This window comes from Streptococcus sp. HCA-5024 (genome assembly GCF_037890265.1).
Taxonomy (GTDB): Bacteria; Bacillota; Bacilli; order Lactobacillales; family Streptococcaceae; genus Streptococcus; species Streptococcus lingualis.
In genome coordinates, this window is the sequence record NZ_JBBKBR010000001.1 from 516107 (window position 1) to 573777 (window position 57671).

The 57671-nt window shown below is 43.7% G+C and carries 52 protein-coding genes and 1 tRNA gene (1 of these 53 cut by a window edge); 7 read left to right on the top strand and 46 right to left on the bottom strand.

All coding sequences use genetic code 11. The annotated features are described in order from the left end of the window. Positions 1 to 39 precede the first annotated feature (39 nt). Entirely contained in the window at positions 40 to 1506 is a 1467-nt protein-coding gene (gene zwf, locus WKT08_RS02610; protein ID WP_340279792.1) for a glucose-6-phosphate dehydrogenase, read from the top strand. A gap of 90 nt (positions 1507 to 1596) precedes the next feature. On the opposite strand, the gene ftsY is transcribed toward zwf, so the two are convergent. From ftsY to yycF, 10 genes are all read right to left on the bottom strand, one after another. Beyond that, on the bottom strand, positions 1597 to 3255 hold the full coding sequence (gene ftsY, locus WKT08_RS02615; RefSeq protein ID WP_031573946.1) for a signal recognition particle-docking protein FtsY: 1659 nt from the start codon (positions 3253 to 3255) through the stop codon (positions 1597 to 1599). Further along, on the bottom strand, positions 3256 to 4077 hold the full coding sequence (locus WKT08_RS02620; RefSeq protein WP_031573944.1) for a Cof-type HAD-IIB family hydrolase: 822 nt from the start codon (positions 4075 to 4077) through the stop codon (positions 3256 to 3258). Further along, entirely contained in the window at positions 4074 to 4880 is an 807-nt protein-coding gene (locus tag WKT08_RS02625; RefSeq protein ID WP_024054730.1) for a Cof-type HAD-IIB family hydrolase, read from the bottom strand. The genes WKT08_RS02620 and WKT08_RS02625 overlap by 4 nt, the downstream gene beginning before the upstream one ends. Next, positions 4870 to 8406 (bottom strand): chromosome segregation protein SMC, encoded by a 3537-nt coding sequence (gene smc / locus WKT08_RS02630; protein ID WP_340279797.1) that lies wholly within the window; start codon positions 8404 to 8406, stop codon positions 4870 to 4872. Before smc ends, WKT08_RS02625 begins: the two co-directional genes overlap by 11 nt. After that, positions 8397 to 9098, bottom strand: a complete 702-nt coding sequence (rnc, locus tag WKT08_RS02635; RefSeq protein WP_340279799.1) for a ribonuclease III — start codon at positions 9096 to 9098, stop codon at positions 8397 to 8399. Before rnc ends, smc begins: the two co-directional genes overlap by 10 nt. A gap of 99 nt (positions 9099 to 9197) precedes the next feature. Further along, positions 9198 to 9584, bottom strand: a complete 387-nt coding sequence (locus tag WKT08_RS02640; RefSeq protein WP_340279801.1) for a YbaN family protein — start codon at positions 9582 to 9584, stop codon at positions 9198 to 9200. A gap of 33 nt (positions 9585 to 9617) precedes the next feature. Next, on the bottom strand, positions 9618 to 10163 hold the full coding sequence (locus tag WKT08_RS02645; protein WP_254732944.1) for a hypothetical protein: 546 nt from the start codon (positions 10161 to 10163) through the stop codon (positions 9618 to 9620). A 426-nt stretch (positions 10164 to 10589) separates the two neighbouring features. Continuing rightward, on the bottom strand, positions 10590 to 11399 hold the full coding sequence (locus tag WKT08_RS02650; RefSeq protein ID WP_023918725.1) for an MBL fold metallo-hydrolase: 810 nt from the start codon (positions 11397 to 11399) through the stop codon (positions 10590 to 10592). Between the two features lie 7 nt (positions 11400 to 11406). Then, positions 11407 to 12759, bottom strand: coding sequence for a cell wall metabolism sensor histidine kinase VicK (gene vicK / locus WKT08_RS02655; RefSeq protein WP_023918726.1), 1353 nt, complete (start codon positions 12757 to 12759; stop codon positions 11407 to 11409). Further along, positions 12752 to 13453: a response regulator YycF gene (gene yycF, locus WKT08_RS02660; protein WP_024054739.1), complete on the bottom strand. Its 702-nt coding sequence runs from the start codon at positions 13451 to 13453 to the stop codon at positions 12752 to 12754. The genes vicK and yycF overlap by 8 nt, the downstream gene beginning before the upstream one ends. A 500-nt stretch (positions 13454 to 13953) precedes the next feature. Here yycF and WKT08_RS02665 point away from each other — a divergent pair, with 500 nt between their 5' ends. Then, on the top strand, positions 13954 to 15003 hold the full coding sequence (locus WKT08_RS02665) for a DUF389 domain-containing protein (protein ID WP_340279808.1): 1050 nt from the start codon (positions 13954 to 13956) through the stop codon (positions 15001 to 15003). Between the two features lie 211 nt (positions 15004 to 15214). On the opposite strand, the gene thrS is transcribed toward WKT08_RS02665, so the two are convergent. The 4 genes from thrS to ccpA form a co-directional block, all read right to left on the bottom strand. After that, positions 15215 to 17158 carry a threonine--tRNA ligase gene (thrS, locus tag WKT08_RS02670; RefSeq protein ID WP_340279810.1) on the bottom strand — a complete coding sequence of 648 codons (1944 nt, stop codon included), beginning with the start codon at positions 17156 to 17158 and terminating at the stop codon, positions 15215 to 15217. 353 nt (positions 17159 to 17511) lie between these two features. After that, positions 17512 to 18834: a glycosyltransferase family 4 protein gene (locus WKT08_RS02675; protein ID WP_340279812.1), complete on the bottom strand. Its 1323-nt coding sequence runs from the start codon at positions 18832 to 18834 to the stop codon at positions 17512 to 17514. Between the two features lies 1 nt (position 18835). After that, positions 18836 to 19834 (bottom strand): glycosyltransferase family 4 protein, encoded by a 999-nt coding sequence (locus WKT08_RS02680; protein WP_003008161.1) that lies wholly within the window; start codon positions 19832 to 19834, stop codon positions 18836 to 18838. 141 nt (positions 19835 to 19975) lie between these two features. Next, on the bottom strand, positions 19976 to 20980 hold the full coding sequence (gene ccpA, locus WKT08_RS02685) for a catabolite control protein A (protein WP_021153619.1): 1005 nt from the start codon (positions 20978 to 20980) through the stop codon (positions 19976 to 19978). Positions 20981 to 21140: 160 nt separating this feature from the next. Between ccpA and WKT08_RS02690 the strand changes: the two genes are divergently transcribed. Continuing rightward, a complete protein-coding gene (locus tag WKT08_RS02690) occupies positions 21141 to 22223 on the top strand; it encodes a M24 family metallopeptidase (protein WP_003005548.1) in 1083 nt (360 codons plus the stop codon). Positions 22224 to 22463: 240 nt separating this feature from the next. Here WKT08_RS02690 and WKT08_RS02695 read toward each other — a convergent pair whose 3' ends face one another. The 4 genes from WKT08_RS02695 to WKT08_RS02710 all read right to left on the bottom strand — a co-directional run bounded on the left by WKT08_RS02695 (position 22464) and on the right by WKT08_RS02710 (position 27483). After that, complete coding sequence (locus WKT08_RS02695) at positions 22464 to 22913, bottom strand: Rrf2 family transcriptional regulator (protein ID WP_031576605.1); 450 nt, start codon at positions 22911 to 22913, stop codon at positions 22464 to 22466. Positions 22914 to 23025: 112 nt separating this feature from the next. Then, positions 23026 to 23868 (bottom strand): metallophosphoesterase family protein, encoded by an 843-nt coding sequence (locus tag WKT08_RS02700; protein ID WP_129824040.1) that lies wholly within the window; start codon positions 23866 to 23868, stop codon positions 23026 to 23028. A 176-nt stretch (positions 23869 to 24044) separates the two neighbouring features. Further along, a complete protein-coding gene (locus WKT08_RS02705; protein ID WP_340279818.1) occupies positions 24045 to 26768 on the bottom strand; it encodes an FtsX-like permease family protein in 2724 nt (907 codons plus the stop codon). 13 nt (positions 26769 to 26781) lie between these two features. Next, positions 26782 to 27483, bottom strand: a complete 702-nt coding sequence (locus tag WKT08_RS02710) for an ABC transporter ATP-binding protein (RefSeq protein WP_340279820.1) — start codon at positions 27481 to 27483, stop codon at positions 26782 to 26784. Between the two features lie 168 nt (positions 27484 to 27651). Between WKT08_RS02710 and WKT08_RS02715 the strand changes: the two genes are divergently transcribed. Both WKT08_RS02715 and WKT08_RS02720 read left to right on the top strand, forming a co-directional pair. Then, positions 27652 to 28998: an Nramp family divalent metal transporter gene (locus tag WKT08_RS02715; protein ID WP_037608002.1), complete on the top strand. Its 1347-nt coding sequence runs from the start codon at positions 27652 to 27654 to the stop codon at positions 28996 to 28998. Between the two features lie 333 nt (positions 28999 to 29331). After that, on the top strand, positions 29332 to 29874 hold the full coding sequence (locus WKT08_RS02720; RefSeq protein WP_031576432.1) for a TetR/AcrR family transcriptional regulator: 543 nt from the start codon (positions 29332 to 29334) through the stop codon (positions 29872 to 29874). A gap of 416 nt (positions 29875 to 30290) precedes the next feature. On the opposite strand, the gene tehB is transcribed toward WKT08_RS02720, so the two are convergent. The 15 genes from tehB to WKT08_RS02795 form a co-directional block, all read right to left on the bottom strand. Further along, on the bottom strand, positions 30291 to 31151 hold the full coding sequence (gene tehB / locus WKT08_RS02725) for an SAM-dependent methyltransferase TehB (protein ID WP_340279824.1): 861 nt from the start codon (positions 31149 to 31151) through the stop codon (positions 30291 to 30293). Between the two features lie 126 nt (positions 31152 to 31277). Next, entirely contained in the window at positions 31278 to 31745 is a 468-nt protein-coding gene (gene smpB, locus WKT08_RS02730; protein WP_003005443.1) for an SsrA-binding protein SmpB, read from the bottom strand. After that, positions 31708 to 34068, bottom strand: a complete 2361-nt coding sequence (gene rnr, locus WKT08_RS02735) for a ribonuclease R (protein ID WP_340279826.1) — start codon at positions 34066 to 34068, stop codon at positions 31708 to 31710. The genes smpB and rnr overlap by 38 nt, the downstream gene beginning before the upstream one ends. A 96-nt stretch (positions 34069 to 34164) precedes the next feature. Then, positions 34165 to 34398 carry a preprotein translocase subunit SecG gene (gene secG, locus WKT08_RS02740; protein ID WP_003008189.1) on the bottom strand — a complete coding sequence of 78 codons (234 nt, stop codon included), beginning with the start codon at positions 34396 to 34398 and terminating at the stop codon, positions 34165 to 34167. A gap of 41 nt (positions 34399 to 34439) precedes the next feature. Beyond that, a complete protein-coding gene (rpmG, locus tag WKT08_RS02745; protein WP_003005699.1) occupies positions 34440 to 34589 on the bottom strand; it encodes a 50S ribosomal protein L33 in 150 nt (49 codons plus the stop codon). Further along, complete coding sequence (locus tag WKT08_RS02750; RefSeq protein WP_301362668.1) at positions 34579 to 35778, bottom strand: multidrug efflux MFS transporter; 1200 nt, start codon at positions 35776 to 35778, stop codon at positions 34579 to 34581. Before WKT08_RS02750 ends, rpmG begins: the two co-directional genes overlap by 11 nt. A 16-nt stretch (positions 35779 to 35794) precedes the next feature. Then, entirely contained in the window at positions 35795 to 36403 is a 609-nt protein-coding gene (gene coaE / locus WKT08_RS02755; protein ID WP_340279830.1) for a dephospho-CoA kinase, read from the bottom strand. Beyond that, on the bottom strand, positions 36404 to 37228 hold the full coding sequence (gene mutM, locus WKT08_RS02760; protein ID WP_340279832.1) for a DNA-formamidopyrimidine glycosylase: 825 nt from the start codon (positions 37226 to 37228) through the stop codon (positions 36404 to 36406). 46 nt (positions 37229 to 37274) lie between these two features. After that, positions 37275 to 38174, bottom strand: a complete 900-nt coding sequence (era, locus tag WKT08_RS02765; RefSeq protein ID WP_003004993.1) for a GTPase Era — start codon at positions 38172 to 38174, stop codon at positions 37275 to 37277. Between the two features lie 29 nt (positions 38175 to 38203). Beyond that, positions 38204 to 38602, bottom strand: a complete 399-nt coding sequence (locus WKT08_RS02770; protein WP_003008202.1) for a diacylglycerol kinase family protein — start codon at positions 38600 to 38602, stop codon at positions 38204 to 38206. Continuing rightward, entirely contained in the window at positions 38583 to 39080 is a 498-nt protein-coding gene (ybeY, locus tag WKT08_RS02775; protein WP_003005431.1) for an rRNA maturation RNase YbeY, read from the bottom strand. Before ybeY ends, WKT08_RS02770 begins: the two co-directional genes overlap by 20 nt. A 97-nt stretch (positions 39081 to 39177) precedes the next feature. Beyond that, positions 39178 to 40914: a tetracycline efflux ABC transporter Tet(46) subunit B gene (tetB(46), locus tag WKT08_RS02780; RefSeq protein WP_340279836.1), complete on the bottom strand. Its 1737-nt coding sequence runs from the start codon at positions 40912 to 40914 to the stop codon at positions 39178 to 39180. Between the two features lies 1 nt (position 40915). Next, positions 40916 to 42640 carry a tetracycline efflux ABC transporter Tet(46) subunit A gene (gene tetA(46) / locus WKT08_RS02785; protein WP_340279838.1) on the bottom strand — a complete coding sequence of 575 codons (1725 nt, stop codon included), beginning with the start codon at positions 42638 to 42640 and terminating at the stop codon, positions 40916 to 40918. A gap of 393 nt (positions 42641 to 43033) precedes the next feature. Next, positions 43034 to 43106, bottom strand: a tRNA-Thr gene (locus WKT08_RS02790). A 50-nt stretch (positions 43107 to 43156) separates the two neighbouring features. Next, positions 43157 to 43726 carry a GNAT family N-acetyltransferase gene (locus WKT08_RS02795; RefSeq protein WP_045759722.1) on the bottom strand — a complete coding sequence of 190 codons (570 nt, stop codon included), beginning with the start codon at positions 43724 to 43726 and terminating at the stop codon, positions 43157 to 43159. Between the two features lie 200 nt (positions 43727 to 43926). On the opposite strand from WKT08_RS02795, the gene ald reads away from it, so the two are divergent. After that, positions 43927 to 45039, top strand: coding sequence for an alanine dehydrogenase (gene ald, locus WKT08_RS02800; protein WP_045759723.1), 1113 nt, complete (start codon positions 43927 to 43929; stop codon positions 45037 to 45039). A 257-nt stretch (positions 45040 to 45296) separates the two neighbouring features. On the opposite strand, the gene WKT08_RS02805 is transcribed toward ald, so the two are convergent. The 7 genes from WKT08_RS02805 to rplK all read right to left on the bottom strand — a co-directional run bounded on the left by WKT08_RS02805 (position 45297) and on the right by rplK (position 50242). Further along, positions 45297 to 46295: a PhoH family protein gene (locus WKT08_RS02805; RefSeq protein ID WP_045759724.1), complete on the bottom strand. Its 999-nt coding sequence runs from the start codon at positions 46293 to 46295 to the stop codon at positions 45297 to 45299. A gap of 82 nt (positions 46296 to 46377) precedes the next feature. Further along, a complete protein-coding gene (locus tag WKT08_RS02810) occupies positions 46378 to 46593 on the bottom strand; it encodes a YozE family protein (RefSeq protein ID WP_003005127.1) in 216 nt (71 codons plus the stop codon). A gap of 10 nt (positions 46594 to 46603) precedes the next feature. Further along, complete coding sequence (gene cvfB / locus WKT08_RS02815) at positions 46604 to 47458, bottom strand: RNA-binding virulence regulatory protein CvfB (RefSeq protein WP_201036717.1); 855 nt, start codon at positions 47456 to 47458, stop codon at positions 46604 to 46606. A 99-nt stretch (positions 47459 to 47557) separates the two neighbouring features. Further along, complete coding sequence (frr, locus tag WKT08_RS02820; RefSeq protein WP_003005165.1) at positions 47558 to 48115, bottom strand: ribosome recycling factor; 558 nt, start codon at positions 48113 to 48115, stop codon at positions 47558 to 47560. Between the two features lie 19 nt (positions 48116 to 48134). Beyond that, the gene (gene pyrH / locus WKT08_RS02825) at positions 48135 to 48866 is read right to left on the bottom strand and encodes a UMP kinase (RefSeq protein ID WP_003005706.1); all 732 of its coding nucleotides are present in this window, start codon (positions 48864 to 48866) and stop codon (positions 48135 to 48137) included. A 163-nt stretch (positions 48867 to 49029) separates the two neighbouring features. Next, the gene (gene rplA / locus WKT08_RS02830; RefSeq protein ID WP_003005355.1) at positions 49030 to 49719 is read right to left on the bottom strand and encodes a 50S ribosomal protein L1; all 690 of its coding nucleotides are present in this window, start codon (positions 49717 to 49719) and stop codon (positions 49030 to 49032) included. A 97-nt stretch (positions 49720 to 49816) separates the two neighbouring features. Beyond that, on the bottom strand, positions 49817 to 50242 hold the full coding sequence (gene rplK, locus WKT08_RS02835; RefSeq protein WP_003005369.1) for a 50S ribosomal protein L11: 426 nt from the start codon (positions 50240 to 50242) through the stop codon (positions 49817 to 49819). Between the two features lie 160 nt (positions 50243 to 50402). On the opposite strand from rplK, the gene WKT08_RS02840 reads away from it, so the two are divergent. Then, positions 50403 to 50747 carry a DUF3397 family protein gene (locus tag WKT08_RS02840; RefSeq protein WP_013903943.1) on the top strand — a complete coding sequence of 115 codons (345 nt, stop codon included), beginning with the start codon at positions 50403 to 50405 and terminating at the stop codon, positions 50745 to 50747. Positions 50748 to 51042: 295 nt separating this feature from the next. Here WKT08_RS02840 and WKT08_RS02845 read toward each other — a convergent pair whose 3' ends face one another. The 6 genes from WKT08_RS02845 to WKT08_RS02870 form a co-directional block, all read right to left on the bottom strand. Continuing rightward, positions 51043 to 53361, bottom strand: a complete 2319-nt coding sequence (locus WKT08_RS02845; RefSeq protein WP_340279855.1) for an HAD-IC family P-type ATPase — start codon at positions 53359 to 53361, stop codon at positions 51043 to 51045. A gap of 8 nt (positions 53362 to 53369) precedes the next feature. Beyond that, the gene (gene gloA2, locus WKT08_RS02850; protein ID WP_049491192.1) at positions 53370 to 53756 is read right to left on the bottom strand and encodes an SMU1112c/YaeR family gloxylase I-like metalloprotein; all 387 of its coding nucleotides are present in this window, start codon (positions 53754 to 53756) and stop codon (positions 53370 to 53372) included. A 66-nt stretch (positions 53757 to 53822) separates the two neighbouring features. Beyond that, positions 53823 to 56183 (bottom strand): DNA translocase FtsK, encoded by a 2361-nt coding sequence (locus WKT08_RS02855; protein ID WP_340279860.1) that lies wholly within the window; start codon positions 56181 to 56183, stop codon positions 53823 to 53825. Positions 56184 to 56281: 98 nt separating this feature from the next. Then, positions 56282 to 56824, bottom strand: coding sequence for a hypothetical protein (locus tag WKT08_RS02860; RefSeq protein WP_340279862.1), 543 nt, complete (start codon positions 56822 to 56824; stop codon positions 56282 to 56284). 100 nt (positions 56825 to 56924) lie between these two features. Continuing rightward, positions 56925 to 57428: a hypothetical protein gene (locus tag WKT08_RS02865; protein ID WP_340279864.1), complete on the bottom strand. Its 504-nt coding sequence runs from the start codon at positions 57426 to 57428 to the stop codon at positions 56925 to 56927. Between the two features lie 63 nt (positions 57429 to 57491). Beyond that, positions 57492 to 57671: the 3' end of a hypothetical protein gene (locus WKT08_RS02870; protein WP_049472080.1), read on the bottom strand. It continues 585 nt past the right edge of the window; the window shows 180 of its 765 coding nt (coding positions 586-765); its start codon lies off the right edge, out of view; it ends in the stop codon at positions 57492 to 57494.

Here is a 57671-nt window from a genome sequence, read left to right on the forward strand (position 1 = left end):
GGTAAAATATGGTTAATAAAATAGGAAATAGGTACTTAAATGTCTTCAAAAGTTATTGTAACCATTTTCGGGGCCAGTGGAGATTTAGCCAAGCGCAAACTCTACCCATCCCTTTTTAGACTCTATAAATCAGGAAATCTATCTGAACACTTTGCGGTTATCGGAACAGCTCGCAGACCATGGAGCAAGGAGTACTTTGAATCAGTCGTGGTAGAATCCATCACAGATCTGGCAGATAGCCCACAACAAGCTCAAGAATTCGCTAGTCATTTCTACTACCAAAGCCACGATGTCAATGATACCGAACATTACATCGCCCTGCGCGAATTGCAAAACAGCTTGGATGAAAAATACCAAACAGAACACAACAAGGTCTTCTTCTTGTCCATGGCTCCTCAATTTTTTGGAACCATTGCCAAACACCTCAAATCAGAAGGCATTGTGGATGGACAAGGCTTTGAGCGCTTGATCGTTGAAAAACCTTTCGGTACAGACCTAGAAACGGCTAGTCAGCTCAACAAGGAATTGGAAGAAACCTTTGATGAAGAACAAATCTTCCGGATCGACCATTACCTTGGAAAAGAAATGATCCAAAATATCTTTGCCATTCGTTTCGGAAATCTTATATTTGATAATCTTTGGAACCGAGACTTTATTGACAATATCCAAATTACCTTTGCTGAACGCTTGGGGGTTGAAGAACGCGGTGGCTACTATGATCACTCAGGGGCCCTTCGGGACATGGTGCAAAACCATACCCTTCAGCTTTTGTCATTGCTTGCCATGGATAAACCAGCTACCTTTACTAAGGATGCGATTCGGGCTGAAAAAGTTAAAGTTTTTGAGCAATTGCACAATCCGACAGATGAGGAACTAAAGAAATTCTTTATCCGTGGTCAATACCATTCAGGTACGATCGAAGGGAAAAAAGATATCTCTTATCGCAGCGAGCCCAATGTCGACCCTGAGTCTACTACAGAGACCTATGCTTCTGGTACGTTCTTTGTTGATAGCGATCGCTTCCGCGGTGTGCCTTTCTTCTTCCGTACCGGAAAACGCTTGACGCAAAAAGGAACCATGGTCAATGTGGTCTTCAAGCAAACCGACTCCATCTTTGGACATAGCTTGCAACCAAATGTCTTGACAATTTATATCCAACCAAATGAAGGTTTCTCATTGAGCATCAACGGAAAAGAGGTCGGAGAAAAATTCAGTATCGCACCGATTTCCTTTGATTACGAAACAGATGCGACCGCAACTGGAGCTTCCCCAGAGCCTTATGAAAAATTAATTTTCGACGTTTTGAACAATGACTCAACCAATTACAGCCACTGGCACGAAGTCCGTGCTTCATGGCAATTGATTGACCGGATTGAAAAACTATGGGCCGAAAATGGAGCACCGCTCTATGAATACAAGTCTGGATCAATGGGACCAACTGCATCAGATGATCTCCTTGCAGAATACGGAGCCGAATGGGTTTGGAAACCTGAACCTAAGAATTAAGGAAAGCCACCTTCGGGTGGTTTTTTTGATAGTGCAAGGAAACAAAAAGACAAATTGTTCTTCAACAATTTGTCTTTTTCTATTTGACTCTTAAATCAAGCCCTCCAAGAGACCTCTCATGAAGTTTTCTGAGTGGAATGGTCCGATATCATCAATCTTTTCTCCGAATCCAATCAACTTCACTGGAATGTCCAACTCTTCACGGATCGCAAGGACGACCCCACCTCGAGCTGTTCCATCGATCTTGGTCAATACAATTCCTGTCACAGGTGTAATTTTTGAAAATTCTTTTGCTTGCACCAAGGCATTTTGACCGGTTGATGCATCGAGGGCCAGCAAGGTTTCATGCGGTGCATCAGGTACCACACGCTTGATAATGCGGCCGATTTTTTCAAGCTCGGCCATGAGGTTGTCCTTGTTTTGCAGACGCCCCGCCGTATCAATCATCAGAACATCGATGTTTTCAGCGATCGCGCGTTCCATTCCATCAAAGACGACGCTAGCAGGATCTGATTTTTCAGGACCTGTTACAACTGGAACATCTACACGGCGTCCCCATTCTGCCAGTTGAGCCACAGCTCCTGCACGGAAAGTATCTGCTGCAACCAACATTACTTTCTTGCCCTCTTGTTTGTAGCGGTGGGCTAACTTCCCGATAGAGGTTGTTTTACCAACTCCATTGACCCCAACAAAGAGCATGACCGTGAGACCATCTTGAAAACGAATGGCTTCATTAAATTGGCCATCCTTTTCATACAAGTCCACCAATTTTTCGATGATCACGCGCTTGAGAGCATCTGGTTTTTTGGCATTTTCCAAACGGGCTTCATAGCGCAACTCTTCGGTTAAATTAGAGGCCACTTGAACCCCAACGTCACTCATGATCAAGAGTTCTTCCAATTCCTCAAAGAATTCTTCATCGACTGAACGGAAATTGGCAAAGAAGGCATTGAGGCGTGCTCCAAATCCAGTCCGTGTCTTTTTCAAGCTACGATCGTATTTTTCCTGAATGGTTTCTTGCTGAGGCTTAACCTCGTCTGGAATTGGCTCTTCTGCCTCTTCAACAGTTCTTTCCTCAACGGCTGATGCAGCTTCTCCTTCCGGAAGTCTGGACTCAGCTTCTGCTACTTCTGAAGTTTCCTCCACTTGAGCAATCGCTTCTGATACTTCAGGTTCTGAAACCCCATCCTGAGCGTCTACTAGTTCTGGAACCTCCTCTTCTGTCGTGCTCCCTTCTACTAGCTCAGCTTCAGATGATGGAGAAGCAATCGGTGACTCTTCTTCCAGTTCTGAACCATTAGCGCCATCTGGTTCTTCAACGGTTTCAGTTACTTTCGCTTCAATTTTCACTTCTTCAAGAGGCTCAGTCTCCGTTTCATCAGCTAGTGGTGAAACTTCTTGAGGACTTGCTTCTGTTTGAGCAGGTTCAAAGGCAACTGGAGACTCCTCTACCGGTTCTTGAACTTCAGGAGTCTCTGAAGTTCCTATTTCTTCAACAAGAGGTTCCTCTGCCGGCTCTTCTTGAGCAACGGTTGAAACAGGTTGATGAGTGGCTGCAATTCGCGCTTTGAGCTCTTGGTAGTAAGCCTCCATATCAGCGATTTTTTGCTCTTCCTTGTCATTTTGGGTAGCCGTCGGCTCCTCTTTGACAGTTTCTTCAACCTCAGTACTTTCCGTCACTTCTTCCGAAGACGGAAGCACTTTTTCAGTTTCTTCTTTTTTTCCAAATAAACGATCAAATAATCCCATTTATTCACTCTCCTTTAGCACATAATTTTCAATCGCCCATGCGACGGCATCTTGGTCATTGGTCACAGGGGCCACAAGCGCTGCAACTTCCTTCACTGCTGGAATCGCATTGCCCATGGCAACCCCCAGTCCAGCCCATTGTATCATAGACAGGTCATTGGCTTCATCTCCACAGGCCATGACTTGATCTGCCTCAAGACCCAAAATAGAAGCCAGAGCTGCTAAGCCCGTTGCCTTGTGAACATTTTTAGGGCACCATTCCAGCAACATTTCCCGAGATTTAAAAATTTCATAGTCTTGAAATAACTCCGGCTTGATCTGCTTGATAGTTGCATCTAAAAAGTCTTGATCGACGGCTGTCACACACTTGTTGTAGGATATCGTGGATGGCAGGTCTTTAAAATCTGTCTCAATAAAGTTCAGGTAGGGATTGTAAAGGGAATAGAGAGACTTTCGATCTGCATGAATCTCATAAACCGTTCCCTCACTGATAGCATCTAGCGGAAGGCCGAGACGGGCTGTTTCATCATGAATGGTTGCGACATCTTCTGGTGCCAAGACAACTTTTGAGAGGATTTCTCCATTATTTCGTTGCACTAGACCACCGTTGAAGGTAATCGTATACTCTTCTTTGAGACCTGCTGTTCCCAATTCTTCTAAAAGAAAATCCATGGCTTTCAAGGGGCGACCAGTGGTTAGAACCACCTTGACACCTTGGGCCTGTGCAGCAGCGAGGGCTGCTCTATTGCGAGGGGAGATCTTTTTTTCTGAATTGAGAAGGGTCCCATCTAAATCCAGCGCAATCAAGGAAATCTTACTCATACAATTTCCTCCATGTAGCGTAGGACAGAACCCGTCGCATGGTGGCCGATAACTTTTTCAGCAATCGCTAAGATTTCAGGACGTGCATTTTCTGGCGCTACAGGATGGCCCACGACTTGCATCATATGGAGGTCATTTAGGTTATCTCCAAAAGCCATCACCTGATCCATCGAGATCCCTAGTTTATCCGCTAAGGCAGTAATGGCCACGCCCTTATCGACATAATCGAGGACAATATCAATTGATTCAAAACCTGTCGTCATCGCTTTGACACCGGGGATATTCTCAGTGACCCATTGCTCACCTTCAAGTACAAGAGCTGCATCAAAGTTGGTGGTCAATTTGAAGATTTCATCCTGAATATCTGCTAGGCTTTTCACTTTTTGAATGTTTTCATTGTAGTGCTGACTCAAGGCCAGATAGTCGGGATCTACTGTTTCCAAGACATAGCTCCCTTTTTTCCCAGTCAAAAGAAGCTTATTCGGGTCTGCATAAGGGGAGGATTTCAAAGCCTCAAAAACACCCAAATAAAAGTCTTTGGACATGGTCGCTTCGTAGAGATCTTCTCCATGAAATTCTACCACACTACCATTTTCAGCAATGAAAATCATCTGGTCCTCAAATCCTTTAAAGAGGGATTTGAGAGAAAGGAGGGCACGGCCACTCGCAGCAGCAAAATAAATGCCTTTTTCTTTGCAGCTTGCTAATACCTTGCGTAAAAGGTCTTGATCGTACTGATGTTGATCATTTAGAAAGGTTCCATCCATATCCGTAGCAATCAATTTAATATCATTATTCTTCATTTTCTAAGTCTTTCAATTTTACTGAGACGATTTTAGAAACCCCAGATTCCTGCATGGTCACCCCATAGATGGAATCTGCAGCCGACATAGTTCCCTTCCGGTGCGTCACGACAATAAATTGGCTTTCCTTATCAAAGCGGTTCAGATAATCCCCAAAGCGCTTAACATTAGCCTCATCTAGGGCAGCCTCTACCTCATCCAGAATGACAAATGGAATGGTCTTGACACGAATAATCGAGAACAAGAGGGCCAAGGCAGACAAGGCCTTTTCTCCACCACTCATGAGGTTTAAGGATTGGATCTTTTTACCAGGTGGCTGCACAGAAATCTCAACACCAGCTGTCAGAAGATCTGGCTCTGTCAGAATCAAATCAGCAGAACCCCCACCAAACATTTGACGGAAAGTGACTTTAAAGGATTCACGAATGGCTTCAAAAGTTGATTTAAAACGTTCCTTGACTTCGTCATTCATGTCGTTAATGGTAGACAGAAGCATATTTTTCGCAGCCAAGACATCCTCGCGCTGGCTGGAAAGGAAATCAAAGCGCCCCTTCACCTCATCGTACTGCTCGATCGCATCCACATTGACTGGACCAAGTGCCTTAATATCTTTTTCGATGCTCTTGAGCTGGTTTTCAGCTGCAGCAAGATTTTCAACAGGTTTGGCCTGCTCTTTGGCTTGGTCAAAGCTTTGCATGAATTCATCGGTAATTTGCGTTAAGAGCTTGTTCAAACGATCCGCATGCTTTTCACGTGTCGCTTCAGCCTTGGCTTGTTGACGAATCCACTCTTCGTTTTTCTTGCGCGCTTGTTCCATCTGTTCAGCAACATCTTCGGCCTGGCCTTCCAAATCATCCAGCTCAAAGCGTTTCCGAATGACTCCTTGTTCCAAGTCCGTTTTCTTGGCTTGTGCCTGTGCCAATTGATTGGCTAGTTGCTCCACATCCACCGTCTGAACTTGGGCCTCGCCTTGTTCAATCAGCAATTGTAACTGATGCTCTTCTACTTCCAACTGGGAGATCGTTTCTTCCAAGCGACGAGCATCTGTTTGCTCATAGCTTTGTTGGCTCTTACATTCCGTCTGTTGAAGTCGCAATTCTGCCAATTGCTCTTGCAGGTTTTGCACTTTTTGTTGCAGAACATCTTTGTCCGACTTCATGGTTTCAATGTCGCGATTCAAATTTTCTTTTTGAAGCTCAATTTTTGCCAATTGCTCAGTAAGGGATTCCAGCTCTTCTTGGAGAGACTGGGTCGCATCTGTTGCCAATTCTGACTTCAAAGCTTCTAAGAGTTCCTGAATTTCTTTCAGTTGCTCTTGGCTTTGTTGGTAGGCCAATTGGGCCCGCTGTTGCTCCAGACGCGCTTGCTCACCCTGGCTTTGAATAGAAGCCAAGTATTCTTGCGCCTGCTTGAGCAGATTGTCCTTGGCCTCAACCTCCTGCTCTGCTTCTCTTAAACGAGCATCCAGAGCTTGCATTTCCTGCTTCAAACTATCCAATTCTGGTTTGACAAAGACCGTATTTTGGGAGCGATTGGCACCACCGGCATACGATCCTCCGGTCCGCAATTCGGTCCCATCCAAGGTCACCATCCGAACTTGATAGTTGACTTTACGAGCCGCCTCACGCGCATGCTCCGTCGTGTCAAAGATGGCCGTTACGCCAAGCAGGTTTTGGAAAATCTGTTCAAACCGATGCTCATAGGTCACTAAGTCACTCGCAATTCCTAGAAATCCTGCACTGGCTTGAATCAATTCCAGATTCCGAGGGGATAGTTGACGGGCTTTGATGGTCGTTAGCGGAAGGAAAGTTGCCCGTCCCAAGCGATTGCGTTTCAAGAAATCGATCGCTCGCGTTGCAGCCTTTTCATCCTCGACAATGATCTGTTGGCTGCTAGCTCCCAGAGCAATTTCAAGCGCTGTCTGGTAGTCTTTTGAGAAACTCAAATTCTCACTAACAGCCCCACAGATGCCTCCTAACCGTTCTGCTTCTTGCAAAACGCTCTTGACGCCTGCATAGAAGTTACTATGATTCTTCTGAATAGCTTCCAAGCTATTAATCCGCGCCCGCTTATTCTTGCTCTCATCCATCAAGTCAAACATGGCCGCTTGAGCCTCTTGGTAGGCAGCTTTGGCCTGCTCCACTTTTACCAATTGCTCTTGGTATTCTGCTAATAGGCCTTTGACCGTCGCTTGTGCCTGATCCAACTCTTCCAATTGTCGGACTTCTTTTTCCTTGGCAGCTTCAAAGTTTGTTTGTGCTTTGGTCAAATCCTCTTGACGATGGCTTGATTCTTGCAGGAGTGCTTGGATCCGGCTCTCAATCGCTGTCCGCTCATTCGATTTTTCAGCCTCTGTCTGCAAGAGCGCGACATACTGCTCGCGTAGATGCTCAATGACTTGTTCCGGATCTTCCTCGTAGTTGGCTAATTCTTTTTCCAACTCTTCTTGTTGCTGACGGTTCTCTGTCAGTCTTTGTTGGAGCACAGCTAGCGTCTCTTGTTTTTGCGCCAGCTCTTGTTTCGCTTCTTCCAGACGGGCCAAAACAGCATCCAGCCGCTCAAGATTTTCCCTGCGACTATGGGCTGCTTGACTCGATTGCAACTTAGCTACTTCGATTTGCTTTTCCAAATCGCTGATCAAACGAGTAACCTCAAGCAAGCTGGCCTGGTCCTCAGCTAAACTCTCATCCAAATGATGGCGGGCTTTCTTGATACGTACATTATCTTCTTCTAAGACCTGACGACGTTGGTAATAAGAAGCCAACTGTTCTTGAATGGCCTTTTCTTCTTGATCAGCCTTTTCATAAAGGTCCTTTGTCAAATCGACTTGAGCAACTAAAACATCCAGCAAGAGAACCTGCCGTTCTTGGTCTAATTCCAAGAAACGGCGAGCGACAGTCGCTTGCTTTTCAAGAGGTTGGATTTGTCCTTCTAATTCATAGAGGATATCCTCCAGACGGTCCAAATTCTCCTGGGTTTGGTTGAGTTTGGTCTCGGTTTCCTTGCGCCGCGTCTTAAATTTCAAGACACCTGCAGCTTCTTCAAAGATTGCCCGGCGTTCTTCCGGTTTGGAGTTAAAGATCTCCTCTACCCGACCTTGGGAGATAATGGAGAAAGAATCCCGTCCCAATCCCGTATCCATGAACAAATCATGAACATCTCTGAGACGTACTTTCTTGCCATCGATCTTGTACTCGCTGTCTCCTGAACGATAAATATGCCGTTCGACACGAATTTCTTTCCCTGCCTGTTGGATAAAACCATCTTGGTTATCTAAGACAACTGTGACACAGGCATAATTCAGCGGTTTTCGCGATTCTGTCCCTGCAAAAATGACATCGGGCATCTTGCCCCCACGTAGACTCTTGACACTGGATTCCCCCAGGGCCCAGCGCAAGCTCTCCGTGATATTTGATTTTCCAGATCCATTAGGCCCTACAACGGCAGTGACCCCTTTGTCAAATACGACTTTTGTCTTATCCGAAAAGGATTTAAAGCCTTGGATTTCAATCTCTTTTAGATACATGGGGAATCATTCCTCGTTTCAACTGCATTGCGGGCTGCTTCCTGCTCCGCTAATTTCTTGGAACGACCATGACCATGTCCCATCGTTTGACCGTTCACGAACACTTCTACTTCAAACTCTTTGGCATGAGCTGGACCGGACTCGCTGACCACTTGGTATTGGATCTCCACATCTCCGTGAACCTGTAACAATTCTTGCAGACGGGTCTTGTAGTCAATGACTTGAGAAAATTGACCCGTTTCAACCTTTGGAATCATGACCTGATAGATGAAGCGTTTGACTGCTTCCACTCCTTGATCCAATAAAAGAGCACCTAAAAAGGCTTCAAATAAATCGCCAAGAATCGTATCGCGGTCCCGACCACCAGATTTTTCTTCGCCCTTGCCTAGTTTGATATAACGATCAAATTGGCAATCCCGAGAAAAACCAGCCAGACTTTCTTCACGAACAATCATAGAACGGAATTTAGACAAATCTCCCTCAGGTCTGTTGGGGTGTTCCTTATACAAATATTCGGAAATAACTAATTGAAGAACAGCGTCTCCTAAAAATTCCAAACGTTCGTTATGTGAAATTTTTAAGAGGCGGTGCTCATTGGCATAAGAGGTGTGCGTAAAAGCTGTATCTAATAAACTGGTATCTGAAAAAACGATCTGAAACCGTTCCGATAACAGGGCTTGTAATTTCTCCATGGGAAGCCTACTTTCTAATAAATTCATACTCTTAAGTATACCAAAAAAGAAGCACGAACGCACTTCTTTTCCTAGTTCTAGGGCCTGAATTCTCCAATTTTAATCAGGATTTTCTTCTGTTGGATTTTCAGGCTTATTAGGGATCACTTTTAAGAGATAATAGGTGATAAAAATCGTCAAAGCCCCTAGAGCAAGCTTCACCCAAATAATCGGTGCCAGAAAGAGCGAAATCCCCATCAGAATGTAGATCTGAAGAAGGATCCATTTCTTCCGTTCTTTGGCAATCGATTTGGTCTCTCGGTAATCCGCTACATAGGTTTGATAAATCTTGGTTTGGTAGAGCCACTCTTCAAAGCGTTTGGAACTTTTAGCAAAGCAAGCCATCGATAGCAATAAAAAGGGAGTCGTCGGTAAAATCGGTAAAGGAATCCCAATAATTCCTAATCCCAAAGACACAAAACCAATCGTAAGATAAACAAGGCGCATTTACTTCTCCTTTGTATGATTCATTTTTTGCTATCACTCTACAGCGTTCACATCTGACATTTGAAGCTTCATCTTAGATGGGTCTGACATTCCATCGACAATCTTCATTTGCTCCTCGTTCAATGGTAATAATATCATAGTTGCTGTATGAGAGGGTAATTCACCACTATCTTTGATGAAATAGCTAACCTTTTGATTCTCAAAAATAGTCTTGCTATCATAAGACCACGTAATTGAAAAATTTAAATCTTTCTTGATATCTACATCTGTCTTATTGACCAGCATGAGTGCAGCTCTTCCTTCAGAAATAGCTCCCGTGAAGTAGAGCGCCATATTACCTTCACTTCCGAGTTCAGGATGGTCCTTGACCAATTTTTTTCCTAACTCAATTAGCTCAGATGTTTTACCTTCATACTGAGGTGCTACTACAAATTTCAAACCTTTTTCTTCTTTAGAAGACTCTGATACTTTTGTTTCCTTCATCGTTTGATTGGAAGTTGACTCTTTCGTATCTTGCTTAGACTGACTACAAGCAGTTAAAGCAACCAAACTAGCCAGTAATAACATCATTTTTTTCATTTATTATCTCTCCTCTACTCTCGTGACTCTCACTCAGAATTCATTCTTTCCTATCATACACGAATTTTGGGTAAAGAGCAAATTCATTACTAACTATCTAGATTTTCAACAGCAATCAAAAAACCACCCACGGGTGGTTCTATAATGTAGACAAACTATTTTAAAGTAAAATAAATTAAGCGATTCTGATGAGAAATAATAATGAGTTCCAATTTTTAGATTGAATCAAGATAAAACCGAAACTTTCCGCCGTGAGTAAAGTGCCTGAAACAATAACGTTTCAGGTACTCGGAATTATTGAGACCTTAGGCTCAATAATTAGTCATGGAACTTCGTAGAAGTTCGCTGACGTCCGTACTCACCTAAGGAAAGTTTTCAAGTTGAATTGGTCTTCAATTTAAAACCACCCGCAGGTGGTTTTCCATCTTATATCTTCGTCAAAGGGGTCGCGGTATCTGGCGAGGTATCTAGCACCTCAAAATCATGGCCAACAGCTAGATCTGCTCGAGCCAGTTGATTCTCCATGGTCATATGGGCCAATTCTTTGATATTGTTCTCTTTTGACAAATGTCCCAAATAAATCTTCTTGGTACGATTTCCCAAGGTTCGGATCATGGCATCTGCACCGTCTTCGTTAGAAAGGTGGCCTAGGTCTGACAAGATCCGCTGCTTCAAGCGCCAAGCATACGAACCTGCTCGAAGGATCTCTACATCATGGTTGGACTCAATCAGATAGCCATCCGCATCCGCGACGATACCTGCCAAGCGATCACTCACATAGCCCGTATCCGTTAGCATGACGAAGCTCTTGCCATCCTTCATAAAGCGATAGAATTGAGGGGCAGCAGCATCGTGACTGACCCCAAAACTTTCGATATCAATATCGCCAAATGTCTTGGTCTTCCCCATTTCAAAAATGTGCTTTTGAGCATCATCGACCTTTCCTAGATACTTGGTGCCTTCCATAGCCTTCCAAGTTGCTTCATTAGCATATAGATCCATGCCATATTTCCGCGCTAAAACACCCACACCATGGATATGGTCTGAGTGTTCGTGCGTAATCAAAATGGCATCTAAGTCTTCTGGTTTGCGATCAATTTCAGCCAATAGTCCCGTAATCTTTTTCCCAGATAACCCTGCATCAATAAGCAGTTTTTTCTTTGGCGTCTCAAGGTAGAAAGAATTCCCACTAGAACCTGAAGCTAAAATACTGTACTTAAATCCCTCTTCTGTCATTGACTCCTTATTCTTCCTCTTCTGTATCCCAGTCGTCTTTAATAGCGTCTTTGTCGTACGGCAAGACAATGGTAAAGGTAGATCCCTTGCCATATTCACTCTTGGCCCAAATAAAGCCTTTGTGTTGCTTAACGATCTCCTTAGCAATGGCTAAGCCCAGACCAGTCCCACCTTGGGCCCGGCTACGTGCCTTATCCACTCGGTAAAAGCGATCAAAAATGCGAGGCAAGTCTTTCTTTGGAATCCCCAAGCCCTCATCTGAGATGGAGATAATCAACTGGGCATCTGTCGTTTTCATCCCTACCTTGATCTTTCCACCATCAGGTGAGTACTTGATGGCATTGTTCAAGATATTGTCGATCACCTGGGTCATTTTATCCGTATCAATTTCAACCCAGATCGGGGTGATCGGGTATTCCCGGATCAGTTCATACTTCTTAGTATCTTCTTGCGATTGACTCTTGATCTTATCAAACCGGTTTAAAATAAAGGTGATAAAGGCCGTAAAGTTGGTCAACTCGATGTCCAACTGACTGGTTTCATTATCGATTCGTGACAAGCTCAATAGATCTGTGACCATGCGCATCATGCGGTTGGTTTCATTGAGCGAAACCTTGACAAAATCTGGTGCTACCGGCTCTGACAAAGCGCCATCGTCCAGGGCTTCCAGATAGGATTTCACACTGGTCAAAGGTGTCCGTAATTCATGGCTCACATTGGAGACAAAGAGGCGACGTTCCCGCTCTTCCTTGTCCTGCTCCGTCGTATCATGCAAGACAGCTACCAGCCCAGAGATAAAACCTGACTCGCGACGAATCAAGGCAAAGCGCACACGAAGACTTAAGTATTCCCCATTTTCATCCTGGGAATCGATGGTCAACTCTGGTACTTCTGTAATCAAGCTGCGCAGATCATACTCGTCTCCAATCGAAAGCAAATCCAGAATACTGGTATTGAGCACCTCATCTGGATTGACATTCAATTGCTTGGCGGCCATTTCATTGACCATGATGATCTGACCACGTCTATTGGTCGCAAGCACCCCATCTGTCATGTAAGAAAGGATACTGGTCAAACGCTTGGTTTCTTGTTCCAAGTTTTCATGCGTCAGGCGAATAACCTCAGACAGATCATTGATACTATTGGTCATATCTGTCAGTTCTGGACTCCCTTGCATGTCGACCACTTCAGAATAGTCCCCTGCAATCAGATCCTTAATTTTGGCGTTTAATTGTCTGAGCTTGATATTGTCCCTACGGTTTTCTAGCAAAAGCAAGGCTACCACAATGATAAACCCAACCGTAATCAGAACAAAGACAAAGTTCGACGACATTACAAATTGTTTTAGTTGATCAATCATTGTTTCTCATATAATATCCAACACCACGACGGGTTAAGATATATTCTGGACGTCCTGGTGTGTCCTCGATTTTTTCACGCAAACGACGAACCGTCACGTCCACTGTCCGAACATCACCAAAGTAATCATAGCCCCACACCGTCTCAAGAAGGTGCTCACGGGTCATCACTTGACCGACATGGGTCGCAAGGTGATAGAGCAATTCAAATTCGCGATGGGTCAAGTCCAATTCTTTGTTGCCTTTTTGAACCAAGAAAGCATCTGGAAGAATGTGAAGATCACCAATGACAATTTCCGTATCGGCATCATTTTCAAGCTGAGGATCCGCCGCAAACTCAGAACGACGCAACAAGGCTTTCACACGCGCTTGCAATTCCCGATTCGAGAAGGGTTTGGTTACATAGTCATCCGCACCGATTTCAAGCCCGATGACCTTATCAAATTCCGTATCCTTGGCAGATAGGACAATGATCGGCACATTACTGGTCTTACGAATCGTACGCGCCACTTCCAAACCATCAATCTCTGGCAACATCAAATCTAGAATAATAATATCCGGATTTTCAGCCGCAAAGACCTCTAAAGCTTCCCGACCATCAAAGGCTGTCAATACCTCATAGCCTTCTTTTGCCATGTTAAATTTGATAATATCTGAAATTGGTTTTTCATCATCAACTACTAATATTTTTTTCATCTTACATACCTGTTTCTAATGCTACTTTTCCTTATCAATCTCTATCTTCTTATTATATCAAACTTATGAAGAAATGTGGAGTCTCAATTGCTGGACTTTCCAATAAGACAAAGCAAAAAGATTTAGATCATGACATCTCAATCTTTTCTTTTTGCATTATTTTGAAACACGGGATTTGTTGGAGATATCAGCTAGGATTGCTGCTACATACTCATCATGTTTAAACATTAAAACGGTATCTACTTTCAGAGGAGATATCGTTTTTCTTCTTCGGATAAGGATACAAAAATTTCTGCCTTCACTATCTTTTAAATTGATTGAGTTCTTCAGAGAAAGACTGTAAACTTTTTGATATAATATCAAGGATGGACTGATGGATATTTAAAAAATTATGTTCAAAAGAATGACAGGTGAGAATTAAAAATATGTAAGATTGGACAGAGGTCTCTCTACCATCGTCTATGCAGAAACAAGATTATATGAAATAAAAGGAGTAACCAATGACCGGAAACTATTCAACACGTGAATACCGTGAAAAATTATATGATGATCTTCATGTTCGATTAAGAGATACTGCAATTTTAATGTGTGCGATTTTTATTGCCTCTATAGGTCTAAATATGAATTCAACAGCTGTTATTATTGGAGCCATGCTGATTTCCCCTCTTATGACACCGATTGTTGGACTGGGATTCGGTTTGGCTATTTTTGATACGCGTTTAATCAAGCAATCTCTAGAGGTTTTATTTACTCAAGTATTGGTCAGTTTGCTTGTCTCGACTCTGTATTTCTGGATTTCTCCCTTATCTTATGCAAGTAGCGAGTTGATTGCACGAACCTCTCCAACAATTTGGGATGTTCTCATTGCTATTGCTGGTGGGATAGCAGGTGTAATTGGTTCAAGGAAAAAAGAAGCAAACAATATCGTGCCTGGCGTAGCCATTGCAACAGCTCTGATGCCACCTATCTGTACTGCAGGCTATGGTTTAGCTAATGGAAATGTGCGATTTTTATTCGGGGCTCTCTATCTTTTCTTGATTAACTGTGTCTTTATCATGCTAACCAATATTGTTGGAACAAGAATTTTAATGAGAAAATCTCCTTTAAGTTCATTTAAAGAGCTAAACATTAAAATGAGAATTGGGCTGATATCCTTGATTGTATTATTGGTTCTTCCAGCCAGCTATTCAGCAATCACTCTGACGATGGATCAAGCACGAAAAGAAGGGATTAAACAGTTTGTAGGCAAAGAGTTCTCTAATCATACGATCATTAATCAAGTCTACAAGTCAAGTAGCAATGAATTAGTCTTGACAGTTGTTGGAGATCCGATTTCAGAAGAAGAATTAGAAACAATTCGCCAAAAGCAAGCCTCTTACGGTATTCAATCTGTTCAATTGAAAGTCAATCAAGTCCATAATTCGACAAAATTAGATAGTGAGATGACCAAGGAATTTTATGAAACCATTAACAAGTATATCGATCAAAAACTCTCTGAAAAAGATTCTCAAAAAGATCTCGTAAAAGAAAATGAAGCAGACAAGGATTGAGGATATTGACCTTATCTAACTCGAGGAAGCAAATCTTGGGAGGATATCCTATATCCAAAAGTTAATGGGTAGAAAGGATTGTTGATGAGGATACTATTTGTGGTGGTTTAGCAGATCACTACTAGCTCAGCTTAATCAAAATGTAAAAAAGCAACAACTATTTCAGTTGTTGCTTTTTAGGTAGCTGAGATTTTGTTCTAGGTTAAATGGTTTATTTCTCAACACGGGATTTATTTGTAATATCTGTAAGAATTAATTCTACAAATGCATCCACTGACATGGTTTCTGTTTCTTTTTGACCATAACGACGTACGTTTACAGCCTTGTCTTCCATTTCCTTGTCCCCAACGATCAATTGGTAAGGAATCTTTTGAGTTTGAGAAGCACGGATCTTGAACTGCATTTTTTCATTACGTTCATCCACATCGGCACGAACACCACGGTCACGAAGCTTCTTAGCTACTTCCCAAGCGTAGTCCACGTGTTTTTCATTCGATACTGGGATAAGGGTTACTTGGTGAGGAGCAAGCCAGGTTGGGAAAGCTCCCTTGTAGTTTTCAATCAAGATCGCAGTAAAGCGTTCCATCGTTGAGATAACCCCACGGTGGATCATGACTGGACGGTGTTCTTCTCCGTCTGCTCCGATGTAATGAAGATCAAAGCGTTCTGGAAGCAAGAAGTCCAATTGGATAGTTGAAAGAGTTTCTTCTTTACCAAGAGCTGTTTTCACTTGGATATCCAATTTTGGTCCGTAGAAGGCTGCTTCTCCTTCAGCTTCATAGTACTCAACACCCATATCATCAACGGCTGCTTTCAACATGCGTTGCGCATTTTCCCACATTTCATCGTTGTCAAAGTATTTGTGTTTGTCTTCAGGATCACGATAAGACAAGCGGAAACGGTAATCCGTCAAGTTAAAGTCTTCATACACATCGATGATCAATTGAAGGATCTTCTTGAATTCTTCCTCGATTTGTTCTGGAGCCACAAAAGTATGACCATCATTCAGAGACATTTCACGGACACGTTGCAAACCAGTCAGAGCACCAGATTTTTCATAACGGTGCATCATACCAATTTCAGCGATACGGATTGGCAATTCACGGTAAGAATGCACATGGTGTTTGTAGACTTCAATGTGGTGAGGGCAGTTCATTGGACGAAGAACAAACTCTTCTCCATCCCCCATATCCATTGGTGGGAACATGTCTTCGCGGTAGTGATCCCAGTGACCTGAAGTTTTATAAAGTTCTACAGAAGCAATTGGTGGAGTGTAGACGTGTTGGTAGCCTGCTGCTACTTCTTTATCAACGATGTAGCGTTCCAACTCACGACGGATGGTCGCACCATTTGGCAACCAGAATGGAAGACCTTGACCAACTTCTTGAGAAATCATGAAGAGGTCAAGCTCTTTACCAAGTTTACGGTGGTCACGTTCCTTAGCTTCTTCACGCATTTGAAGATAGTTCTTCAAGTCTTTCTTGTCAAACCAAGCAGTACCATAGATCCGTTGCATCATCGCGTTGTCGCTATTACCACGCCAGTAAGCACCAGCAACGTTAAGAAGGTGGAAGATTTGGATGCGACCAGTTGATGGGACGTGTGGGCCACGGCAAAGGTCTACATACTCACCTTGACGGTAGATGGTCAAACCACCTTCGTCTTCTGAGTGCTCTTCAATCAATTCCAATTTGTATGGATCGTTTTTGAAGATTTCACGCGCTTGGTCTTTGGTCACTTCTTCACGGATTGATGGGAAGTTTTCCTTCACGATTTTCTTCATTTCTTCTTCGATACGAGGAAGGTCTTCGTTAGAGATTTGACCAGCTTGGTTGTCTGTATCGTAGTAGAAACCATCTTCGATCGCTGGACCGACACCCAAGTGGATATCTGGGAAGAGGCGACGAGCTGCTTGAGCGAACAAGTGAGCCGCTGAGTGACGCAAGATTGGAAGAGCGTCTTCGTGATCAGGTGTCACGATTTCAATGCTTCCATCTTCAGTGATGGCACGAGTTGTGTCAATCAATTTGCCGTTGAATTTACCAGCAAGGGCTTTTTTAGCCAAAGAATTGCTGATAGATTGGGCAATTTCAAAAGTAGTAACGCCAGATTCGAATTCACGAACAGCGCCATCTGGGAAAGTAATCTTAATCATGATTTTCTCCTTATAAAGTTTTTAGTAGCTAAATGGGTGGGAGGTGTCTTTGAACATTGGAATCATCTCTCCTTTTGATTTCCTCATTAAGAAATCAAAAAAGCGACCTCCTCGAAAGGACGTCGCAACGTGGTTCCACCTTCATTTATGTTCCTCAAAAAAGAGGGACACCTCTGATTGGCTCTAACGTAGCCACCGTTTTATGTTTGCATAAAAGAATCACGAGTAGTCCCAAACCTATCCTCTACGCGATTTCCAGCCCCACGCGCTCTCTATCAGATTTCCTAGATTTGATATGTCTCTGTCAGTTATTATAGCACGATTGAAAAATTTTGCAAGAAAAAGTTTCATTTTCAATCAAAGAAATGCGTGATTTTACGGATTTTCTTTACTTGTTTGACCGAAGCCTTCATCATCTTCACAGATCCATTGACCGGAAGAGCAATCACCTTGGTCGGGATTTTCACAATGGTCTTAGACATCCGCTTGACCCGACTTTGTTCAGGATTCAAATCATTTGAAAAGTCTTTCGAGATGATTTTATCCAGGTAAAATTCGTAGACCCGACGGCCAAAGGTTGCTGCAGAAATATCATCAATCTTTTCTGCCCACTTGGTCTCATCGATTGCAGGCATTTCGTCAATTGCTTCAAGAATCGCTTGTGCCAGATCACTCTCTTCATAAAAGAGCTTTCCAAACATAGGGTCATCAATTACATGATCGAGATAAGGATTGCCATGAGCGATAATCGGGGTGCCACTCGCAATGCTCTCTAAATAGGTCAACCCTTGTGTCTCACTCGTTGAAGCTGAAATAAAGAAGTCAGCCGCCTTATAGTAGAGAGCTGTCTCATTGGGTGGGATCATCCCTGTAAAGACAACTGCATCTGAAATTCCCAGTTTCGCCGCTTGTTTTTTCAAATCATCCAAATAAGGACCATCTCCAGCCACGATCAACTTGACTTTTTGATTGACCTTGAGGACAGCAGGAAGGGCCGTGATAACAGCCTGAATATTCTTTTCATAAGAAACCCGCGACAGGCTCAATAAAAGCGTTTCATCTTCTGCGACTTCATATTTTTCACGAAGAGCAGCTGTCTCTGTCGGAGTGATTTCCGGTCGGTCAAACTTGGCCAAATCAATCCCTGTCGGAATAATGCGTTTTTCTGCCTTGACCTTGTATTTTTGGAGCAAGTCATAAACGATCTCACTAGGACAGATCACGCCATCCAGATCATTCATATAACTTCTCACAATGTATTTGACCATACTTGGTCGAATGACCATGCCTCTCGCAATATAGCGGACATAGTCCTCATACTGGGTATGGTAGGTATGAATGACTGGAATCCGCAACTCGCGTCCAATCCACACTCCCAAAAGGCCCAGTGAAAACTCAGTCTGGGTATGGATAATATCCAGCTGGTATTGCTTGGCAATGGCAAGCGCCTTTGAGAAGCCACGATAAGCAACGCGGCGGTCCTTAAAGGCGAAGAAAGGCACACTTGGAATCCGAATGATCTGCCAATCTTCATAGCGGTTGACATCTTTATCCGTTGTCGTAAAGATAAAGACCGTGTGACCCAATTTTTCTAATTCTGTTTTGAGCGTCCGAATACTGGTCGCCACTCCCGAAACTTGCGGGAAATAGGTATCTGTAAATAACCCTACACGCATCTTACATCTCCAAAACTGTTTGATAGGCTTCGACCAATTGATAAGCCACTAAGTCGATCGAACGACTTTCAGCAACCTTGTAGCCCGCCTCCCGCTTATCTACTTGACCGTTCAAGACCTTGTTTAAGGAATCCACAAATTCGTCTACATTATGGCACAATTCAGAAGACGTCTCGTCGATCCAGCCATTGTATACTGGAATATCCCGCAAGACCGTGTGCTGATGACTGGCCAAGGCTTCTAAAACAACGATTCCTTCTGTTTCCTCATAAGATGGGAAGAAGAAAGCATCTGAACCCGTCATAGCCCCTTGGAAGACCGCTCCCTTGAAATAGCCAGGAAATTCCACATTACTCGGATGATCCTTTTCCACGATACGACGAATCTTACGCGGAATGATCCATTTGTTGATCGAACCTAGCCAAATAAAGCGCACATCCGGCATGCGACGGGCCACTTCTACGAAATCTTCAATCCCTTTGCGTTTAAAATAAAGCCCCGCACAGATGACAACCTTTTGGCCTTCTTGGATATTAAAATGCTTGCGGAAGACCTCTTCTTTTTTCGGATCCTTCTTGTATTTTTCCAAATCAATTCCATTGGAAACCGCGATAATCGGTGTAGTCACCCCATAAGACTGAATCAGGTGTTTGGAATACTCAGATGGCGTGATCACATAGTCTGCCTTTTGGTACATGTGAGCCAAATATTTCCCAAATAAGGGCGCAAAAAAGTTAGACCCGATAAAGGAATTTTCAAAATCCTCACGGGTTGAATGGCCATGCATGATGACTTTCTTTCCACGACGCTTTGCTGCATGGAGCAAAAGGAAACTCCGTGGGCCATAGGTATTGATATGCACCACATCATAATCTCCTAAAATATCTGTCGTATACGGAATCCCAGCCAAATCAAGCGCATGCATTTGGTGCTGCAAGGCTCGACCAATTCCTGATTTTTGTAATACGGATTTTCCTTCTAGATACAGTAAAACTTTCATACCTTCTATTATACCGAAATAAAGAGTGCCCAGCAAGTCTCTACCTGTTTCTAGTATAAAAAAGAGGCTAGAACAGTTTTGTTCTAGCCTATCAGACTAGTAGACACGTCTTCCCAAGTCGAGACTCTAGTCTACTAATCCTTATTTTTTCGTCGTTCCACGTTGGTTGATCGTATGAGACAACAACACTTCGCGTTCTTCCAACTCTTCTTTGTGCATGATCTTGGTCAACATACGCATACTAATCGCACCAAGGTCATACAAGGGTTGCCCAATTGTTGATAGATTTGGACGCGTGTAACGTGTTACTTGTGAATCATCACTAGTAATGATTTCAAAGTCTTCTGGTACTTTGATACCGTGATCAGACAAGCCGTTCAAGAGACCTGCAGCCAATTCATCACCTGTCACAAAAGCAGCTGTTGCTTTTGACGCAATGATGCGTTCTGCCAAGTTGTAACCTTCATCGTAACGGTACTTGGATTCAAACACAAGTCCTTCGCTATAGCTCAATTTTTTCGCTTTCAAAGCTTCTTTGTAGCCTGTCAAACGAATTTTTCCATTGATATCATCCACCAATGGGCCACTTACAAAAGCAATTTTCTTGTTGTGTTTTGCCAACTGTGTAACAGCATCAACGGTTGCTTGCTTGTAGTCAATATTGACACTTGGTAATTGGTGTTCAACATCCACTGTCCCAGCAAGGACAACTGGCGTCCGAGAGCGTGAAAATTCTGAGCGAATCTTTTCTGTCAAATGATAGCCCATGAAAATGATCCCATCCACTTGTTTTGAAAAGAGGTTGTTTACTACTGAAACTTCTTTGTCATCGTCTTCATCGCTATTTGCAAGGACGATGTTGTACTTGTACATTTCAGCAATGTCATCGATCCCCTTAGCCAAGGTAGAGAAATAGCTGTTGGTAATGTTTGGAATCACAACACCGACTGTTGTGGTTTTCTTGCTGGCAAGACCACGTGCAACAGCATTTGGACGGTAATCCAAGCGTTCGATCACTTCTAATACTTTTTTACGTGTATTTTCTTTAACGTTCTTATTTCCATTCACTACACGACTAACGGTTGCCATTGAAACCCCTGCTTCACGGGCGACATCATAAATCGTTACTGTATCGTCTGTATTCATAAGATTTCCTTTCATTATTGAAAATTTCGTTTTCACTCTCTAATTAATCCTATTTTATCATGGATTGTAAACACTTTCAAGTATTTTGGTAAAATTTTGTAAACTCTTGCTTTTTTGGGGAAAATTTGACAAAATAGATCCATAGAAAGAAGGTAGCATTATGTCTAAATTAGATCAAATCGTCGATTTTCTTGAAACTGAAAAAACAGATGTCGCTGTTGTATCCGATCCTGTCACCATCAATTACCTAACTGGATTTTACAGTGATCCCCACGAACGTCAACTCTTCTTGTTCGTTTACACAGACCACGAACCACTTCTCTTCGTTCCTGCCCTTGAAGTGGAACGGGCGACTGCAGTTGTCGATTTCCAAGTGGTTGGCTATGTGGATTCTGAAAACCCTTGGGAAAAGATTAAAGGGGCTATCGCAAAACCAGATGCTAAAACCGTTGCACTTGAATATGATAACTTGATCCTGACCAAATACAATGGCTTGCGTACTGTCTTTGAAAAGGCTCAATTCACCAACTTGACACCACGGATTAACCGGATGCGCTTGATCAAATCTGCTGATGAGATCCAAAAAATGTTGGTGGCTGGTCAATATGCAGATAAGGCTGTCAATATGGGATTCGACGCCATCTCACTAGATAAAACTGAAACTGATATCGTAGCAGAAATCGACTTTGGTATCAAACGCTTGGGTTATGAAATGAGCTTTGAAACCATGGTCTTGACTGGAAATAATGCAGCTAACCCACACGGAATTCCTGGAAGCAACAAAGTCGAAAACGATGCTCTCTTGCTATTTGACCTTGGCTGTATGGTGAATGGTTATGCGTCTGATATGACTCGAACTGTTGCTGTTGGGAAACCGGATGATTTCAAAAAAGAAATCTACCACTTGACGTTAGAAGCTCAACAAGCAGCCATTGACATGATCAAACCAGGTGTAACAGCACACGACGTCGACCGTGCTGCACGGAGCGTCATTGAAAAAGCTGGCTATGGTGAGTACTTCAACCACCGCCTCGGACACGGTATCGGAATGGACGTGCATGAATTCCCTTCTATTATGGAAGGAAATGACATGGTGCTTGAAGAAGGCATGTGCTTCTCAGTCGAACCAGGAATCTATATTCCAGGTAAAGTCGGTGTTCGTATCGAAGATTGTGGGTACGTCACAAAAGACGGATTTGGACTCTTCACTGAAACCAGCAAAGACTTACTTTACTTTGACTAATCCTTTAGTCGTTTCAATATATAACAAACATCTTGTTTCGTTAATAACTATAAAAAATGAGGCTGGGACAAAAGTCCTAGCCTCTTAATTATCTTTGGATTGTCGAGCAAGACGCAGTGGTTGAGTGGGCTCTACTACGCTGATTTCATCAGCTTTTACAGCCCTACTCAACTGTGCGGAGGTGGGACGACGAAATCGAATTCTAACGAATTACCGATTTCTGTCCCACTCTCTTTTTTCTTATGAAACCGATTCGAGTTTCATTCTTTTCTGCGTATCTTCTACGACGTCTTTTAAAGTGGTTTGGGACATTTCTTTTTCCATAGCAGTCTGAATGTCCTCAAGCTTTCCATCTAAAACATTATGGATATTGTGGCCAATTGGGCAGGCTGGATTCGGATTGTCATGAAAACCAAATAATTGACCTGTCGAACCTAAGCATTCTACTGCTTGATAGATATCCAGCAGGCTGATCTCATCGGCTGCTTTTGCGAGCTCAGCTCCGCCTGTCCCACGCGCTACATGAATCAATCCAGCTTTCTTCAACTGAGACAAGGTCTTTCGAATAATAACAGGGTTCACGCCGACACTTCCTGCCAAAAAATCACTGGTTACTTTTGTTTTCTCTCCTTGTAGAGCAATCATGATCAAGACATGAGTCCCAATGGTAAAGCGACTCGAAATTTGCATAACTTCACTCCTTTCTACCCGTTTTTGAAGGTAGAGTCTATTGAACAACCGTCAAGGGACGACTTTCGTTATTCCTATTATACTCTTTTCAGTTGTAATGTCAACAGTTACACTATTGGAAGAAGTCCTCTAGCCAAGCATCGATTTCTCGATCATGACCTTCTCTCTGCTCAATTTCATGAAGGAGCTCATGATTGTGGGTATGATGAATGCCATTGACCAAACTTTCATAATATACTTGGTAATAAGGAAGATGGAGGTCTTTTGCCAGTTGCAGTTCTTTTTGGACATCATAGTCCACCCGTCTAAAATCGACATCTTTTAGCCCCATTTGATCAAATTCGAGAATGGCATACATGGCCCGAAGGTCCTTGCGAAGATTCTTTTCCAAAAAGAAAGGTTGACCGATCGATCCAGGATTGATAATCAGTTCTCCTCCTGTCCCGTAGCGGAAAAACTGCTGGTGAATGTGTCCGTAGACTGCAATATCACAAGACGGGTTTGTCACCAAGCGATCAAAATCCTTCTGCTCACCAATGTGGATCAATTCGCGACCCCAATTCTTATCAGGTAAGTGGTGGGTAATGCCGATCTTTAAACCTGCGATTTCTCTATGGACCTGCATGGGCATTTTCTGCATGTCTTCAATTTCCTGGGGCGTGATTTCTTCAAGAATATATTGACACTGGCGCATGAGGTAGCGATGACTGGGTCTGGTCTCATCCAACATCCCCCTCATAGCCCGCCAAAGACTATCTTCCCAGTTTCCAAGGACTTTGACCGTAATCGGTAGCTCCTCTAACAGCTCCAAGAGGGCCCGTCTCCCTGTCCCCGGCATCAAACTATCTCCCAAGAGCCAATATTCATCCACCTTGGCTTTTCGACTATCCTCTAGGACAGCTTCCAATGCTGTCGTATTTCCATGAATATCTGAAAGTAAAGCAATTTTAGTCATGATCTTCTCCTTCTCTCCATTATAACAAAGAGAAGAAAAACTTCCACCCAAAGGTGAAAGTTTTATGAACATTCCATGCTACCAGAAATGAAAAATAAGGATAGAGATCTTTATTGGACGATATCAGCCACGGGCTTTGTATCTTATAAACGAACACGCCTCCAACTCTTTGTATCTTAGTCTACTGATTTGAGAGCTTCGAGCATGTCTACTTTTCGGAGATAATGGTCAACATAAATTCCTAACAGGAGCAAGAGAAGGAGCATTCCTCCGACAGGAAAGAGAAAAACGCTAAGTCCCACTTTAGGGTAAAAGAGAATGGCATCTGGTGCAATCATTGCAATGAGGAATTGATGAAGATAATAACCACCCACTAATCCCATGAGGATCCCTATGATAGACAATAAGATGGTTTCGCGGTAAATATAGAGCGTCACTTCCTTATTATGGAATCCTAAGACCTTAATGGTCGATAATTCACGGATCCGCTCTGCCACATTGATATTGGTTAAATTATACAAGATCACGATAGCTAGCAAGATCGATACGACTACTAGAATCATCATAGTGGTGTCCAAAGATTTGGCAACTGAGTTAAAGAGGGAAATCATCGAAGCGTTCTGACGAACCGCCTTCACAGCTGCAAGATTCATCATATCCCGACTAACAGCCTGCACTTGTCGTGTAGAAGGATTTTTCAACTGCAGCAAATAGCTATTTGCTGAAGTCCGCTTTCCGTAGATTTTTTGGTAACTTGCCTGATCCATATAGACAAAATGGCCTACATAATTTTCAGTGATTCCTGCTACCGTAAAAGTATGGCCATCTAAGGTCAGTCGATCACCGACTGTAACCCGGGCTAGTTGTGCTAGTTTACTACTGATGATAACCCCTTTCTTGAAAGACAAGGGCTCTCCTTGCTTGAGAGAACGCAAGCTGACAAAGGGAGAAAAATCTGCACGATTTGTAACCATCATCGTAATGGTCTGCTTGTCGCGTCCACCCTTTAAAGATGCTTCAATGACCTTACTATAGATCGGTCGATAATCTTTGATATCTGATTTTTCCAGACGATTGGTTAGTTCCTTGCTTTCTTGGCTTGATGCATTCGTTTTTTTGGCTACAATCAACTCATAAGATAGGATCTCTTGAAATTGGCGTTTGGGAACCCCTCCTACAGAAGATTGAATCCCTAGCCCTGCGAAGAGAAGAGCAACAGAACCTGCCACTCCAAATATGGTCATCAGCATCCGTTGTTTGTAACGAAAGAGATTACGAGCAGTGACCTTGTGGGTGAAACTCAGACGCTTCCAAATAAACTGGAGACGCTCCAGGAAAATCTTCGAACCAGATACCGGTGGTTTGGGCAGTAATAACAGATTGGCTTCTTCTTTTAATTCCTTACGCGAAACCCAGTAAGCCGGAAGCACACTCGCGACGAAAGACAGTCCGAGCGCAATCAGAGTCATATCCCCATAAAAATACTCTCTGCTCTCTCCAATCACCATCCCTTGCGTAATAATGTTGGAAATGATCCCCGATAGGAAATAATGGCCCAGCAGGGTTCCTAGTAGGGTCCCGATCGTCCCTGCAAAGAATCCATAGAGGACAAATTTGAGAATGATGTCCCTGGTACGATAGCCCAGCGCCTTAAAAATACCTGCATTGGTTCGCTCTTCATCGACAAAGCGGGTCATCGTGGTAAAGGTCACCATGGCAGCTACCAGATAAAGAACGACTGGAAAAATATTTCCGACAGCAGAGATACTACTACTGGCATTGCTATACATCAAGTAACCTTGTCCACCTGGCATGGTCTTGCGGTCATAGACATGATAAGTTGGAATTTCCAGCTGATCTCGCTCCCTTTGCGCTTTTTTCAGCTCCTCCTCTTTTTTTGCGAGCTCCGTTTCACCTGCAGTCCAGTCCTTCTTTTTCTGATCAATTTGTTCTTTGGCTTGATGGAGCTTTTCTTGACTAGCTACTTGCTCTTTAGCTGGCAGAAATGGAGCTAATTTCTTGAACTGGGCCTCCTGCAAGTCTAATTGTTTTTGAGCCTGATCGATCTGATTTTTAGCTGACTGGAGTGTTTCCTCGGCACGACTGAGTTCTTTCTGGCCTTTTTGAATCTGCCCATCCGCCTCCTGCTTGAGTCTTTGATAGCGGGCCTTTCCATTGTCTTTCAGAAGTTTTTCTAACTCTTCTTGATGAGCTTTGAGCCCTTTTTGGTAGACTTGCGAAAAAGAATCTAAAGACTTCAGATCATCAAACTGGATCCGAGCCATCGCGGGAAGTTTAGTCGTAAAGACCTCTTTTGAAACTAGTGCATAGGCATCTAGATTTCCACTGCCACTCATGGCAGTGCCTAAATTCTTTTGAGACCACATCTCAGAGGATTGAACAAAGCCAACAATGGTGAATTGCTTTCGCTTTAAACTAGAGCGAGTTCCAGACTTTTCTTCAAGTGTGAGGGTATCCCCTATCTGATAGCGATCCTCCCAAAAACTTGCTAGGGCCAGTTCCCCTTCTTTTTGGGGCAGGCGCCCCTTGGTCACACGAAAGGAAGAAAGACTTTTTGGGGCAGAAAAAAGTCGAATCGCCTCTCCTGTTCCTTTCACTGTCAAATCCAGCAGTGAACCAAATTCGACACGCGCCCCTTTGACTCCTAAAAGCTCCTCTTGGTCTTCCTGGTCTAATCCCAAGTCCCCCATGACAGCAAGATCTAGCATCTTTTGTTGCTGAATAAACCGGTTAGCCGTTCGGTGCATATTTGGAGTGGTCACCTTTAAGCCAACCAAGGCCAAGCTTCCCAATAACATCAAGGTTAAGATGGAGAGAAAACGTCCTTTTGAATGTGTAAAAGAACCAAATAGATCCTTCCAATAGACTTTTCGTTTCATGCTACCACCTCTTCTAATATTCTAGTGTAGCAATATCTTGAGGAAGCTCATTGATTTCTACCGACTTGACCTTGGCATCATGCATGCGAATCACACGGTCTGCAATCGGAGCTAGGGCACCATTATGGGTTACGATGATGACCGTCGCTCCCTTTTTTCGAGACATATCCTGTAAAATCCCCAATACTTGCTTACCCGTCTGGTAATCCAAGGCTCCCGTCGGCTCATCACAAAGGAGGATTTTAGGATTTTTCGCCACTGCCCGAGCGATCGCCACCCGTTGTTGCTCGCCGCCTGACAATTGAGCAGGAAAATTATGAAGACGTTTGCCAAGTCCTACTTCTTTTAAAACAGCTTCCGGATCTAGAGCATCAGAAACAATTTCTGAAGCCAACTCAACATTCTCCTTAGCTGTCAAATTAGGGACCAGATTATAAAATTGAAAGACAAAACCAACATCATCTCGTCGATAATTGGTCCGTTGATGAGCATTGAGTTTTGCAATATCCACTCCATCAATCAGAACCTGACCCTCGTCATTGGTGTCCATCCCCCCTAAGATATTGAGAACCGTTGATTTTCCAGCTCCTGATGCTCCCAAAATAATGACCAACTCGCCTTTTTCAATCTCAAAGGAAACATCCCGGTTAGCGAAAATCTCTGTCTCTCCACTCGTATAACGCTTGTAACAGTGCTGCATTTCGATGTAGGCCATTTCCTCTCCTCCCTCCTACTTCCTATCTATATTATAGTCCTTTTCTGATAGATTACAAAGAAATCGAGGTAGTAGAAAACAAGGTTATCCTAAATTATCATGAACTATTATAAATTTTATGCTATAATTAGAGACAAATTTGATTTATTCTTAGAAAGAAGGCTCATTGTGAGTTTACAACAGTTTGAAAGGAAATCACTTCAAGAAATCAACCAATCTATTGACGTGCCAAAAGGGATCCCTTTTTGGAAGACCCTTCTGCTCTTTTCAGGACCAGGAAGTCTAGTAGCTGTCGGCTATATGGATCCGGGAAACTGGATTACGAGTGTCGTCGGAGGAGCCCAATACCGCTACCTCCTCTTATCAGTAGTTCTTCTCTCGTCTTTAATCGCCATGCAGTTGCAACAAATGGCTGGAAAATTAGGGATTGTCCATCGTAAGGATCTGGCCCAAACAACCGCCCATCATTTACCAAAATGGCTTCGCTATACCCTTTGGATTGTGATTGAACTTGCCTTGATGGCGACAGATTTAGCAGAAGTCATCGGATCAGGGATTGCCCTCCACCTTCTTTTTGGCTGGCCCTTGCTCTTTTCTATCCTGATCACTATCTTTGATGTCTTCCTATTACTAGGGCTCATGCATCTAGGATTTCGAAAGATCGAGGCCATCGTATCAACCTTGATCCTCACGATCCTTGCAATTTTTGGCTATCTGGTATTCCTATCGAAACCAGATATCGGAGGAATCTTCGCTGGCTTCCTGCCTCAAAAAGAGGTGTTAGGAATTGGGCTTCCAAAAGGAAATGAAGCCTTAACCTTGGCGCTTGGAATCATCGGGGCAACCGTAATGCCCCACAACCTCTACCTCCACTCTTCCATTTCGCAAACGCGAAAGGTGGACTACAAAGATCCAGCAGATATCAAACGGGCAGTGCGCTTTATGACCTGGGATTCAAATATTGAATTGAGTTTGGCCTTCGTCGTCAACTCCCTCCTCTTGATTCTTGGAGCGGCCCTCTTCTTCGGTCACGGGGATAAGATCGGTGCTTTCTCTAGCATGTACAATGCCCTCAAGGATAACCATATTGCTGGTGCCATCGCTAGTCCTTTCTTGTCCACCCTCTTTGCCATCGCTTTGTTAGCTAGTGGTCAAAATTCAACCATTACTGGGACCCTAACCGGTCAAATTGTTATGGAAGGTTTCTTGCGATTCAGACTACCACAATGGGTGGTGCGTCTCATGACTCGGATCATTGCCCTTCTTCCCGTTATCATTGTCGCAATTTTATTCGGTGACCAAGAACATGTCCTCGATGACCTTCTGGTATATTCTCAAGTCTTCCTATCAGTGGCCCTTCCTTTCTCCATCTTCCCTCTGGTTTATTTCACCTCCAACAAGGAAATCATGGGAGAGCATGTCAATGCGAAATGGAATACCTTCTTAGGCTATCTCGTTGCGATTGTCTTAACCATCTTAAATTTCAATTTGATTGTGACGACTTTTATCAAATAAAGAAACCAGCACTTAAATCGTGCTGGTTTTTTGTTCGTCACTCTATCTTGTTCCTCCTTTTCCTAAAAATTTCCTGACCATTTTTTTAGGAGGGAATTAATTTAAATCACTAATTATTGTGAGGTTTTCACAAAATCTTGTCAGTGCCCGTCATTCATAAATTTGTAAAATTTTTGTACACTTTTCGTTATCTGTACAAAAACGAGAATTATTGTCTAATTTATATTTTTGGAGTATAATGCTATTTGTTAGTGTCGTGAAATTATTTAACCTATAAATTATTTCAACATCAAATAAATAGAAACAGATTGATACAACTATAGAAAGAAACATATGGTACGCCAAAGACAAACAACAACCAAGTCAGACTTACGGAATGCACTCTCGAAACTGCTCTTACAACAACCTTTTGACAGCATCACTATTCGACAATTAACCGAAACCGCTGGAATTAACCGCGGGACCTTCTATCTGCATTATGTCGATAAATACGACATGTTTGAGCAAATGAAAATGGATATGATGCAAGAATTGGATAGCCTCTTCGTTGAAGGAAGTCCTGTCAAGGTAAACTTTCTCAATGTGTTGACCGCTATTAAAGAGAATTATGATTTTATATATGCATTGTCACAATCCTGTTGCTCGGACTTTAGTAAATTGGTAAGAAGTTTTACCCTTCATGCACTGGACGATACTCCCCACGCTAAAGAACACATCATTTCAGACTTTCAAGTTCCATACAAGTATGGTCTAGAAATTTTCATCGCTACGATCGAATCTGTAATTGTTACCTGGTTAGAATCGGGTGCGAAAGAGGACCCCATTGAAATTGGAACGATCATTCTCAGTGTCTGCGACTTTGCTAGCTGGAACTAAGTCCCCCAACCTTTTCCTATCCTTCTGGAGAAGGTTTTTCTTTTGGCAAATGAAAAAAGATCTGATCACCTTATTCAACTTGTTTGTAAGGAAGCAAAAAGGCAGGATCCTAACATCCTGCTTTTAGAATGTAGACAAACTACTTTAAAGTAAAATAAGTTAAGCGATTTTGCAAAAAAAAATAAAAATGAATTCCAATTTTTAAATCGATTCAAGAAAATACCGAAACTTTCCGCTGTGAGAAAAGTGCCTGAAACAATAACCTTTCAGGCACTCGGGAGTTTTGAGACCCTAGGCTCAAAACTAAGTCTTGGAACTTCGAAGAAGTTCGCTGACGTCCGTACTCACCTAAGGAAGGTTTTTTATATGACTTTGTCTTCAATCTGAAGGCAGGATCCTAACATCCTGCTTTTTCTTTATTTTTTCTTTGCTAACATGGTTGCAAATCGAAGTTGAATTCGATTTCCATTCTCATCTCGACGATGGAGGTGGCCAGGATTTTCATTGTATTTGACCAATTCCCAATCCTTGTAATACTCCGCCAATTCTCCTTCTTTAAAGGTAAACGAGAAGGGCATCTGACAAGGATAATCTTCAGTATCCATGGCACAGACAATGAGATTGTAGCCACCTGGGTTGGTATGCTCTTGCATATTGCGAATGATCACTGGGATCCGCTCTGCCTCTAAAAACATAAGGACCACAGTTGACACGATGAAATCATAGTTTTGGGTGAGTGCAGCAGCATTGATATCATAAAGTCCTACTGGCATGTCCATATCTTCCTCAGCGACAATACTTTGTAAGATCTCAAGAGCCAATTCATTTTGATCTACTGCTGTCACATCAAAGCCATGTTGGGCCAAAAAGAGAGCATTGCGTCCTTGCCCACATCCTAGATCCAGCGCTTTTCCAGCTGGGACAATTCCCACTGCTTCTAGCACCTCTGAATGGACAGGGTTGGTATTGTACTTTTTAGGAAAATAGTCTTTTGGCTCACAGTAAAATTCCAAGTACCACTCCACATCATCAGTCGCTGCTTCGACACGGTGCCAGGCCTGGGGCTCGGCCATGGGGTTCTCTGCTCCTGCTTCAAAAAGGTGGCTCGCGATTTCTTCTCCCTCTGCTGTCAATTCAATAAATCTTAACTGACCTTTTAGAACCGTAATCTTCCCCCAGGTTCCTACCTTGGTATTGTGCTTTCTTTGAAGAGCTTCTGGCATAGTATCCTTGGTCCAGATAGGCATGCGCTTGTAAGCGATCAATTTTTGTGTCATGTGGCTTCTCCTTATTCTTTCAGTACCCTTATCATACAGGAAAAAACCCCTTTTTACAAGTTAGAAAAAAGGCCCCTCTCCGAGAAAAAAGCAATTCTGAAACAAGTTTCAAAACTGTCTTTTTCTTTAACGTGTATTGTATTGTTTCATGACCCGTGCGATGTCCCGGTTTTGTTCCCGACGCTTGATGGATTCACGCTTGTCATAATCATGTTTCCCTTTAGCGAGTCCCAAAAGCAATTTGGCATAGCCGTCCTTGAGATAGACCTTCAAAGGCACCAAGGTCATTCCGGTCCCTTTGGTGTCTTGGTCCAGCTTTTGGATTTGCTTTTTATGAAGAAGGAGCTTGCGACGACGGTCTGGGTCTTGGTTCCAGATATTGCCTTCCTCATAAGGGGCAATGTGGACATTGCTAAGCCAAACTTCGCCATTTTTTACTTGTGCAAAGCCATCTTTCAAGTTAATGCGTGCCGCACGGACACTTTTGATCTCTGTCCCCGTCAGCACCATCCCTGCTTCAATCGTATCCACGATGGTGTAGTCATGTCTCGCCTTTTTATTTTGCGCGACTACCTTTCCTTCGCCCTTTGCCATGTTTGGCTCCTTTCTTTGCTACTTCCTTGTAAAATGGTTTCTTCCCTTTTTTCTTTTTGGATTTAGATGAAGAATCTTTCCGTTTGTCATCTCTTCTAACGGTTGAACCCTTAGAAACTTTTTTGTCTTTGCGTCTGCGATCCCGGCGATTGCCATCTTGGTCACGTCCTTTAGCCTTGAGGCCTTTTTCGACGATATCCCATTCACTTGGAATATAAGAGAAATCAATCTCTCCGGTCATCTTGTCAGCTCTTTCGACCTTGATCCGGATTTGCTGACCAACACGGAAAGTCACTCCCGATTTCTCCCCGCGAAGGGTTAGATCTCGTTCGTTAAAATGGTAGTATTCAGGAAGATTGGTAATATGGATCAAACCTTCGACCGTATTGGGTAGCTCCACAAAGAGGCCAAATTTCACTACACTGGAAACCACGGCATCGTACTCTTCCCCAACATAGTCTTCCATGTATTCAGCCTTCTTCATAGCTTCTACTTCACGCTCGGCATCAATAGCCCGGCGCTCTCGACTAGAGGATTGGCTGGCAATGTCTGGAAGGACTTGTTCAAAGTGTTCTGCCACTTCTTGGGATTTACCGTATTCGCGCACCATTCGATGAACCATCAGGTCCGGATACCGGCGAATGGGACTAGTAAAGTGGGTATAATATTCCGCAGCAAGCCCATAGTGGCCATGGTTGTGCTCTGAATAACGGGCCTGTTGCATCGAGCGCAACAACATCATCGAAAGGACATCCGCATAAGGTTCTCCTTCAACCTTGCGCATAATTTCTTGCAGGGCTTCTTGGCTCATGTCACTAGCCGTTCCGTAGATCTGAATCCCAAAGCTAGAAGCATAGTCAATAAACTTCTGTACTTTTTCTGCCTTTGGATCTTCGTGGATCCGGTAGATGAACGGCAGTTTCATTCGCGTAAAGTGTTCCGCTACCGTTTCATTGGCAATCAACATAAAGGACTCAATCATCCGTTCCGCAATTCCTCTTTGACGGAGGACAATGTCGACCGGTTTTCCTTCTTTATTGACTAGGATTTTAGCCTCATTGGTATCAAAATTGAGGGCTCCTCGGCGAATCCGCATGCTTTCTAGAATACCATGCAGGGTGGCCATTTGATGAATACTTGGGACAATTTTCTTAAACTCTTGAGCCTTTTCTTCGTCGCCTGCTAAGATATCATTGACGTCACTATAGGTCATTCGGAAGGTCGTATTGATGACAGTTTGGGTAATGATGTGCTTGATGACCTTTCCATGGGGATCAATCTCCATGATGGCAGACTGGGTCAGGCGGTCCACATTTGGATTTAAAGAACAGATCCCATTGGACAAGCGTTCTGGAAGCATGGGTACTACTCGGTCGGTCACATAGACAGAAGTTGCACGATTTAGAGCTTCCTTATCAAGTGCTGAGCCTTCTGTAACGTAATAAGAGACATCTGCGATGTGAACCCCCAGCTCAAAATTGCCGTTCTTGAGTGGCTTGATATGGACCGCATCGTCCAAGTCTTTGGCATCCGCTCCGTCGATCGTAAAGGTAATCTCCTCTCGCAGATCCAACCGCCCCTCTAAATCCTTTGCAGACGGTGCATCTGGAACCTGCTCAGCCTCTTTCAGCACTTCTTCTGGAAATTCTGAGACGATATCCATGGATTCTAGCACTTCCAAGACATCGATTCCAGGATCTGTCACATGACCGACCACATCCCGCACAGTTGCCACAAAATAATTGTGCTTGCGGCTCGGGTATTGATCAATTTCGACCTTGAGGATTTCGGTACCTTCCAATTGGATGGCTGGCTTCTTCACATAGATCAGCTGGCTGATTTTTTGATTTTTCGAACGAATGTAGCCGGCATATTTGGGCTTTTCCTCATCCAGAACAATTTGTCCAACAACCGTTTTGACGCTATGATCCAAGACATCAATAATCTTAGCTTCTGCTGCCGTTCCTTTGTTTCGGTCTGCTACCTTAGTAATGACGATCTCAACAGTATCCCCATCGATGGCGTGGTTGACATCATTTCGACCAACAAAGAGGTCCTCTTCTTCGCCTTCTAAACTGACAAAGCCAAAGCCATTTTTATGGGCATGAAAGATCCCCTTGAGGGTAATGGCTGGGGCCTTCTTTTGAGCCAAACGAAGAGAGCCATCATCCTCGAATTTCAACTCATGACGGCGTTCCATCAGAGAGATGGTTTTGACCAAGTCACGGAAATCCTTAGACCCTTCCTTTCCTAGAGCTGCTGCCAGATCATTGATCTGGGCTTTGTCATGCTCTTGTAAATATTCTTTAATACTTGTTTTCATTGATTTATTTGCTGGTTATCCAGCCTCCTTTTTTCTATCTACTTGTGTCTTTGTTTTACAAAATAAAAATAGGCAAAGACATTGTCTGAGCCTATCTTATCTACTAGAAAGTACCATTAAGATCATCGCGATCAATAACCAAAAGAAGATCATAATAGCTGTTAAACGCTGCATCACGGCTTCAAACCCGCGTGCTTTTGAACGTTCAAACAAGTCATTTGAGCTTGCGTCAAAGACGTTGCTCGATTGGTTTTTTGTTGGTTGCATAAAAATTGCGATAATAATCAATACTGATAATACTAGTAAAATAGTTGTTAATGCTCCGCTCATATTCAAAACTCCTTAAAATCTTCACTATTATACCATGAAAATCATTTTGATTCAATATGTAAGGTTACTTTTCTTTCCTTGGGACAATACTTCAAGACCTCGATCTTTTCAGGATGGGTTTTGGTATTTTTACTGGTCAAATAATTCTGACTCCCACAGCTGGTGCAGGTCAATTGAACTTTAATTCGCACGTACGTCTCTCACTTTCAAATACTTTCTAAATAAGAATAAGAGGAACATCAAATCGGTAAAAGCCAAAAGGGCTGTACCGTAAAATACCCAATGATAGCCAAAATGCATGAAAATACTCGATCCCATCATTGGTCCTAATACACCACCTAAGTAATAAAAGAGCTGGTTGTAGCTAAAGATCCGAGAAATCCCTTCAGGGGGGGTTAAACGATTCAATAATGCAGAAACTCCTGGTAGTAGGGCTCCTGTCCCGATCCCAAAGAGGAAGCGTAAAATCCCTAATTGAAGGGGTGATTGCGCTTGGGCACAAAGGATATAGAGACAGCCACTATAAAGAAGGGCGATTAATAAGAGCCGGTGATTCCCGATTCGGTCTCCGAGTTTTCCCATCCAACCGGAAAAGAGCATACTAGAGACTCCCATAGCTGAAACAATCATCCCCGATACAAAGATCAGGTTATCTCTTTGTCCCAAAGCCCGCACATAAAGAGGCAGGATCGGAGAAATAGATTGGGCGATCATTTGGATGGTCATGCTGGTCAAAAAGAGGCCCAAGAGGATATCTTTTTGCTGAATGGACATGAGCAACTGCCAACTGGATTTTTGTTCTTCTTTTGGAAGGGGCTCGTACTCTTCCTCAATACCCCAGAAGGTTAAGAGGGAAACCAAAAATAAGAAGAAGCCGACCAAGAGAAAGACATTGCGCATTCCCAGATTTTCGGCAATGAGTCCTCCAATCAAAGGACCCATCAAGGTTCCAGCCACGACACCAGTCGACAAGGTCCCTAGGGCATAGCCAGATTGGTCCTTGGGAACTTGACTGGCAATCAGGGCTGTACTATTGGGAACAAAGCCTGAAAAGACCCCATTGAGCAAGCGCAGGACCAAGAGCCAAAAAACTGATGGAACAAAGGCAATGCCTCCCATGGTCAGCGTCATGGCAATGGAGGCTCTAAGCATCATGGGTTTTCGACCATAGCGGTCGGCTAAGCTCCCCCAGATGGGAGACATGATCGCAGAGGTTACAGAAGAACTTGCGACGGCAATCCCAGCATAAAGGGGAACAGCCTTACCCGTAACACCCAACTCTTCCACAAAGAGGGCCATAAAAGGAACGACTAAAGAAAGGCTGGCTCCGATGAAAAAGCACCCGATCCAGGCAATATATAGATTTTTACGCCAATTGATTTCTCTTGTGATAAAATCATCTTCTTTCTAATTGTTGTAGAGCTTGTTGTAGGGCTGCATCTAATTGGGCATAGAGGGCAGCAAGATCGCCATTATTGTCTAAGACCAGATCTGCATGGGCTCTTTTTTCATCTAGCGGCATTTGAGACGCGATGCGTTCTTGGGCCTGCAGTTCTGATAAGTGGTTGCGTTCCATCAGGCGCTTGAGCTGGGTTTCTTTTGATACAGCTACCAACCAGACAGATTCAAACCACCCTTCATAGTGCTGCTCGATTAAGAGAGGAATATCCATAAAAAAGAGATCGGATTGTGCAGCTTGTCTGTCTCTTACCTCAGCTAGAGCCTCACGAATAAGCCTTCCTTGGACGCGATTGGACCAGTCTCTTTCACTAGGGTCTGAAAAGATCCGCTGACCCAAAGCGACGCGATCCAACTCTCCTTCTTTGGTAAGGATCTCTCTCCCAAAATGATCCACTAGGACACGGTAGAGGGCTCCTCCTGGTGCTTGCAAATCATGAACCACTTGATCAGCATCAATGACAGGATACCCTTTTTCTCTCAGATAGGAGGTCACAGTGGACTTTCCTGAAGCAATCCCTCCTGTTAATCCGATGATTCTTGCCATCTAGTTCTCCTTTTGGCAGTGGGGGCAAAAATGGGTTCCGCGTCCCCCCAGCTGGATTTTCTCAATCGGTGTCCCGCAACGCAAACAAGGATGGCCTGTTTTCCCATAGACCTGGTGTTCTTCCTGCATGGTGCCATCCTCGCCAAAAGCATTGCTGTAGGAGCGAATGGTGGAGCCACCCTTTTCAACAGCTTGAGCAAGCACAGCAATCGTTTCTTTGCGGATTGCTTTAACTTCTCTAGCAGTCAAGCTTTGACCCAAACGGGCTGGATGAACCTTGGCTCGATAAAGGACCTCATCCACATAGATATTGCCCAGACCAGCCACTAATTTTTGGTCTAAAAGAGCTGATTTAATGGGTTTCTTTGATTTTTTAAGAGATGCTTGGAAGGCTGGTTCTTTAAAATCCACTTCCGTCGGCTCTGGACCAATTTTTTTCGCCAAAAAATAGCTGTCGACAAGCTCAGGTATGAGGACTTCCATGGTCCCAAACTTGCGGACATCTTCATAGACCAGAGTGCTACCATCTGTAAAATGAAAGAAGACATGGGCATGCTTGCGAAGAGGAACCTCGTCTGGATAAAAGAAATACTTGCCTTCCATCCGCAAATGCGAGATGAGGACCAGATCCGTCAGATAAAATAAAAGGTATTTCCCACGGCGCCCCATGGCCCGAATTTCTTGACCTGGAAGATCTTGACAAAAAGCATCTAGATCCGTCTGAACCATCTTAAGATACTTTACTTCCACTGACTGGATGGTTTTTCCAAGAATTAATTTCTCAAGACCTCGTCGAACGGTCTCTACTTCTGGTAATTCAGGCATAGAACTCCTTTCAAAAACAAGAAGCAGGCCTTCTGCCCACCTCTTCTTAATATTCTTTTTCGTTGTATCCGAAATCGGCAAGATCCAATTTCTTATCCCGCCAATTTTTCTTGACTTTCACCCAGGTTTCTAGGAAGACCTTGTCCCCTAGCATGAGCTCAATATCCTTACGCGCAAGGGTTCCGATCTTCTTGAGCATGGCCCCGCCCTTTCCGATGACAATGCCTTTTTGGCTATCGCGCTCAACCATGATGGTTGCACGAATATGGACCTTATCGGTTTCTTCATCCCGCTTCATAGAATCCACGACCACGGCAACAGAGTGGGGAATTTCTTCCCGCGTCAAGTGCAAGACCTTTTCACGGATCATTTCAGAGACCAAGAAACGCTCTGGGTGGTCAGTAATTTGGTCAGCAGGGAAATATTGGAAACCTTCTTCTAAGTTTTCGCTCAAAATATCAATCAAACGCGAAACATTGTTTCCTTGGAGGGCTGAAATCGGCACGATTTCCTTGAAATCCATCTGACTACGGAAGTCATCGATTTGCGCCAAAAGTTGGTCAGGGTGCACCTTGTCGATCTTATTGACCACCAGAATAACCGGCACCTTAGCAGCCTTGAGGCGTTCGATAATCATGTCATCGCCCTTCCCACGCGGTTCATCTGCTGGGACCATAAAGAGAACGGTATCCACTTCTCGAAGAGTGCTATAGGCCGACTCCACCATGAAGTCTCCAAGGGCTGTCTTGGGTTTGTGAATCCCTGGGGTATCGATAAAGACGATCTGTTCCTTATCCGTCGTATAAATCCCCATAATCTTATTGCGCGTTGTCTGCGCCTTGTCACTCATGATGGCAATTTTTTGCCCCATGACGTGGTTCAAAAACGTTGACTTCCCAACATTGGGACGTCCTAAAATGGCTACAAAACCTGATTTAAATGTCATATTATCCTTTCACGAGGGCATACTCCCTCTTATCCAAATACCAAGGCCCAGAATTTGGGCACAAAAATCACCAGTCCTGTTAGTAGGGCAAAACCTGATACGACAAGGACTGCTCCAGCCGCCATGTCTTTGGCATTCTTTGCCAACATGGAGAAATGGTAGTTACTAGCTAAATCCACCACATTTTCAATGGCTGAATTCATAATCTCAAAAGCAATCACCAAGGTGATGCTGAGCAATAAAAAGAGCCATTCTGTCGCAGAAATCCTAAATACCAAACCAGCAAGAATTGCTACAAGGGCTGATAAGGCATGCTTGCGCATATTGCGCTCTTCTTTGATCGCAGTGAAAATTCCTGTTATCGCAAACTCCAAGCTTGAAGTGAAGTCCCGATTTTTCCATTTTCGCTTATTGTCTTGTGAGTCCATAGGCTGTCAAAATCTCTTCCTGTAAGCCAAACATTTCCTTTTCTTCTTCCGGCGTATAGTGATCATAGCCATTGATGTGAAGAAAACCATGCACTGCTAAAAATCCCATTTCGCGCTCAAAGCTGTGGCCATATTCTTCGGCTTGCTCACGCGCCTTGTCAATTGAAATAAAGAGCTCACCAATATAGGTATCGAATTCCGCCATCATCTCTGCCAATTCTGGATTTTCTGCAAGGTCTTCCTCGTCAAAAGAAATCTCCATCTCTGGCTTGTATTCTAAACTGATGACATCCGTCGGACGATCCGTATCACGGTATTCAAGATTTAGTTCATGACTGCGTTCATTGGTTACAAAAGTCACAGCCATTTCCTTGTCTTCTTTCCCAATTTTTTGAGCAGCAAATTCTAAAATTTCTTGCGTTTGTTTTAAGATTTCGTCAGAGACTTGACCAGTCTCATCTACCATTTCAATATACATCTGGATCACCTCACTATTATCACTTTATTATATCACAAAAACCAGCCTATATACTAGATACAGGCTGGTTTTCAATCTTTTTCTTTGCAGGACAATCTTACACCACTGTTTGCTGGATGGCATTCATCTGGGCATAGATCCCGCCTTGTGCAACCAGTTCCTCGTGTCTACCACGCTCCACAATGCGTCCTTCAGATAAGACTAAGATCTGATCCGCATCTTGGATAGTGGACAAGCGATGGGCAATGATAAAGGTGGTCCGTCCCTTTTGCAGGACTGCCATAGCCTTCTGGATGATTTCTTCTGTTTCCGTATCGATGTGAGAGGTTGCCTCATCCAAAATCAGAATTTGCGGATTCATATAGAGCGTCCGCGCAAAGGAAATCAATTGGCGCTCACCACTTGAAAAGGCGGATCCTTTTTCTACGACTGGATGGTCGATTCCCTTTTCAAGGCGCTCTACAAAAGGCCAAGCCCCGACTTTTTTCAGCGCATCTTTGACCGCATCACGGTCAATATGATCCTGACTCATGGCCACATTACTGGCAATGGTTCCTGTAAATAGATAAGGATCTTGCAGAACAATGCCCATGTGGCTTCGCAGGCTCTCACGAGAGACTTGGCGAATATCTTGCCCATCGATCAAAATCGCTCCTTCTTGAGGATCATAGAAACGATAGAGCAGATTCATAATAGAAGACTTACCCGATCCAGTGTGGCCCACAAGAGCGATGGTTTCCCCGGGACTCGCCTGAAAGGCAATATCCTGTAAAACTGGCTTGCCTTCTTCATAAGCAAATTGAACATCATCAAACACGACTTGAGCCTTTTCTATCTTCAGTTCCGATACACCATCGGGCTCTAAGGGGTGATCCAAGAAGGCAAGGACGCGACTCCCCGTCTCTAAGGATCGCCGAATATTTGGAAATTGACGACTGAGATTGGCCATAAGATCAAAGAGATTGATCACATAGTTAATATTGATAAATAAGAAACCAGCTGTCACACCAACATTGCCCTGTAGGAAAGAAATCCCGGCGATGGTCAAAATGCCTGCAATCACTAAAAACTTAAGCAATTCCGTCAAGGTCCAAGAAGCGATGGAATCGGCTAAGAGGATCCGATCATTGGCCCCTAGCATCTTCTGGGTAGTGGCTTCAAACTCCTCTACCACACCAGGTTCTTGATGATATAGCTGGATCATACTGGCACCATGCAAGAGTTCATTGACTTGGGTATTGACTTCGCTTCGCGCATCAAAGAAATCCTTCATAGGCTGGTCCGTCATGACCTTATACAGATACTGAATCCCATAGAAAATCGGAAAGACCAGACACAAGAGTAGCCCCATCATAGGACTCAAGTAAAAGAGAATCCCTAGGATAAAGAGAAATCGCACCAAATAGATGACTAAAATCATACAAGAGTTATAAAACTGGGTCCGCAAGGTCTCCGTATCATTGACAATTCTTGTCGCAATCTTCCCAGCTGGCTTGTCATCAAAATAAGAAATAGGCAGACCTTGCATGACTTGAAAGGCTTGGTCTCTCAGACTAGCGGTTACTTGATTACTTCCATGCAATAAGATCCGATTTCCTAGGTAGCTAATCAGCTGTCCTAGGCTCAAGACTAAGAGATAAAATGCTCCCATCTGAAGCAAGTCCCCTTGTCCTCCACCGTGGGTCAGAGCAGTCAAAGGCCCATCAATCATCTTTTGGAGAAGAAAAGGAGACAATTCAGAAAAAATGGTGGCTAGTAAGAGACAAATAAAGCCGGAAAGAAAAACCGTCGGATAAAGAGTGATCCGAGATAATAATCGTTTCAATACTTTCATCTTATTCTCCTTCCTGTTTTTGTTGCCGTTGGTATTGTTCATAATACCAGCCCTCTTGAGCCAGTAAATCACTAGCTCTACCTTCTTCTACAATCTGTCCTTGATCCAAGACAATGATCCAATCCGCCTGATGAACCGCAGACAAGCGATGGGAAACAATGAGGGTCGTCTTGCCTTTTCGCTCTGTTTGAATGGTGTCAATAATGGACTGTTCGGTCTTGGCATCCACCGCCGAAAGGGAATCATCTAACAGCAAGAGATCCGCATCCCTTAAAAAAGCACGTGCCAACGAGATCCGTTGTTTTTGACCACCTGATACAGAGACCCCTTTCTCACCGATCAAGGTGTCCATTCCCTGAGACATCCGCTCAAGATCATCTGCAAAAGCAGCTTGGGCTACAGCTTCCACCAAATCCTCTTCACTAGCACCATTTTTACCCAGAGCAATATTGTCACGAATGGATTTTGAGAATAAAATATGTTCTTGGGAAACATAGCCGATTTTAGCTTCAATGGAGTGTCGGTTGTAGTCCACGATCGGTTGCTGGTTGACCAAGAATTCTCCCTCACCAACTGGGTACTGCCGCAAGAATTGTCGAACCAGACTAGTCTTTCCTGCTCCGGTACGACCAACAATTCCAACTGTCTGTCCTTTCTGAATGGTCCAATCAATGCCTGACAGGCTCTTTCGCTCAGCACTAGGATAGCTGAAAGAATAGTCCTTAAACTGCACCAAATCAATCTGCTCTAAGTAGTGAGGACCATCTGGCTCCAGATCATCCGTTTCATCAATCACTTCTTTTAATTTTTTATAGGACATTTGACCTGTCTGGTAGACCAAGATCAAGTCTGCCATCATCCACATAGGCTCAATTAAAAAGACCAAATACAGCTGTAAAGCCAATAACTTGCCAAGGCTCAACTGCCCGCTTGCCAGGGACTGGCCTCCAAATAGCAGGAGCAAGACTGTCGAGAATCCAATAAACAACAGGGCTAAAGGTCCAAAAGAGTACTGGATAGAAGCAATCTTGTCCCCTGTTTTGGAGAGACTGGCTGTTTTTTTCTGAAACTGTTTGACCTGCTGGTCCCGTCTACTATAGGCCCGCATGACACGGATCCCCTCGATGGACTCCAAGACTTCATCGTTCAACTGAGCGACCGCTTCCCGGTTTTGCTCAACATACTCCTCCTGCTTTCTACTCAAAAAATAGGTCGAGACGACGAGGAAGATCATAGGAATAAAGGAAATCAAGGTTAATTGCCAAGAAATGAAAAACATGGTCGGAATAATAAAGGCAAACAAGCCACCGCCAAACAGGAGCACCATCATCCCGTAACCCGCCATATCAGCCATCCCATCCACATCTGTCGTAAAGCGCGTCAAGAGGTCCCCTGAACGGAATTTCTCAAAAAACGGACGCCGCATAGCTACTAGCTTACGAAAAGCTTGTCCCTGAAGGGTCGCCTTGAAATGGACTGACGACTGAAAGAGTCGCAACTGCCAATAAAAAGCCGTTAGGTAATTGAGGAGAGCTGATCCTACCAAGAGGACCATATCCCATACAAAGTTCGATTGCGTCAGCGTCCGCTGACTCAAATGATCCACTAAGCGCTGGATGACTTGCGTCGGGATCAATAAGGTGTAATCATAAAGAATCAGGACCATAGCGATCTTCACATATCGCCATTTGCGCTCCCTGATATACTCCCAAATAGCTCTGATCATATATTCTCCTTTTCAAAATGGCACAGAAAAAACCCAAGCAAGGAGCTGAGTACGTGCTCAGTCCACACTTGGGCCTTCTGATGCCTATCACCAATTCAGTTAAGGCAGGTAAAAATGCATACAAAAAACCCAAGACAGACTCCTCCATCTTGGGTTCCATTTATAGTTTACATCGAACTCAACTGAGATTGGAGAAGCTTTGTATTCAATTGTGTCATCAAAACATCTACTTTGTTCATGATGGTTTTCTCCTTTCTCTTTGTTGTTCTAACTTTACCACGGATTTCCTTGCTTGTCAACGCTTTTTTGAAAATTATTGAAAAAAGCAAAATTTTTAAGATGGACTCGCAAAAAAAGAAGCCTAGATCGTCTCTAAGCTTCTCTCTTCTGCTATGCTAGTTGCCGGGATTGAACCGGCGACCTCATCCTTACCATGGATGCGCTCTACCGACTGAGCTAAACCAGCAGTACCTATCTACTATATCATGGAGATAGGTCTTTTGTCAATATCCTGACTCATTTTTCTGCCAAATATTCTTCCTTAGTGAGGACATAATGAACTCTCGTCACCATTCGCCCTTCTTCATGCAAGTCTAGCATCGCGTAGGGCTCCTCGTGAGAATATTTCATCCCTGATTTGGCCATCACCCGTCCAGAAGCTGGGTTGTCCTTATCATGAACAGCAATGAGCTTGTTCATCCCTAACTGTTCAAAAGCCAAGGCAATGACTGCCTTGGTAGCCTCTGTCGCAAGACCCTGGTTCCAATAGTCTTTATTCAGAACATAGCCGATACTCCCCTTCTTCAGACAAAGATCCAAATCCAGTAAATCAATCGTCCCAATAAATTTTCCATTTTCTTTGAGCTCGATCCCCCATCTTCCAAGTGGGCTCGCTAGGTAAAAGAGGGCAATATTATTACGCGTCTCTTCTATACTTTGATTGGTTGCAAAGGTATAGCGCGTAACTGTCTCATCAGAAGCATACTCAAACATAGCTGGTGCATCATCAAGAGTGACCGGACGCAAGTGCAAACGCTCAGTCTCTATTTCTCGATAAGCCGCTAACTTCACATATAAATTTTCCATTTGACTCTCCTTCTTTAGGGATTAGTTTAGCAAATAACCTAAAGGAAGGCAAGCTCAAATTTTTCTTGCTTTTTAACCCACTTTTCTATACAATAAAATCAATCAAAACAATCAGATAAGGAGTGAAAAGGTCATTGAGTCAAGAGAGCCATCTCACACCAATGACCTTTTTACACCTAAATCTAAGCAAGGAGAAAATAATGCTTATTGGAATTCCTAAAGAAATTAAAAACAACGAAAATCGGGTCGGTTTGACACCTGCAGGCGTACAAAGCTTGGTGAAGAAAGGTCATCACGTTTTGGTGGAAACAAATGCTGGACTTGGTTCTGGCTTTGCGGATGAAGATTACACGAAGCAAGGGGCAACCATCGTTGCGACTGCTGCAGAAGCTTGGGCCGCTGAGATGGTGGTCAAGGTCAAAGAACCCCTCGCTGAAGAATATGGCTTCCTTCGCGAAGACCTCTTGCTCTTCACTTACTTGCATATGGCTGCTGCTCCTGAATTAGCAGATGCCATGGTCGCAGCCAAGACAACTGGGGTGGCCTACGAAACGGTGCGTGACCTTGATGGACAATTGCCACTCTTGGTGCCAATGAGTGAGGTTGCTGGACGGATGGCCGTGCAAATCGGTGCTCACTTCCTGACCAAACAAGAAGGTGGATCAGGGGTCCTCTTAGGTGGGGTGCCAGGTGTTCCCAAAGGAAAAGTTACCATTATCGGAGGCGGGGTCGTTGGAACCCACGCAGCTCGGATCGCCCTTGGACTCGGTGCCCAAGTGACCATCTTAGATATCAGCGCTAAACGTTTGGCTGTTCTGGAAGATGTCTTTGGTCATCAAATCCAAACCCTTATGTCCAATCCATTTAATATTGAAGCCAGCGTCCGTGATGCCGATGTTGTTATCGGGGCCGTCTTGATTCCTGGTGCTAAAGCTCCTAAATTAGTGACAGACGATATGGTTAAACAAATGCGTCCCGGTTCAGTTATCGTCGATGTGGCCGTTGACCAAGGTGGTGTTATCGAAACAGCAGACCGTGTCACAACGCATACGGAACCAGTTTACGAAAAACATGGCGTGCTCCACTATGCCGTTGCCAATATCCCAGGGGCTGTCGCTCGTACCTCTACAATCGCCCTTACCAATGTGACCCTTCCTTATGTCGAATCCCTAGCTAACAATGGTTTTCACAAGGCAATTGACCTCGACGAAGGCCTACGCCAAGGGGTCACTACTTACCAAGGCCACATCACTAGCCAACCCGTTGCTACTGGTTTAGAGCGTGACTTCACACCAATTGATGAATTGGTTTAAACTATCATATATTTAAAGAATTACCATCGAAAAAACAAGTTGTTTTGAGTTTTTTAAATCATCTTTAGAGACTTTCCGCCGTGAGAAAAGTGCTTGAAACAATTTAGTTTCAAGCACTCGGAATAATTGAGACCTTAGGCTCAATTATTAGTCATGGAACTTCAAAGAAGTTCGCTGACGTCCGTTCTCACCTAAGGAAAGGCTAGGAGATGATTTTATCATCAATTTAAGGCAAAGATCCGATGATCTTTGCCTTTTTATTCTGCTTCTTCTTCCACATCCAGTTTTTCTTTGAGGACTGGATTTGGGATTGGCTCGTAGGCCCGGATAATCTCTGCTACTACTGGATGACGAACGACATCCTTAGCAGAGAAATGCACAAAGTCAATTTGAGAAATGTTCTTCAATTTCTCCTGAGCATCAATCAAGCCTGATTTGACATTTCGAGGAAGGTCAATCTGGCTGGTATCTCCATTGACAATCATCTTAGAGTTAAAACCAAGACGGGTCAAAAACATCTTCATCTGCATGATGGTGGTATTTTGCGCTTCATCGAGGATGACAAAGGCATCGTCCAAGGTCCGCCCCCGCATATAAGCCAAAGGCGCAATCTCGATAATCTCCCGCTCCATCATCCGAGTTGTTTGGTCTTTCCCTAAAATCTGGTAGAGAGCATCATAGACCGGTCGTAGATAAGGGTCCACTTTTTCTTTGAGATCCCCTGGTAGGAAACCAAGGCTCTCTCCAGCTTCAACAGCAGGACGCGTCAAAATGATCCGCTTGACTTGACCACGCTTGAGTGCAGTCACAGCCAAGGTCACTGCTAGGAAGGTTTTCCCAGTCCCCGCTGGTCCAATCCCAAAAGTGACATCATGGTTCTTGACACTATCGACATAGATCTTTTGACCAAGTGTTTTAACCCGAATGGGCTTGCCGTAACTATCCTTGATAATCTCTTCTTCATAGAGAGCGATGAACTTATCCAATTCCCCATTTCTCACCATGGTAATGGCGGTCACCACGTCTGGCGTCCCGATGGTCATGCCACGGTTGACGAGGACCAAAAGAGCCTGGATGACTTGACGAACCTGCTCGCAGGTTTCTTCTTCCCCAATGATTTGGACGATTTCTGTCCGGGCATGAATAGTCACCCCAAATTCTTGCTCCATCAAACGGAGATGGCGTTCGTTAGATCCAAACAAATGAAAGAGATCGTCTGGATGCGTTAATGTAATTTCAACTGAATGTTCTTGCAAATAAAGAACCTCTCTACCTGTGTTTTTCTATTATTATTATAACAAAGAGGCCGAGAAAAAACCATCCTCGACCTATCCTTCTCTAGTGGGCTTGGTATTCTTCCCAAATCGCATCAAAATCGCCAAGATTAAAGGAAAAGCTGGCATGCTCTTCTAGATAGCGACTGACCTCGTCGAAGTCATCTGTATGCTTGGGAAAAGCAGACTCGTGAAATGCAAGATCTGCTAGAATGGCTTTAGGAGCATTGCTTTTAGGATTGCGCTCCGTCATCAACCAAGTATAAAATGATTTTCGCATAAGCCTCCTCTTAGATCAACTCTGTTCCAAACTGGTCTTGCTTGATTTTTTTGGCCTTCATCAAACCACCCAAAGCCTTTTTGAACTGACCTTTTGAAATCCCAAAAGTTGCTTTGATTTCTTCTGGAGAGGACTTATCATTCAAGGTCATAAAGCCACCATTGGCTTCCAAATAGGTCAAAATCATTTGGGCATCGTTTTCCAACATTTCAAACGAACGTGGCTTCAAAGATAGGTTCAAGGTCCGATCCACTTCACGAAATCCAATGACGCGGGCATTTAAGACCTCTCCCAAACGTGGTTCTGCATATCGCTCACTTGGGTGGATAAAGCCCAGCATATTATTCTCTGGAAGGTAAACAAAGGTTCCAGACAATTTCAAGCGGTAGACAATGGCTGGCCAGTTTTGGTTTTGCATATTGTTGTAGGCTGGACGAGCCAAACTCTGGAAATCTTCCTGGTAGGCTAAGATCCCCCAAATCCGATCTTTCTTATCAACTTCTAATCGAATATAGAGACGATCGCCCTTTTTAGGCCATAGATCTTTGATCTCCGGTAGGATATCTAGTGAGACAACAATCTGCTTATCTGGAAGCCCTGTATCCACGAAGACTCCCAAATCCTTGCGCACTTCCGTGACCGTTCCCCAGCCAAAGCTTTCTTGAGTTGCTGTGACTTCAAGTGTCGTGAGTCGGAACTTTTGCTTCATATCCGTATAGGCAAAGCCCTTGACACTTTCTCCGACTTTGTGTGGGCCTTCTGCTTTATCAAGCGCGTAGGTCTGGCCATCTTTTTGAACAAAATAGAAGTGATCATTTTCATCAATGACCATTCCCATGATGTAGCTTGCTAGATTCGTATTCATGTTTCCTTCTTTCCTCTTGCCTCTTCACAAGAATAATGGAAATAAAACCCAGCCAGCAGTGCCAACTGAGTCTTTCTTTCCTGTAATGGTTGGGATGGATTAAACTTCCATCAATTCTTTTTCTTTGTGAGCTGTCATTTCATCTACATGCTTAACAGCGTCATCCGTAACTTTTTGAATCTCTTTTTCAAGACCTTTCAATTCATCTTCTGTGATTTCTTTTGCTTTTTCTTGTTTCTTCGCTTCATCCATAGCATCACGACGGATGTTACGGATCGCTACTTTAGCATTTTCACCCACTTTTTTCACTTCTTTTGCCAAGTCGCGACGAGTTTCTTCTGTCAAAGCTGGGATAACCAAGCGGATAACAGATCCATCGTTGGCTGGAGTGATACCAAGGTCAGAAGCATTGATGCTGTGCTCGATGTCTTTCAAAGATGATTTATCAAATGGTGTGATCAACAAGACACGTGCTTCTGGAATCGTGATAGATGCCAATTGGTTCAAAGGAGTCTCTACTCCGTAGTATTCTACGAAAATACGATCCAAAAGACTTGCGTTTGCACGTCCAGCACGGATGCTACCAAATTCACGTCCCAAACTTTGGTGAGACTGGGTCATTCTTTCTTTTGCTTTTTCTACGATTGGGTTTGCCATAATCTTCCTCTATTTTCTATTATTTTTCTACGTTATTCGATACGGTTGTACCGATATTTTCACCAAAGACAACGCGTTTGATATTGCCTGGTTCATTCATATTAAAGACAACCAAGTCAATGTCGTTGTCCATGGAGAGAGTAGAGGCTGTTGAGTCCATGATGCGAAGACCTTTGTTGATCACATCGCGGTGAGTCAATTCCTCAAATTTCACAGCTGAAGCATCTTTTTTCGGATCGGCATTATAAACACCATCGACCCCATTTTTGGCCATGAGAATGGCATCTGCTTCAATCTCAGCTGCACGAAGGGCTGCGGTCGTATCTGTTGAGAAGTAAGGAGAACCGATCCCTGCACCAAAGATCACGATCCGATCTTTTTCAAGGTGACGAAGGGCACGACCACGGATATATGGTTCTGCAACTTGTTGCATAGCAATCGCAGTTTGAACACGGGTATCCACGCCAACTTGTTGAAGCGAATCAGCCATCACAAGGGCGTTCATGACAGTCCCAAGCATCCCTGTGTAGTCTGCTTGGACACGATCCATCCCTGCTTCTGCAGCAGGTTCTCCGCGCCAAAGGTTTCCCCCTCCAATCACCAAGGCAATTTCAATTCCAAGTTCGTGAACTTCCTTGATTTCTTGAGCCATATTTTGGACAGTTTTGATATCGATTCCGACACCACGTTCGCCAGCAAGAGCCTCACCAGATAGCTTGATTAAGATACGTTTATACTTAGGTTCTACCATTTTCTCTCTCCTTTTTTGATCTGTATTATTTTACCATAAATTACGTTTTTTATATAGTCATATCCATCAAAATTTTCTTTTTTCCATCCGATTAGTTTTACCAACTGTAGCAAATAAAAATTGAGTACAAAAAAAGCTACCCGAGGGCAGCTTTTCATTTCAATTAAAGTGAGTTAACATCCACTTTGATACCAGGACCTTGAGTTGTAGTCAAAGTCAAGCTAGTTACGTAAGTACCTTTAGCTGTAGCTGGTTTTGCTTTTTGGATTGTGTCGTTGAAAGCTTTAAAGTTTTCAACCAATTTAGTATCATCGAATGAAACTTTACCGATGATCGCTTGAACGATACCTGCTTTATCAGCACGGTAAGTGATTTTACCACCTTTAGACTCTTCAACTGCTTTCGCAACGTCCATAGTTACTGTACCAGTTTTAGGGTTTGGCATCAAGTTACGAGGTCCAAGGACACGTCCAAGACGTCCAACAAGAGCCATCATATCAGGTGTAGCGATAACAACGTCGAAGTCCAACCAACCATCGTTGATTTTCGCAACAAGGTCATCTTCACCTACGAAGTCTGCACCAGCAGCTTTTGCTTCTTCAGCTTTTGCACCACGTGCAAATACAAGAACGCGAGCAGTTTTACCAGTTCCGTTTGGCAATACCATTGCACCACGGATTTGTTGGTCAGCTTTTTTCACGTCGATGTTCAAGTTGTAAGCAACTTCTACAGTTGCGTCAAATTTTGCAAAGTTAGTTTCTTTTGCAAGAGCTACAGCTTCTTCTACGCTGTAGACTTTTGTGCTGTCGATTTTTTCAAGAGCAGCACGAAGTTGTTTGCTTTTTTTAGCCATTTTATCTTTCTCCTTGTAATGTGGTCATATCGATTTTCATCTCCCACGTCACTCGTCATTTGATCAAGTGTATTGCGGGCAAATAGGATTGTTACAATTAGTCAGTAACAGTGAATCCCATAGAACGAGCAGTACCTTCGATCATACGCATTGCAGACTCAATGTTTGCAGCGTTCAAATCTGGCATCTTAGTTTCAGCGATTTGTTGTACTTGTGCACGAGTTACAGTTGCAACTTTCGTTTTGTTCGGTGTACCTGAACCTTTTTCAACACCTGCAGCTTTTTTCAAAAGAACAGCAGCTGGTGGTGTTTTTGTAACGAAATCGAATGATTTGTCTTCATAAACAGTGATAACAACTGGGATGATCATACCAGCTTGATCAGCTGTACGAGCGTTAAACTCTTTGGTGAATCCCATGATGTTGATACCTGCTTGACCAAGCGCTGGACCAACCGGTGGAGCTGGAGTAGCTTTACCAGCAGGGATTTGCAATTTTACAAGTTTTTCGACTTTTTTAGCCATTTCTTAAATCCTCCTTTGTGGTTTTGGCGGTAATTACAGATTTTTACCTCCCACAAGTATGCTTTGTGCATACCTTTCTATTATACACGATTTCTCATTTTTTGCAAGAAAAAATTAAAATATAGTAAACTTTTTTTTCGTTTTATGATAGAATGAAGCTATGTTAATCAAAGTTGCTTCTGTATTATTTATTTTTTTAACGCTGATTCTGAGCGGTATCATTGTTCACCTCTTTAAGCTTCAAAAAAGAGGATGGCGATCCACTGATATTGCCTTTCCTTTATTTGCCCTAGAGTATTACCTGATCTCAGACAGCGCCTTTTATCACAGCCTCTTACCGCTGCTAGCTTTAAGCCTTTCGCTTTTAGCCTTGGGGCTAACGATTTATTTCTTAAAAAAGAAAAAGAGTTTTTATTACCCTAAATTTATCAAATACTTCTGGCGTGCTGGATTTCTAGTTACCTTCTTGCTCTACCTGATCCTAACCGCTAGTTTGTTTATCTAATACCAAAAGGCAACTCTATCATCGGAGTTGTTTTTTTATAAATAACCTAGATGATACTACATAGACTGAAATCATTTTAATTTTAAATTCTCCAAATATTTACTGAAACTTTCCGCCGTGAGAAAAGTGCTAGAAACACGATTGTTTCTAGCACTCGGGAGTTTTGAAACTTTAGGTTCAAAACTAAGTCATGGAACTTCCTAGAAGTTCGCTGACGTCCGTACTCACCTAAGGAAAGTTTTCAAATTATCTTTTTCTTCAATCTGAGGCAACTCTATCTTTGTTGCCTTTTCTTTTATTTCTTCCGATGAAAGAACCAGCCCACTAACTTCTTGAAGAGTTGAATCAAGACGAGAGCAAGAACTGCCATGATGGCGCAGATAAGTAGCGTTTGAAGCCTCAAAGGACTCATGTTAAAGAATTTCCCTAGGATACTACTTGAAACCAGAAAAGCTAGGATATTTCCTAAAAGAACCAGTCTCTTGTAGTGATTGAGAGGCTGGGATTCTTGATAGATGATGGTAAAGCCGACGAAGGCCATCAAGCAGATGGCTGCAGTCGAGAGCTCTTCCGACTTCATGCCAAATGCTGAAGAGAGCAAAACCAGACTAAAGATCAGTATAAAATCCGTCAAGGCAGCAGGTAGCGCATTTTTAAAGACCGTTTCAATAAAGCGTCCTTTGATGCGCTCGCTATTGGGCTCAAGCGCTAGGAAGAATCCTGGAATCCCGATCGTAAAGCCACTGATCAAGGACATCTGCGACGGCATGATAGGATAGGTAAAGGCTAAGAGCGTCACTGAGATGGCTAACAAAATAGAAAAGATATTCTTGATCAAAAAGAGACTAGCTGATCGTTGAATATTATTGACCACCCGCCGACCTTCTGCCACGATAGACGGCATCTTCCCAAAGTCGGAATCCAGTAAGACCACTTGCGCCATCTTTTTGGTCGCATCATTGCCAGATTCCATCGCAATACTACAATCCGCTGTTTTCAAGGCCAAAATATCGTTGACCCCGTCTCCGGTCATAGCGACCTTGTGTCCTTTTGCCTGCAAGCCTTCTACAAGGCTTTTCTTTTGCTCTGGGGTCACCCGACCAAAGACCGTATATTGGCTTGCCGCTCGGTGCAAGTCTTCTTCTGTCTGCAAGGTTCTGGCATCGATCAAGTCTTCTGCTCCTTCAATCCCTGCTTTTTGTGCAATAGCAGAGACGGTAGCTGGGTTGTCCCCTGAAATGACCTTAATGGTTACACCTTGTTCTTTAAAGTAGGCGAAGGTTTCTTTAGCATTTTTTCTCAAAGGATTGGAGAGGATAATCCAGGCTAGCAAATCTACAGGAGCCTCTAACGTCTCTCCAAGGTGTGCTCCCTTATATTTTCCAAAGACCAAGACCCGATTGCCTGCCTGGGTAGCAGGGGCGATCTCTTTTTCAAGCTCAGAGAAGCTCTCTCGTAAAACAAATTCTGGTGCACCTAATACATAGATCCCAGATTTAAAGGCAATGGCTCCATACTTTTTCTTAGACGTAAAGGGCTGTATTTCAAGGGCCTTCCAAGGCTGGCTGACTGGAGTCTTGTGGAATTTACGGATGGCATCCATGGTGTCATTTTGATCCATACTAGCTCCTACATACTGAGCTAGAGCTTCCAAGTCTTGAGGGTCTTTAGCTGGACGAATCTCTGTTACTTCCATACCCGGCTCTGTAATGGTCCCTGTCTTATCGACACAAAGGCTATCCACGCGCGATAAGGTCTCAATCCCCTTCATGCTATTGAGCAGGACCTTTTCCTTGGCTAATCTGACAGCACCCAGAGCCAGTGCCAAGGTCATCAAGAGATACAAGCCTTCTGGAATCATCCCGATCAAGGCCCCGACTGTTGAAGTCACACTGAGCTTGAGGCTATCGCCTAGACTGATATAGCTACGAAGAAAAAGGAGCGAGCCTAGCGGAATGATAAGAAGACCAATGATCCCCACAATGCGATTGACCGCATGAACCATGTCAGACTCCTCATGAGACTTGACCTGCTTGGCTTCCAGGCTCAGTTGGTTGATGTAGGAGTCGTTCCCAACTTTTTCCAGTCTCGCTAAACCTTGACCAGCGATCACAAAACTACCTGACATGAGTGCGTCTTGTGCTCCTTTTTTGACCTCATCGGCTTCACCGGTCAATTGCGACTCATCGACTTTTAGCTCGCCATCCAGCAAGACCCCATCCGCATAGATCTGGTCTCCAGCTTGAAAGCGAACTAGATCGCCCTCCACCAGCTGATCGATAGGTAGAGCGACTTCTTTTCCTTCACGAAGAACGATCGCCTCACTCATATGTAGAAATTGCATCTGACGCAAGATCCGTCGAGAGCGGACTTCCTGCACAATTCCTACCAGGGAGTTGACCACGACAATCGGGACAAACAAGAGATTGTTCCAAGACTTCACTGCAACAAGCAAGACCGCCAAAACCAGGAAGATCAGATTAAAGTAGGTAAAGACATTGTCTCGAATAATCTGCCCTATACTTTTTTCTGTTTTGATCGTGACCTTATTTTGCTTGCCCTCTTGGATCTTTTTTGCTACTTCTTCCTGACTGAGTCCTTCTAATTTATTCATTGCTTTCCTCACTCATGTATTTCCAAAGGCAATCCTTCTGGATCGAAGAAAAATGCCATTTTCTTGCCATCAAAGTCATCGTAGCGAAGGCCTGTATTCTCAATGCATAGCTGATCCAATCTAGCTAGATAGGCCTCTACATCTTCTACTTTAAAGGCCAGATGACGCAGTCCCGCATGTTCTGGCAAAGGAAGCTTAGGCCGTTCTGGAGCTGTCGGTTTGATAAAGAGTTCTAAAATCAATTGCCCCTGACGGAGATTGATCAAGATATCGCCTCGCTCGGGGCGATCATATTCACTATCAATCGCAAAGCCCAACTGGTCCACATAGAAATGCAACATAGCATCGCGATCCCGTCCAATGATGGCAATATGATGAATCGTGTCTAACTTCATCTGGTCCTACTTTCTATTTTCTATAAAAAGAAAAGGGAGCGGGACATATGCCCTTTTTCCCTATCCTTATGATTGTTGCAATACTTTTCGAGGCTTGGTTCCTTCAGCTGGTCCAATCACACCCGCTGCTTCCAACTCTTCCATGAGGCGAGTCGCCCGGTTAAAACCAACCGATAAGCGGCGCTGGATCATGGAAGCACTGGCTTTTTGGGTCTCGATGACGAGCGCTTTGGCCTCTTCAAAGAGAGGATCGCCTTCGTCTGAGCTACCCATGCCTCCATCAAAGTCTGACTCCGATACTTCTCCTGGATCAAAGGCATCATCATAATCAGCTTCTGCCTGCTCTTTGACAAAGTTGACAATCCGCTCCACATCGTCATCTGAGATAAAGGATCCTTGTAGACGGATTGGATGATTTTCATCAATCGGTTTAAAGAGCATGTCTCCGCGACCGAGTAATTTCTCTGCGCCATTTTCATCCAAGATGGTCCGTGAGTCGGTCCCAGATGATACCGCAAAAGCAACACGGGAAGGCACATTGGCCTTGATCAAACCTGAGATAACGTCAACCGATGGCCGTTGGGTCGCGAGAATCATGTGGATCCCTGCTGCACGCGCCTTCTGTCCCAGGCGAATAATGGCATCTTCCACTTCTTTACTTGCCACCATCATCAAGTCTGCCAACTCATCGACAATGACCACGATCAAAGGAAGGGGCACTTGCTTCATCTCAGACTGGGCATTGTACTCAGCCACCTTGGCATTAAAGCCAGCAATATTACGAGCACCCACTTTCGAAAAGAGCTCATAGCGATTTTCCATCTCATCAACGACCTTTTGCAGGGCCCGACTAGCCTTGCGTGGGTTGGTCACCACTGGAATCAAGAGGTGAGGAATATCATTGTAGACAGAAAGCTCCACCATCTTTGGATCGACCATCATAAACTTGACTTCGTCCGGACGAGCCTTCATCAAAATACTCGAAATAATTCCATTGACCGCTACTGACTTACCAGATCCAGTAGAACCCGCTACCAAGAGGTGGGGCATCCGAGCCAAATCAAAAGTCCGAGCTGAACCATCTACGGCCTTCCCAAGAGGAATCTCAAGGAGTTTAGCTGGGTCTGTCTTGGACTGCTCCCACAATTCACGGAAGGAAACGGTCGCAATCTCTGAATTAGGCACTTCAATCCCGACCAGAGACTTCCCTGGAATCGGTGCTTCAATTCGCACATCCTTGGCTGCTAGTGCCAAGGCCAAATCATCTGCTAGGTTCGAAATGCGGTTGACCCGCACACCGACAGCCGGCTTGACCTCATACTTGGTAACAGATGGACCAATTTCCGCCCGCTCCACTGTCGCCTTGATGTTAAAGCTTGCAAAGGTTTCTTCCAAAATGCGGATGTTCTGACGAACGATGTTTTTCTCTTTGGATTGATTTTTGGGCTTATCAGGCGCAAAGAGATCAATCGTTGGAAGTTTGTACTGAAGGAGTTCCTTAGGCGTGAAGTCCACTTGAACTTCTTCCCCATCGTCCTCGAATTCTTCGGCTACCGGAAGCTCTTCGTATGCTTCAGGCTCTTCCGGCCATTCTTCATCTGGCGGGTAGATTTCTGGTGTTGCTGGTGCAACAATCTCAGCTTCTGGGAAGGACTCTGTAAACGGCTCTTCCGCCAACACCTCTCCCGTTTCAGGATCTACAGGGTGCCCTTCCATAGAAAGGGGAGTTGGAAGAACAGCTCTTGCTTCTTCTTGCTCTCTTTCAGCTGCAGCAGCTTCCTCGGCAACTCTTGCTTCCTTTTCAAGGAATTTCTGCTCGCGACGCTCTTTGCGTTTTTCCATAGAAGCGTGGAAGGCTTCGGACCCCTTTTCAAACAAATCATAGATGGAGTAAGGGCTCATCAAGAGGATCCCCAATCCGATAAAGAGAAGACCGATAAAATAAGAGCCAATATTTGAAAACAGGAAGGAAATCGGAGCATAAAGAAGGGCACCGATCATACCACCACCGGCAAAACTCTCCACTCGTAGATGAATCAAGTCTGCCATGATTCTTGAAAAAGTGACCTTGATTCCATTATTGTCTAAATGAAGGGAGGATACAAAGAAGGCCTGAAACATCAAAAGAACCCCAACAAAGAAGCTTAGGAATCCTGAAATCACCCCTTCGTGTTTATCCAGCCATTTAAAGGCATAAAGGTAGAAAAAGGTCGCTAAAATAGCCAAGTAAGCCAAACTCCCAACAAAGAGTCGGATCAAGTTGTAGGCCAAGACCCCTACTGCCCCCAATTTCAAAGCCGCAAAGACTAAAACCAGACTGATCAGAATGGTCGCAATCATGCGATGAATTGCTTTTTTTCTTTCTAATTCTGCTTTGGACAGTCGTCTCGTCGACCGTGTTTTTTTTGATTGATTATTGTTTGCCATAACCTTTATTATATCACATTTCCAAGCCAGTTCTCTAGTAAAATCATTTCCTCAATTTTGCAGCATAAAGTAAAAAACAGCACCGAGTGGGTACTGTTTTAGATGTTTTTCTTGGGGTGGCGGTCAATGATGGCTTGATAGTCTTTCAGTGCTTGCTTTCCTTTGTCCGTCAACTGATAACCCCGAATTGCGAACTGCTCCGCCAGTTCTTCCTCCGTAAAATGGGCAGCCAAAGCTTGGTTCAAATCAGCTGCTTTCATCTTAGACAAACCCGCGACTCCCTTCTTTTTGAGAATGGCTTTTTTCATGGTCGCATTGATGTGGTCCAGCGAATCAAAAGCGGATTCAATAAAAGTATAGCCCTTCTCCACCAAAGCCTTCAAGTGTTCCGAAGCATGAATCCCATAGCTGTATTCAAAATACTTGGGAAACCAAGTCTCTGTCGTAAACGTTCCAAAATGGATCCGCCACAAGAGAATGATATCCCCTGCAAGCAAGCCATCTCGAAGGAGCTCCATATTTCGTTTGGAAACAGGTTTTGGATCTAACAACCAAGCTTCTAAATCCCTCTCAGGCGAAATAAAGGGTTTCACCTCGTGATCAGCGTAAAATTTTTCCATTACATCTGCAATAGTCGTCATAAGTCACTTCTATCTATCATTGATTGTATCATAACAAAATAAAAAGAAACCGTCGATCAAGAAAGCTTCCTGATGTCGAGATTCCTAATGAAAATGGATCTTACTCAGATTTTTTATCATTCGGTGAGATAGTATCTAGAACTTGGTCGACTTTTTGTTCGCTTTCTAAGTCATGATCCGTTTGAATCATATCAATTTGATCTTGTAAATTTGTCTGTTGGACTTGTGGTTTGTATAGCGAAGCAAATCCTACTCCAATTACCAATAAACTCGCTCCAATGACGCAAAGTCTCTTGACATGCCAAGCCATCGGTAAGGGAATTTTCGCTCGAATCCCCGATTTCTTGACCCAATCCGGGTGGTCTCGCATGACACGATTAGCTGCCATCAGAGGCATCAGGTAGCCAAAGAGCGCAATGACCGTTGTCAAGCCAATAACTCGAAAACGATTCTGCTTCGATGGAGAAACATGGTTCACTTCCATCAGGACCATGCCCGTAATCACCAAAATAATGACCAGTAATAAGCCCAAAGATCTCCATAAACCTTCTCTGCGGTAACATTTCAATTCATCAAACGACATCTCCTTAAAATTCTTATCCATTTTTTAATAACTCCTTGTGTTTGTTCAGGCTCTTTCAATTAATCTCTATTTTGATTGGAGGATTTACAGATGACTGCCTTCATCCTTCAAGTATTGCTTAGCCTTTCGAACGATATAGAGCGACTCATCTTCTGAGACTAACTTGCGAAAGAGATCATTGGCTCTGTGCTGATCGCCTTTAAGAGTAGCATTCAAGGCTTGGTAGTAGATAATTTCCAACTGCTGGTACTTGAAATCATTGCT

Excerpts from the sequence above, each read along its gene's own strand:
- zwf (WP_340279792.1), top strand. The coding sequence starts at position 40 with ATGTCTTCAAAAGTTATTGTAACCATTTTCGGGGCCAGTGGAGATTTA.
- ftsY (WP_031573946.1), bottom strand. The coding sequence starts at position 3,255 with ATGGGATTATTTGATCGTTTATTTGGAAAAAAAGAAGAAACTGAAAAA.
- WKT08_RS02620 (WP_031573944.1), bottom strand. The coding sequence starts at position 4,077 with ATGAGTAAGATTTCCTTGATTGCGCTGGATTTAGATGGGACCCTTCTC.
- WKT08_RS02625 (WP_024054730.1), bottom strand. The coding sequence starts at position 4,880 with ATGAAGAATAATGATATTAAATTGATTGCTACGGATATGGATGGAACC.
- smc (WP_340279797.1), bottom strand. The coding sequence starts at position 8,406 with ATGTATCTAAAAGAGATTGAAATCCAAGGCTTTAAATCCTTTTCGGAT.
- rnc (WP_340279799.1), bottom strand. The coding sequence starts at position 9,098 with ATGGAGAAATTACAAGCCCTGTTATCGGAACGGTTTCAGATCGTTTTT.
- WKT08_RS02640 (WP_340279801.1), bottom strand. The coding sequence starts at position 9,584 with ATGCGCCTTGTTTATCTTACGATTGGTTTTGTGTCTTTGGGATTAGGA.
- WKT08_RS02645 (WP_254732944.1), bottom strand. The coding sequence starts at position 10,163 with ATGAAAAAAATGATGTTATTACTGGCTAGTTTGGTTGCTTTAACTGCT.
- WKT08_RS02650 (WP_023918725.1), bottom strand. The coding sequence starts at position 11,399 with ATGACAGAAGAGGGATTTAAGTACAGTATTTTAGCTTCAGGTTCTAGT.
- vicK (WP_023918726.1), bottom strand. The coding sequence starts at position 12,759 with ATGATTGATCAACTAAAACAATTTGTAATGTCGTCGAACTTTGTCTTT.
- yycF (WP_024054739.1), bottom strand. The coding sequence starts at position 13,453 with ATGAAAAAAATATTAGTAGTTGATGATGAAAAACCAATTTCAGATATT.
- WKT08_RS02665 (WP_340279808.1), top strand. The coding sequence starts at position 13,954 with ATGACCGGAAACTATTCAACACGTGAATACCGTGAAAAATTATATGAT.
- thrS (WP_340279810.1), bottom strand. The coding sequence starts at position 17,158 with ATGATTAAGATTACTTTCCCAGATGGCGCTGTTCGTGAATTCGAATCT.
- WKT08_RS02675 (WP_340279812.1), bottom strand. The coding sequence starts at position 18,834 with ATGCGTGTAGGGTTATTTACAGATACCTATTTCCCGCAAGTTTCGGGA.
- WKT08_RS02680 (WP_003008161.1), bottom strand. The coding sequence starts at position 19,834 with ATGAAAGTTTTACTGTATCTAGAAGGAAAATCCGTATTACAAAAATCA.
- ccpA (WP_021153619.1), bottom strand. The coding sequence starts at position 20,980 with ATGAATACAGACGATACAGTAACGATTTATGATGTCGCCCGTGAAGCA.
- WKT08_RS02690 (WP_003005548.1), top strand. The coding sequence starts at position 21,141 with ATGTCTAAATTAGATCAAATCGTCGATTTTCTTGAAACTGAAAAAACA.
- WKT08_RS02695 (WP_031576605.1), bottom strand. The coding sequence starts at position 22,913 with ATGCAAATTTCGAGTCGCTTTACCATTGGGACTCATGTCTTGATCATG.
- WKT08_RS02700 (WP_129824040.1), bottom strand. The coding sequence starts at position 23,868 with ATGACTAAAATTGCTTTACTTTCAGATATTCATGGAAATACGACAGCA.
- WKT08_RS02705 (WP_340279818.1), bottom strand. The coding sequence starts at position 26,768 with ATGAAACGAAAAGTCTATTGGAAGGATCTATTTGGTTCTTTTACACAT.
- WKT08_RS02710 (WP_340279820.1), bottom strand. The coding sequence starts at position 27,483 with ATGGCCTACATCGAAATGCAGCACTGTTACAAGCGTTATACGAGTGGA.
- WKT08_RS02720 (WP_031576432.1), top strand. The coding sequence starts at position 29,332 with ATGGTACGCCAAAGACAAACAACAACCAAGTCAGACTTACGGAATGCA.
- tehB (WP_340279824.1), bottom strand. The coding sequence starts at position 31,151 with ATGACACAAAAATTGATCGCTTACAAGCGCATGCCTATCTGGACCAAG.
- smpB (WP_003005443.1), bottom strand. The coding sequence starts at position 31,745 with ATGGCAAAGGGCGAAGGAAAGGTAGTCGCGCAAAATAAAAAGGCGAGA.
- rnr (WP_340279826.1), bottom strand. The coding sequence starts at position 34,068 with ATGAAAACAAGTATTAAAGAATATTTACAAGAGCATGACAAAGCCCAG.
- secG (WP_003008189.1), bottom strand. The coding sequence starts at position 34,398 with ATGAGCGGAGCATTAACAACTATTTTACTAGTATTATCAGTATTGATT.
- coaE (WP_340279830.1), bottom strand. The coding sequence starts at position 36,403 with ATGGCAAGAATCATCGGATTAACAGGAGGGATTGCTTCAGGAAAGTCC.
- mutM (WP_340279832.1), bottom strand. The coding sequence starts at position 37,228 with ATGCCTGAATTACCAGAAGTAGAGACCGTTCGACGAGGTCTTGAGAAA.
- era (WP_003004993.1), bottom strand. The coding sequence starts at position 38,174 with ATGACATTTAAATCAGGTTTTGTAGCCATTTTAGGACGTCCCAATGTT.
- WKT08_RS02770 (WP_003008202.1), bottom strand. The coding sequence starts at position 38,602 with ATGGACTCACAAGACAATAAGCGAAAATGGAAAAATCGGGACTTCACT.
- ybeY (WP_003005431.1), bottom strand. The coding sequence starts at position 39,080 with ATGTATATTGAAATGGTAGATGAGACTGGTCAAGTCTCTGACGAAATC.
- WKT08_RS02795 (WP_045759722.1), bottom strand. The coding sequence starts at position 43,726 with ATGGAAAATTTATATGTGAAGTTAGCGGCTTATCGAGAAATAGAGACT.
- ald (WP_045759723.1), top strand. The coding sequence starts at position 43,927 with ATGCTTATTGGAATTCCTAAAGAAATTAAAAACAACGAAAATCGGGTC.
- WKT08_RS02810 (WP_003005127.1), bottom strand. The coding sequence starts at position 46,593 with ATGCGAAAATCATTTTATACTTGGTTGATGACGGAGCGCAATCCTAAA.
- cvfB (WP_201036717.1), bottom strand. The coding sequence starts at position 47,458 with ATGAATACGAATCTAGCAAGCTACATCATGGGAATGGTCATTGATGAA.
- frr (WP_003005165.1), bottom strand. The coding sequence starts at position 48,115 with ATGGCAAACCCAATCGTAGAAAAAGCAAAAGAAAGAATGACCCAGTCT.
- pyrH (WP_003005706.1), bottom strand. The coding sequence starts at position 48,866 with ATGGTAGAACCTAAGTATAAACGTATCTTAATCAAGCTATCTGGTGAG.
- rplA (WP_003005355.1), bottom strand. The coding sequence starts at position 49,719 with ATGGCTAAAAAAAGCAAACAACTTCGTGCTGCTCTTGAAAAAATCGAC.
- rplK (WP_003005369.1), bottom strand. The coding sequence starts at position 50,242 with ATGGCTAAAAAAGTCGAAAAACTTGTAAAATTGCAAATCCCTGCTGGT.
- WKT08_RS02840 (WP_013903943.1), top strand. The coding sequence starts at position 50,403 with ATGTTAATCAAAGTTGCTTCTGTATTATTTATTTTTTTAACGCTGATT.
- WKT08_RS02845 (WP_340279855.1), bottom strand. The coding sequence starts at position 53,361 with ATGAATAAATTAGAAGGACTCAGTCAGGAAGAAGTAGCAAAAAAGATC.
- gloA2 (WP_049491192.1), bottom strand. The coding sequence starts at position 53,756 with ATGAAGTTAGACACGATTCATCATATTGCCATCATTGGACGGGATCGC.
- WKT08_RS02855 (WP_340279860.1), bottom strand. The coding sequence starts at position 56,183 with ATGGCAAACAATAATCAATCAAAAAAAACACGGTCGACGAGACGACTG.
- WKT08_RS02860 (WP_340279862.1), bottom strand. The coding sequence starts at position 56,824 with ATGACGACTATTGCAGATGTAATGGAAAAATTTTACGCTGATCACGAG.
- WKT08_RS02865 (WP_340279864.1), bottom strand. The coding sequence starts at position 57,428 with ATGGATAAGAATTTTAAGGAGATGTCGTTTGATGAATTGAAATGTTAC.